Source organism: Mucilaginibacter aquaedulcis, from assembly GCF_030409325.1.
GTDB lineage: Bacteria > Bacteroidota > Bacteroidia > Sphingobacteriales > Sphingobacteriaceae > Mucilaginibacter > Mucilaginibacter aquaedulcis.
Genome location: NZ_JAUFPR010000002.1, coordinates 1,903,162 through 1,960,832, shown reverse-complemented (window position 1 = coordinate 1,960,832; position 57,671 = coordinate 1,903,162). Strand labels below are relative to the sequence as shown.

Annotated in this window: 43 protein-coding genes (1 of these 43 running past the window's edge); 21 read left to right on the top strand and 22 right to left on the bottom strand. The window is 40.9% G+C overall.

What is annotated here, in order from left to right; all coding sequences use genetic code 11:
• From QWZ01_RS12520 to QWZ01_RS12510, 3 genes are all read right to left on the bottom strand, one after another.
• Positions 1-980, bottom strand: partial view of a cytochrome-c peroxidase gene (locus QWZ01_RS12520; protein ID WP_290323675.1) — the 5' portion only. It extends 76 nt beyond the left edge of the window; only the first 980 of its 1,056 coding nucleotides appear in the window; the start codon lies at positions 978-980; its stop codon lies beyond the left edge, outside the window.
• Positions 981-1,064: 84 nt separating this feature from the next.
• Complete coding sequence (locus tag QWZ01_RS12515; protein ID WP_290323674.1) at positions 1,065-1,652, bottom strand: TetR/AcrR family transcriptional regulator; 588 nt, start codon at positions 1,650-1,652, stop codon at positions 1,065-1,067.
• Positions 1,653-1,698: 46 nt separating this feature from the next.
• Positions 1,699-2,310 carry a TetR/AcrR family transcriptional regulator gene (locus QWZ01_RS12510; RefSeq protein WP_290323673.1) on the bottom strand — a complete coding sequence of 204 codons (612 nt, stop codon included), beginning with the start codon at positions 2,308-2,310 and terminating at the stop codon, positions 1,699-1,701.
• A gap of 128 nt (positions 2,311-2,438) precedes the next feature.
• Here QWZ01_RS12510 and QWZ01_RS12505 point away from each other — a divergent pair, with 128 nt between their 5' ends.
• Positions 2,439-3,029 (top strand): carbonic anhydrase, encoded by a 591-nt coding sequence (locus QWZ01_RS12505; RefSeq protein WP_290323672.1) that lies wholly within the window; start codon positions 2,439-2,441, stop codon positions 3,027-3,029.
• Between the two features lie 127 nt (positions 3,030-3,156).
• A complete protein-coding gene (locus QWZ01_RS12500; protein ID WP_290323671.1) occupies positions 3,157-3,690 on the top strand; it encodes an HD domain-containing protein in 534 nt (177 codons plus the stop codon).
• An 83-nt stretch (positions 3,691-3,773) separates the two neighbouring features.
• Here the strand turns inward: QWZ01_RS12500 and QWZ01_RS12495 are convergent, their stop codons facing one another.
• Positions 3,774-4,064: a DUF1330 domain-containing protein gene (locus QWZ01_RS12495; RefSeq protein ID WP_290323670.1), complete on the bottom strand. Its 291-nt coding sequence runs from the start codon at positions 4,062-4,064 to the stop codon at positions 3,774-3,776.
• A gap of 108 nt (positions 4,065-4,172) precedes the next feature.
• On the opposite strand from QWZ01_RS12495, the gene QWZ01_RS12490 reads away from it, so the two are divergent.
• Positions 4,173-5,045, top strand: a complete 873-nt coding sequence (locus tag QWZ01_RS12490; RefSeq protein ID WP_290323669.1) for an RNA polymerase sigma factor — start codon at positions 4,173-4,175, stop codon at positions 5,043-5,045.
• A gap of 120 nt (positions 5,046-5,165) precedes the next feature.
• On the opposite strand, the gene QWZ01_RS12485 is transcribed toward QWZ01_RS12490, so the two are convergent.
• The 4 genes from QWZ01_RS12485 to QWZ01_RS12470 form a co-directional block, all read right to left on the bottom strand.
• The gene (locus QWZ01_RS12485; RefSeq protein WP_290323668.1) at positions 5,166-6,056 is read right to left on the bottom strand and encodes a helix-turn-helix domain-containing protein; all 891 of its coding nucleotides are present in this window, start codon (positions 6,054-6,056) and stop codon (positions 5,166-5,168) included.
• A gap of 64 nt (positions 6,057-6,120) precedes the next feature.
• On the bottom strand, positions 6,121-6,963 hold the full coding sequence (locus tag QWZ01_RS12480; RefSeq protein ID WP_290323667.1) for an SDR family NAD(P)-dependent oxidoreductase: 843 nt from the start codon (positions 6,961-6,963) through the stop codon (positions 6,121-6,123).
• 203 nt (positions 6,964-7,166) lie between these two features.
• Complete coding sequence (locus QWZ01_RS12475; RefSeq protein ID WP_290323666.1) at positions 7,167-8,045, bottom strand: NmrA family NAD(P)-binding protein; 879 nt, start codon at positions 8,043-8,045, stop codon at positions 7,167-7,169.
• A 94-nt stretch (positions 8,046-8,139) separates the two neighbouring features.
• Positions 8,140-8,691, bottom strand: a complete 552-nt coding sequence (locus tag QWZ01_RS12470; protein ID WP_290323665.1) for a DUF420 domain-containing protein — start codon at positions 8,689-8,691, stop codon at positions 8,140-8,142.
• Between the two features lie 618 nt (positions 8,692-9,309).
• Here QWZ01_RS12470 and QWZ01_RS12465 point away from each other — a divergent pair.
• From QWZ01_RS12465 to QWZ01_RS12450, 4 genes are all read left to right on the top strand, one after another.
• Positions 9,310-9,675: a cupin domain-containing protein gene (locus QWZ01_RS12465; protein ID WP_290323664.1), complete on the top strand. Its 366-nt coding sequence runs from the start codon at positions 9,310-9,312 to the stop codon at positions 9,673-9,675.
• A 179-nt stretch (positions 9,676-9,854) separates the two neighbouring features.
• On the top strand, positions 9,855-10,766 hold the full coding sequence (locus tag QWZ01_RS12460) for a SphA family protein (RefSeq protein ID WP_290323663.1): 912 nt from the start codon (positions 9,855-9,857) through the stop codon (positions 10,764-10,766).
• 318 nt (positions 10,767-11,084) lie between these two features.
• Complete coding sequence (locus QWZ01_RS12455) at positions 11,085-11,828, top strand: SDR family oxidoreductase (RefSeq protein WP_290323662.1); 744 nt, start codon at positions 11,085-11,087, stop codon at positions 11,826-11,828.
• A gap of 212 nt (positions 11,829-12,040) precedes the next feature.
• Positions 12,041-13,408 carry an NAD-dependent succinate-semialdehyde dehydrogenase gene (locus tag QWZ01_RS12450; RefSeq protein WP_290323661.1) on the top strand — a complete coding sequence of 456 codons (1,368 nt, stop codon included), beginning with the start codon at positions 12,041-12,043 and terminating at the stop codon, positions 13,406-13,408.
• 130 nt (positions 13,409-13,538) lie between these two features.
• Here the strand turns inward: QWZ01_RS12450 and QWZ01_RS12445 are convergent, their stop codons facing one another.
• Positions 13,539-13,829: a putative quinol monooxygenase gene (locus QWZ01_RS12445; protein WP_290323660.1), complete on the bottom strand. Its 291-nt coding sequence runs from the start codon at positions 13,827-13,829 to the stop codon at positions 13,539-13,541.
• A 541-nt stretch (positions 13,830-14,370) separates the two neighbouring features.
• Here QWZ01_RS12445 and QWZ01_RS12440 point away from each other — a divergent pair.
• Both QWZ01_RS12440 and QWZ01_RS12435 read left to right on the top strand, forming a co-directional pair.
• Positions 14,371-15,048 (top strand): type 1 glutamine amidotransferase domain-containing protein, encoded by a 678-nt coding sequence (locus tag QWZ01_RS12440; protein WP_290323659.1) that lies wholly within the window; start codon positions 14,371-14,373, stop codon positions 15,046-15,048.
• A 108-nt stretch (positions 15,049-15,156) separates the two neighbouring features.
• A complete protein-coding gene (locus tag QWZ01_RS12435) occupies positions 15,157-15,459 on the top strand; it encodes a putative quinol monooxygenase (RefSeq protein WP_290323658.1) in 303 nt (100 codons plus the stop codon).
• 37 nt (positions 15,460-15,496) lie between these two features.
• Here QWZ01_RS12435 and QWZ01_RS12430 read toward each other — a convergent pair whose 3' ends face one another.
• From QWZ01_RS12430 to QWZ01_RS12410, 5 genes are all read right to left on the bottom strand, one after another.
• Positions 15,497-17,671, bottom strand: a complete 2,175-nt coding sequence (locus QWZ01_RS12430) for an STN and carboxypeptidase regulatory-like domain-containing protein (RefSeq protein ID WP_290323657.1) — start codon at positions 17,669-17,671, stop codon at positions 15,497-15,499.
• A complete protein-coding gene (locus QWZ01_RS12425) occupies positions 17,649-18,614 on the bottom strand; it encodes a FecR family protein (RefSeq protein WP_290323656.1) in 966 nt (321 codons plus the stop codon). Before QWZ01_RS12425 ends, QWZ01_RS12430 begins: the two co-directional genes overlap by 23 nt.
• Before the next feature lie 19 nt (positions 18,615-18,633).
• Positions 18,634-19,209 carry an RNA polymerase sigma-70 factor gene (locus tag QWZ01_RS12420; protein WP_290323655.1) on the bottom strand — a complete coding sequence of 192 codons (576 nt, stop codon included), beginning with the start codon at positions 19,207-19,209 and terminating at the stop codon, positions 18,634-18,636.
• Positions 19,210-19,434: 225 nt separating this feature from the next.
• Positions 19,435-20,463 (bottom strand): aldo/keto reductase, encoded by a 1,029-nt coding sequence (locus QWZ01_RS12415; protein WP_290323654.1) that lies wholly within the window; start codon positions 20,461-20,463, stop codon positions 19,435-19,437.
• The gene (locus QWZ01_RS12410; protein ID WP_290323653.1) at positions 20,460-21,407 is read right to left on the bottom strand and encodes a LysR family transcriptional regulator; all 948 of its coding nucleotides are present in this window, start codon (positions 21,405-21,407) and stop codon (positions 20,460-20,462) included. Before QWZ01_RS12410 ends, QWZ01_RS12415 begins: the two co-directional genes overlap by 4 nt.
• An 838-nt stretch (positions 21,408-22,245) precedes the next feature.
• Here QWZ01_RS12410 and QWZ01_RS12405 point away from each other — a divergent pair.
• Positions 22,246-23,205 (top strand): hypothetical protein, encoded by a 960-nt coding sequence (locus QWZ01_RS12405; RefSeq protein ID WP_290323652.1) that lies wholly within the window; start codon positions 22,246-22,248, stop codon positions 23,203-23,205.
• An 85-nt stretch (positions 23,206-23,290) separates the two neighbouring features.
• On the opposite strand, the gene QWZ01_RS12400 is transcribed toward QWZ01_RS12405, so the two are convergent.
• Positions 23,291-25,633: an FdhF/YdeP family oxidoreductase gene (locus QWZ01_RS12400; protein ID WP_290323651.1), complete on the bottom strand. Its 2,343-nt coding sequence runs from the start codon at positions 25,631-25,633 to the stop codon at positions 23,291-23,293.
• An 11-nt stretch (positions 25,634-25,644) separates the two neighbouring features.
• Positions 25,645-25,998, bottom strand: a complete 354-nt coding sequence (locus QWZ01_RS12395) for a DUF7009 family protein (RefSeq protein ID WP_290323650.1) — start codon at positions 25,996-25,998, stop codon at positions 25,645-25,647.
• 688 nt (positions 25,999-26,686) lie between these two features.
• Between QWZ01_RS12395 and QWZ01_RS12390 the strand changes: the two genes are divergently transcribed.
• The 8 genes from QWZ01_RS12390 (at position 26,687) to QWZ01_RS12355 (ending at position 40,904) form a co-directional block, all read left to right on the top strand.
• A complete protein-coding gene (locus QWZ01_RS12390) occupies positions 26,687-27,670 on the top strand; it encodes a SphA family protein (protein ID WP_290323649.1) in 984 nt (327 codons plus the stop codon).
• A 361-nt stretch (positions 27,671-28,031) separates the two neighbouring features.
• The gene (locus tag QWZ01_RS12385) at positions 28,032-28,442 is read left to right on the top strand and encodes a DoxX family protein (RefSeq protein WP_290323648.1); all 411 of its coding nucleotides are present in this window, start codon (positions 28,032-28,034) and stop codon (positions 28,440-28,442) included.
• Between the two features lie 422 nt (positions 28,443-28,864).
• Positions 28,865-31,642 (top strand): substrate-binding domain-containing protein, encoded by a 2,778-nt coding sequence (locus QWZ01_RS12380; RefSeq protein WP_290323647.1) that lies wholly within the window; start codon positions 28,865-28,867, stop codon positions 31,640-31,642.
• A gap of 399 nt (positions 31,643-32,041) precedes the next feature.
• Positions 32,042-33,367, top strand: coding sequence for a sugar porter family MFS transporter (locus QWZ01_RS12375; RefSeq protein ID WP_290323646.1), 1,326 nt, complete (start codon positions 32,042-32,044; stop codon positions 33,365-33,367).
• Positions 33,367-34,284, top strand: coding sequence for a carbohydrate kinase family protein (locus tag QWZ01_RS12370; protein WP_290323645.1), 918 nt, complete (start codon positions 33,367-33,369; stop codon positions 34,282-34,284). The genes QWZ01_RS12375 and QWZ01_RS12370 overlap by 1 nt, the downstream gene beginning before the upstream one ends.
• A gap of 8 nt (positions 34,285-34,292) precedes the next feature.
• A complete protein-coding gene (locus tag QWZ01_RS12365; RefSeq protein ID WP_290323644.1) occupies positions 34,293-37,421 on the top strand; it encodes a SusC/RagA family TonB-linked outer membrane protein in 3,129 nt (1,042 codons plus the stop codon).
• A 13-nt stretch (positions 37,422-37,434) separates the two neighbouring features.
• Positions 37,435-39,162, top strand: coding sequence for a RagB/SusD family nutrient uptake outer membrane protein (locus QWZ01_RS12360; protein WP_290323643.1), 1,728 nt, complete (start codon positions 37,435-37,437; stop codon positions 39,160-39,162).
• 92 nt (positions 39,163-39,254) lie between these two features.
• Positions 39,255-40,904 (top strand): glycoside hydrolase family 32 protein, encoded by a 1,650-nt coding sequence (locus tag QWZ01_RS12355; RefSeq protein ID WP_290323642.1) that lies wholly within the window; start codon positions 39,255-39,257, stop codon positions 40,902-40,904.
• A 132-nt stretch (positions 40,905-41,036) separates the two neighbouring features.
• Here the strand turns inward: QWZ01_RS12355 and QWZ01_RS12350 are convergent, their stop codons facing one another.
• The 3 genes from QWZ01_RS12350 to QWZ01_RS12340 form a co-directional block, all read right to left on the bottom strand.
• A complete protein-coding gene (locus QWZ01_RS12350) occupies positions 41,037-42,059 on the bottom strand; it encodes a PorP/SprF family type IX secretion system membrane protein (RefSeq protein WP_290323641.1) in 1,023 nt (340 codons plus the stop codon).
• 5 nt (positions 42,060-42,064) lie between these two features.
• Positions 42,065-47,251, bottom strand: a complete 5,187-nt coding sequence (locus tag QWZ01_RS12345) for an Ig-like domain-containing protein (RefSeq protein WP_290323640.1) — start codon at positions 47,249-47,251, stop codon at positions 42,065-42,067.
• 860 nt (positions 47,252-48,111) lie between these two features.
• Positions 48,112-48,990, bottom strand: a complete 879-nt coding sequence (locus QWZ01_RS12340; RefSeq protein WP_290323639.1) for an alpha/beta fold hydrolase — start codon at positions 48,988-48,990, stop codon at positions 48,112-48,114.
• 369 nt (positions 48,991-49,359) lie between these two features.
• Here QWZ01_RS12340 and QWZ01_RS12335 point away from each other — a divergent pair, with 369 nt between their 5' ends.
• From QWZ01_RS12335 to QWZ01_RS12325, 3 genes are all read left to right on the top strand, one after another.
• Entirely contained in the window at positions 49,360-51,828 is a 2,469-nt protein-coding gene (locus tag QWZ01_RS12335; RefSeq protein WP_290323638.1) for a tetratricopeptide repeat-containing sensor histidine kinase, read from the top strand.
• Positions 51,829-51,864: 36 nt separating this feature from the next.
• Positions 51,865-53,814: a sigma 54-interacting response regulator gene (locus tag QWZ01_RS12330; protein WP_290323637.1), complete on the top strand. Its 1,950-nt coding sequence runs from the start codon at positions 51,865-51,867 to the stop codon at positions 53,812-53,814.
• 197 nt (positions 53,815-54,011) lie between these two features.
• Entirely contained in the window at positions 54,012-54,851 is an 840-nt protein-coding gene (locus tag QWZ01_RS12325; RefSeq protein ID WP_290323636.1) for an alpha/beta hydrolase, read from the top strand.
• A gap of 58 nt (positions 54,852-54,909) precedes the next feature.
• Here QWZ01_RS12325 and QWZ01_RS12320 read toward each other — a convergent pair whose 3' ends face one another.
• From QWZ01_RS12320 to QWZ01_RS12310, 3 genes are all read right to left on the bottom strand, one after another.
• Positions 54,910-55,212 carry a putative quinol monooxygenase gene (locus QWZ01_RS12320; RefSeq protein WP_290323635.1) on the bottom strand — a complete coding sequence of 101 codons (303 nt, stop codon included), beginning with the start codon at positions 55,210-55,212 and terminating at the stop codon, positions 54,910-54,912.
• A gap of 116 nt (positions 55,213-55,328) precedes the next feature.
• A complete protein-coding gene (locus tag QWZ01_RS12315) occupies positions 55,329-56,003 on the bottom strand; it encodes a type 1 glutamine amidotransferase domain-containing protein (protein ID WP_290323634.1) in 675 nt (224 codons plus the stop codon).
• 279 nt (positions 56,004-56,282) lie between these two features.
• Positions 56,283-57,350: an NADH:flavin oxidoreductase/NADH oxidase gene (locus QWZ01_RS12310; protein ID WP_290323633.1), complete on the bottom strand. Its 1,068-nt coding sequence runs from the start codon at positions 57,348-57,350 to the stop codon at positions 56,283-56,285.
• Between the last annotated feature and the right edge of the window lie 321 nt (positions 57,351-57,671).

Below are 57,671 nucleotides of genomic sequence, written 5' to 3'. Positions count from 1 at the left end.
TGATCATCGACGGATAATGGAATACCACGAACACCGTTTTGCTGTAAGTGTATATCCAGATGCGCGTTTGCCATTACGCCTGTATTATAATGGTTCATAACATCAGCCAGGGTAGCAAAGCGGCCATCGTGCATGTAAGGCGCAGTTAGTTCAATATTTCTTAATGACGGTACACGAAATTTATCAATATCGTTCGTGTCATGCGTGGAGTTGTAGCGACCGTGATCATGTGAATGCACATCAAGTCCATTATTCCGGTAACTTTGGTCGGTAAATAGGGGTTCTGTGTGACAACCACTACATTTCTGTCTGAACAAAAGATAACCTTGTTTTTCCTCAATAGTAAAATTTCCGCCCGGTTCCTTACGGATGTACTTATCATATTTCGAATTCGCTGACACAATCATTGCCATAAATTGCGTCAGTGCGTTCAGGACATTTGCAGGTGTTACTTCAGGTTTGCCAAAGGCCGCTCTGAAAAGCATAGGATAAGGTGGAATGGCTTGAAGCCGGGAAGCGATGTTGTTAAGCTCATTAGCCATCTCACATGGGTTCGTAATAGCATTTATAGGAGATATTTTCAAATCCTTAATTCTGCCGTCCCACATCATCGAGTTATTCCAGGCAAGGTTAAACAGACCTGGCGCATTGCGGGTGCCCGCACAATGCTTTATACCGGCACTTACCGGATGGCCAAAGTCGGCGAAAGCAGCAATAGGTTGATGGCAATTAGCACAAGATATGGACTCATCGAGTGAAAGAACCGGATCGTAAAATAAGATGCGCCCCAGTTTAAATCCCGCTGGTGTTATCGGATTATTCCGAAAGCTGTAAAAAGGCTTTGGGAAATTTGCAGGAACCGTAAAGTATATATTTTCGGCAGTAATATAATAATTGATCTTTGACGGCCGGAGTTCATATGCTGTAATGCCAATGACAAGGTTTAACACAAGAGCAATAACTAATATTTTAAATTTCATATGTATTTGTTGACGGCACACCGTCATGGGGTATAGCAAAAGTATTTTAAAACATACTATATGGTATGTTTTAAGGTAAAAAAATTAGTTAAGGTTGTCGAGGTATTTCTTAAATTCCTGTAGGAATGCGCTGTACGAAGATCTGCCAAATATTTTACCCATATACCGTGCTCCGCCGTAGCCGGAGATTACATAGCTTGCGATGTTTTCGGCATTGTGTTCCTGCGTAAGTTGCTGCTGATCCTGGGCGCCACGTATTGCGTTTTCAAGCTCTGTTTGCCAGGCCATAATCACACGGGTAAGCGCCTGGTGAAAACGGGCGTTCAGCGATGCCATTTCTTCAATCAGGTTGACCACCGGACATCCGAATTCCACTTTGAAAAATTGGTGATTGGATAACAATGCTTTCATCATCTCATATATGCGTGGACGGATATCCCCCGGTTTGCTCAGCGAATCTCCTAATAACGGGAGCATGTTTGGATACATGATCTCATTAATGACTGCCAGTCCCATTTCTTCCTTATTCTTAAAATGATAAAAAAAAGCGCCCTTGGTAACTTGTGTCGTGGCGATAATCTCGTCGATACTGGTAGCCTGATAACCTCTTTCGTAGATCAGATCGAATGCCTTTTGAATTATCATTGAGCGTGTTGCCGCTGCTTTTGCCATAAATACTAATTAGTACGTTGCAAACTTAAAAAATTATGCCACTGTATTAATAATCGGTTAAAATACTTTCAGCTATTCGCTTGTTTAATTGTGCAACCTTTGCATCACCAAGTCCCTGGGCCACAATGACCGATCCGGTTATTAAACTTAACAATTGAGGAAAAAGCACCTTTATTTCTTCCGGTTTTACAAGAGCTTTGAGCCTCGATTTTATAAATTCTCCCCAATGCTCAAAATAAAGATCTACTTTCTTTCTAAGCTCTTTTACATCTTCCTGGGTAAAATCATTTAAACCACGGGCAAAAGCACAGCCATTAAAATCATCCTCAGAAAACCATTGTTCAAGAAAATCAAATATTGCCAATATCTCCGCTTTAGCGCCACCTTTAACCCGCGAAACGTGCTTGTTAAGCTCTGCGAAACGAAGCCAGTCTTTTGACTCCAGATAGGCCGCAATTACTTCGTTCTTTGAAGTGAAATAGTTATAAAAGGTTCTTTTTGATACACTGCTTTCTGCGATGATCCGGTCAATTCCAATTGTATTAACACCGTATTCATTAAAAAGTGCATTAGCCGTTTTTAAAATGCGATCACGGGGTTTAAGTGATTCAATAGTATCGGTGCGCAGGTCTTTAAGATTCGATGTTTCAGCTGTCATAGATCATCTATTTGTCAATTTAAGAAAAGTACACAAATCTGTCTACTTTTTCTTGATAAAGTAAACAGATCCGTCTACTTTTGTCAAAGATAATACTAAAAAATATTTTCAAAAAAGGAGGAAAAAAAATGACAAATTTCAGTGAACACGAATTCAGGAAACAACCCTGGTTCGATCAAAACAACTTTCCCGGCTTCGATCAAGCCATTCCAATGAAATCTATCGTAATTTATTGCTTCGATCCGCGTGCGGCTGGTATTCCGAAAGCTGTAGCCGAATATTTCGGAGATGAGGTTTATCCCGGCGAAAACATTCTTGACGAAGCTGGTAACAATGTAGGTTCTACACAATCCTTGTTTACGTTATCAAATGCCGGTGGCAGGGCTATAGGAGCATTGCAGTCGGTAGCTACGATGAATTACCTGTTCAACAACTTAGAAAGATTGGTGGTAGTTCACCATTCATTTTGCGGTGCTACAGCATTTGAGCCGGATCAGCTAATCGGGAAGTTTCATGACCATTTTCATGCTGATATCTCGACCATGTGGGATCACGATGACCTGGCCATCCTAAATTACGAGCAATCAATCAGGCATGATGTGGAACTGCTACGGTCAAGCCCGGCTACTCCCAAAAAAATGAAGATCTATGGTTTTTTCTACGACATTAATTCCGGCAAATTAACCGAAGTGCTTCGCGATATTCCAACAGAGAACTAAACGAAAATCAATATTGTAAACACCAACCGATATGAATATAGATTTCAAACTTCCAGATACCCAAATCGTGAGGCAGGCCCACGATCTGGTGCGCTCAGCTTCCAACGATATGCTTTACAATCATCTGATGCGCTGTTATTTTTTTGCTGAGTTAATCGCAGAGCAGGAAAACTCCTCTGCCGATCGTGAACTAATATTCTTATCCACAACTATGCACGACCTCGGTTTCACAGACCTGGGCCGCGGCCCAAACCGCTTCGAGATTGAAGGAGCCCATGCTGCCCGTCGTCACCTCAAAGAATGGGGTGTTGAAGACGACCGTACATGGAAGGTTTGGACTAATATCGCAGCGCACACCTGGGATATTAACTTGTTCAAAGAAGATGAGGCCCGAATCTCGCAACTGGGGATACTTTACGATGTGATTGCGCTGCCGCCAGATATCAAACTTGATCCTGATACAGTAGCCGAAATTGTTCGGCGCTATCCACGCCTGAACTTTAAGAATGGTTTTTATGAAATGCACCGGGAGGAGCTGGAAAGCAAACAACCTTATCCGCACAGATTTCATATGTGTACCTGTATCGCGCATGAACAGGGAATGCCACTGGAAATACCCGATCCCAAAGCATGGCTGGATGGCGCTCCTTTCAGTGAATAAACCAGGGAATAAGATTAAAAGGAAAAGCTCCCGCCTTCATGATGGGAGCTTTTCCTTTTTGTCAAATAATGCCGGAGGGCAGGTTATTCGTTACCTTCAAACAATACCGCCATATGTTCGCCACCTTTGGTGCGATGTGCGCGTAAAGCTGTATAGGCATCACTGTGATACCAGGCTTTTGCGGCTTCTGTAGAAGGGAATTTAACTAACCTTGCTGTTTCTGTGGCTGGGCCTTCCAAATTTTCATGTTTAGTGCCATAAGCCAGGATTTCGATTGGGTGATCACCAATTGCAGAGCCGATATTTTGTTCGTAAAAATCTAACTCCTCTGCTTCTTTTGTATTCAATCTTTGAAATAAAATGTATGCTGACATAACTTTAATAGTCCGGTTTTTTTAGCCGGACAATAGTTTGATACCAAAATCAAAAAGTGTAACAGTTTGCCGCGCATTTCTATTATTTTTGAATAAATACTAAGCAGTATGTTAACTTCAAAAGTTGAAGTGGCCGACGAGGAACGCCTCGTGATCAGTCAGGCGCAGTCAGGCTCGCAAGCCGCAGCAGGCAAACTCGTCAATATGCACCAGCGGTTCATTTACAATGTTGCGTTGAAATTGGTACATGATAAGGACGACGCAAAAGATTTGACCCAGGAAGTGCTGATCAAAATGTTAACCAAGCTTAGCCAGTTCAGCTTTAAAAGCAATTTCAGGACCTGGCTGTATCGCATCACGATGAACCATTTCCTGAAAAGTAAAATGCGGAAGAGCGAAATAGCTATTCATTCTTTTGACGAGCTGGCACCGGTACTGGACGAACTATATGACCACGAAAGCATGACTGAAGATGAGCACCGAAGGTATAACAAAGAGATTATTGCATTCCGTAATAAATGTACATCATCCATGCTGCTATGCCTTGACCGGCCGCAGCGGATCATATTTGTACTTGGCGCTATTTTTAATTTGAAAAGCCCCGTAGCCGCCAAGATCCTGAACATTTCACCAACTAACTTCAGAATGCAACTGTCGCGGGCTAAGGCTGACCTGTTCCAATTCATGAACAATAAGTGTGGTTTGATTAACCCTGATAACCCCTGCCGATGTCACAAGAAAGTGAAGGGCTTTATCCGTGACGGCATCATTGACCCTCAAACAAACCAGTTTTTACCCGAGGCCATCGAAACTATTGGCGTAATTGCACCTGAAAAAAATAAAGAATTGGATGTGCTGATGGCCGGTAAATACCTGCCGTTTTTTACCGGACAGCCATATGAGCACATGGATAACGGGGATAAGCTCGTTAGTTCATTGCTTGCTGACCCTGATGTTCGTTCACTATTCCTGCTCAGTTAAATTGATATGTATTCTTCTGAATAATATAAAAATACATATCACTGTACACCTCAAATCCTATTTTGAGTAGCTTACTATTATTAAGTGCCGGATTTTTCAATTTGTGTTTAAATTTTTTGCCTAATTAAAAAGTTCTTTCTTAAAGTCTTTCGGAGTTTTACCAACCTCTTTTTTGAATAACTTGGAGAAGTACGACATATTTTCAAAGCCAAGTGAAAAAGCAATCTCTGAAACATTGTCTTCTGATTCCCTTAATTTGTTCTTTGCGACAGTAATCAGCGCGATGTGGATGAGTTCCTGAGCCGTTTTTCCCGTTTCGATCTTTAACGCGTTACTGAGATAACGGGGCGACATATTGAGTGCTGAGGCCATATAGCCAACTGAAGGGAGACCTTCTTTTAAAAACTTATCGTCATGGATATAATCACTTAGTAACTTATTGAAAGTAGTAACTGTTTTCCCGATCAGCGCCTGGCGATTAATAAATTGCCTTTTGTAAAAGCGTTCGGCATATTTGAGTATCGACCATACATTAACCAGGATAATATCCTTGCTGAACTCATCCTGGTTATTACCATATTCTGTATCTATTGACTCAAATAAGCGAGCAATCGTTTTTTCTTCCTTAGGAGAAAGATGCAGTGCTTCATCTGTTTCATAGTCAAAAAAGGCATATTTTTGAATCTCTTTCTGCAAAACGTTACCAAGCAGGAAATCTTCATGAAACAATAGAATATAACCCCCCTCTTCCAGCTCCAGGTTTTCAATTTCAATCACCTGACGGGGTTTCCAAAAAACCATCGATCCTTTTTCATGATCAAATTTGGTGCGCCCGTAAAGCCAGTGTCCTGCCTTGATATTTTTGAGTCCGATCAAATAACAATCGCAGGTAAACTCTGCAAAGTTTAAAACCAGGCCAGGGGTAATACGCAGGAGGCTAAGCATTGGGTGCTCGGGAGCCGGCAAGCCGTTCTCCCGGTGCATCTCGCTTAATGATTTGAAATGTCTCATCGTTTTGGTTCATTAAAAATAGTCATTTTCCTTTTTTAAGATCGTACGATTGATACCGGCAGTTTTAGGCGCCGACTTCAGTTGGAGTAAACTTGCCAGCCCAGGCCTCAATTTCCGCACTGGTTTTTGCACTGTTAGTCCTGTAAGCTTGCAGTGAATCCAGGCCCACAGGCAAATGGAGCGGAGGGTTTTCTACAGCAGCCAGTTCAACAATTACTTTTGCCAGTTTAGCAGGGTCGCCAGGTTGGTTACCATGCAAAGCATCAGGCACATTTTTCATCTGTCCAACAGTCGTATTATCATAATCCGAAATTGCGTTGGCAGCGGAAGAATAAGATTGCGCATTTAAAAACTGGGTACGGAACAAACCCGGAGCAAGCGAAGTAACGTTGATATTGAAGGGCGCAAGTTCAGCGGCAAGGCCCTCAGATATGCCTTCTACGGCGTATTTAGTAGAGCCGTACAAAGCCCAGGCAGGTAATGCGCCGTAACCAAAAAGAGAAGAAATGTTGATGATGTGCCCGGTCTTTCTTTCGCGCAAATGTGGCAATACATTGCGTACTACATTTAGCAAACCAAATACGTTGGTATCATACTGCCTTCTTACTTCTTCATCCGATGCTTCTTCTATAGCGGCAACAATGCCAAAACCGGCATTATTGACCACCACATCCAATTGCCCAAAGTGGTCAAGTCCATCTTTAACGGCTTGCTTTACTTCTGCCTCTTTTACCACATCCATGGTTACTACTAATAAATTTTCATCGTTGCCCAGCTCTTTTTCCAAACCGGCTGCATTATTACGAACAGTAGCTACTACCTTGTCGCCGGAGGCAAGGACTGTTTTTACAATTTCAAGGCCAAATCCTTTACTGGCACCTGTTACGAACCAAACTTTAGTTTTCATGATCAAATTTTTTAGTGATTATTTAATACTCAAAGGTAGGTCTGGCTTGAAGGGAGGTGCTAACGCTTATTTCCGAATTATTAGCACTTATTTACCTGATCTAACCTGTATTATCTATTTAAGCGAATTGCGGAAGTTAAATAATGCCCAAGCCTGTTTACACAGATGTGCAAACGGGCTTAGGCTTTTGTTATATTGCTTGATTAGGAGAATAAGGCCTTGTTCTGGTTGAAGAAACCTGAAAGCGTTGTCGGTTTTCTTTGAGTGATCATTTCTATCAGCCCATTAGTACCTGCAAATATGCCATTAATGCAGTCGTCAGCAACGTGGGTAACGTGCTGTACAAAGTGTTCACTTGCGGCTCTCTTAGAATTGATCTCGAAGAAATGTTCAATAGTCACCGGCTCATATTTTACGGTCCTTCCCAATACCCTGGAAATAACGTCGCTCATTTCAAAAACACTAAATTCTTCCGGACCGTAAAGCTTAAGTACCTGACCTGCATACTCCTCTATTGAGGTTGCAATTTTTGCAACTACGCGACCCAGGTCTGCTGAATCAACAGGTGCCCAGCGCCCTTCGCCAAAAGGCAACACAATGGCATTGTCGTGCTGAATGCCCTCCCGGATATACAAGAACCAGTCATCAAAAAATGTCGGCCTCAAATGCACTACCGGGATGCCTGTCCTGTTTAAAATTTGTTCTCCAACCCAGTGATCCTGCGCCGCGTTACTTTTAGCTTCACGTTTTGCCGAGATTTGGGACATATTGACGATACCTTTTAGTCTGTTTTCTACCGCTGCCTGGGCAAAATAAGCTGTAGCCTGCAACACGCCGGGCACTAACACAGGGTAACAAAAGTACGCGGTATCGATACTCTGCATAGCTGTGGAAATTTCGTCCAGATTGAGCAAGTCGCCTACGAATACTTCCACCCCTCGGGCGGTGAGTTTTTCTGAACGTTCGTCGTTGCTATGAACGAGCGCCCTAACCTGGTAACCCATTTGCAAAAGTTCGTCTATTGCGGCTCCGCCGCTTTTACCAGTCGCGCCGGTAATCAATATTTTCAATTGCTTTTCCATGTCTGAATTATTTATTATACCAAAGGTAGGAGGGGCCGCGATGCTCGTGTTAACGTAAATTTCAGAATTACTGGCACTTATTTACCGTAAAACACTATCTGTAATAGGGAGATATTAATAAATAAACAATTACACCGGTTAAGCTCACGTATAGCCAGATTGGCATCGTCCATCGGGTGATCTTTTTATGCAAAGCGACTTCCATATTTAAACCGCGACCGATAGAAATCAGCGCCAACGGCACCGTGACTATTGCCAGCATTATATGAGTGATCAATATGAAAAAATAGATATACCGTAAAGCACCCTGTCCACCGAATTTTGTTGAGGGGGTAGTAAAATGGTACAACAGGTAGGATAACAAAAACACCGAAGTACATACAAAAGCTGCGAAAATGAGATTACGGTGCCGCTTGATGTTCTTTTGCCTGATGGCATACAAAGCCAGCAAAAGGAAAATAAAAGTAGAACCGTTCATAACCGCGTTAAGTAAAGGCAGGTACGAGAAACTGTAGTTTTTAAAAATCTCCTTATTCGGCAGGAAGAATGCGAAGATGATCAGGCCGTTAATAGTTAAGGTTAGCGCCCATGTAAGTGGCTTGTAGTTCTTAGGCTTCACAGTGTTTTTGTTTAAAGTATATTCCATGTGTTGTAGTTTAAATTATTATTTGACCGGTGCGAAGTAATCAAAGAATGTATTGCTAAACGCGTTGGGTAAATGGTGTAATTATTCATGATCTTCCTGGCTAACAAAGGTAAATAAAAACATACTAATTAGTATGTTTTGTGATATGGTTTTATAATAAAGTATTTAGCGTTATTGGCTAAACCGGGCACACAGACGCGCAATTATCGCACAAACTTGGGGAAAGCATTTGGTGGCTCATCATTCTTGCAGACCGAATGGGTGTAGATATCAATACGGCTTTGGAGGGTTTTCTGAGCAAAACAGAGAAGCTATTAATCAAATAACATGATAGAACAAAAAGAAACGACCCCTGGAAAATTGCTGATATACGGTGTAACAGGTCATATAGATGCCTTAGTTACATGGAGCCTCAATGCAGTACCATCATTATATTGATAGCTGATATAATTTAAGCTATTTACAACTATGCAGAAAACAACAGACCTTCGTTAGGCAGTCCTTTAAAATGATCAGCATGAATTTTAATTGCCCGCAGTGAGGGAGAGAGAAAAATTGATCATCAGAGGGTGAAGAAACAGGATGAGTATGACTAAAGAGGAACTTAATTTTTAAACCATGATAAGAGCATATCTTTTATACACCGGGACAGACGGCAATTCTCATTTTAAAAGAGGCGTTATCGCAGAAGATGCATTGGTGCCGGCAGAGCGGACTTTGTTTAAGGAATCGCCTTCAAATTGCTCAACCGACTGGCATAATGACCCGGTTCCGCAATATGTGATCACACTATCGGGATACCTTGAATTTGAAACAAAAACAGGTGCAAAATTTACCATTCATCCTGGCGATGTTTTGTTGGCTACGGATGAAACAGGGACAGGGCATAGATGGCGAATGCTTAATCAGGAACCCTGGAAACGGATATATATCATTTTTCAGAAAGGAGCAGATACACGCTTTATAGCAGATGCCGACATGTAAATAAACTGTGCTCAATGAATCAGAGCCCTTTACCCGTATTTAATGCTCATCAATTTGTTTTCCGCAGTTAACGCTTCTCGACATTTGTAAGTTCTTTCAGTAATGTGACCCTCAATGAGAACGACATCGTGACTTTGAAAACGACCCATCAATTAATATAGAAATTTAATTCTATTGAAATGAAAAAAAGAGATGTTTTACTACTCCTTATTTTTTTATTGTTTGGGGAATTGGCAAGAGCTCAGGATCCAAAAATACCCGGAGGGAATTTTGGATTTAACAACATGGGTGCGGGCAGGTGGAATGCGCCGGGTTGGTATTATGTTCAATACCTGCAGGTATACTCAAACACTTCCACCCGTGATGGCAAGGGCGATCCTATTCCAGGGCCCAAGCTAACTTCTATTGTTACCCTTCAGCAGCTTATTTTTGTCTCAAAATTGACACTGCTTAATGGGAATGTAGCCTTCAATACACTTATACCTTTGGTTACAACCTCAGCCTCTCAGGTCAGTATTAATCCTAATCCCCTGGGCGATCTTTTAATCGGGCCCTATATTGAGTGGAATGATCAAAAGGTATTAGGAATTGATATGTTTTACCGTTTAGGAGTTAACGTTAGCTTTCCTACGGGAGCATTCAACGAACGCTTTGATTTCAATTCGAGCTTACACAGGTACAGGATCTTTCCTCATTTGGAGTTAACAGTTGTTCCGGTTGCTAAATTGGCAATAAGCGTTAAAAACAACATGTATTTTTTTACCCGCGAGGTTGGTTCACCCAAAAAGACAGGTACTGCCTACAATCTGAATTATGCTATAGAATATACGGTGGCCAACAGGTTGATTATTGGTGCAGTTGGTTACTACCTCACGCAACTTACCCAGGATTCTTATAATGGCGATCAAAATTACTACAGGAATAATTATGGAATAGATGAAACTAAAGAACGGGTTTTTGCCATAGGGCCCGGCGTTGGTTACACAACGCATAATAAGCTGTCATTAGAGTTAAAAGCGATGTGGGAAACCGGTGCGGTAAACCGCAGGCAAGGGTTCAGAAGTACGTTGGTAATAGCTTTTCCTCTTTAATAAGCTCCGCAATGCAATTAGTACACATTTTCCTATTTATCAAGCCTTTAAATTTATTTGATGATGGCTTGCCCGATTTTATTATTAAGATGATAATCCGGACAATTTGATGGTTTGATTTTGTTTAAATAATTGTTTATCAGATTTTTATATTTTATTACTATGATAATAACTGTTATCATGTGGGTTATGGTGAAAAATGCCTTTGGCTCATATTAATAAGATAATTTCGCAATATAAAAGCATCTCGATTTTCGAGGAGTTGCAGCGAGAAAAATAAATAAATATTGTTTTTAGTATACATTTTAATATTGAAAAATGGCAAACAACATTGAAAACAAAGTCGTCGTAATTACGGGGGCAAGTAGCGGGCTGGGTGAAGCAACTGCGAAGTACCTGGCTGAACGAGGCGCAATCCTGGTACTGGGTGCAAGGCGCGCTGATCTTTTAGAACAAATTGTTCAAAGCATCACAGCAGCGGGCGGTAAGGCTATCTACCAAAAAACAGATGTAAGGGTTAAGGAGCAGGTAGGTTCGTTAGTAAACAAAGCCTTAGAAAATTATGGGCGTGTTGATGTTATCGTCAATAATGCCGGTATAATGCCAATTGCGCCAATGGCAGAGGTACGAACAGATGAATGGGACAGGATGATTGATATCAACATCAAAGGCGTACTTTATGGCATTGCAGCAGCTTTACCTATTTTTCAAAAACAAGGTTCGGGGCATTTTATTAATATCGGATCTGTGGCAGGCATAAAAGTTTTCAGTCCGGGGGGCACCGTTTACAGCGGAACCAAATATGCAGTTCGCGCCATAAGTGACGGCCTTAGACAGGAAGTTGGGGGTAGTATACGTACAACTACTATTGAACCCGGCGCTGTTGATTCGGAGCTCAAGTTTAGTACCTCACATGAGCAAAGTGCCGAAAATGTAAAAGAGTTTTACAAGAAGGCTATACCTGCTGTTACGATTGCTAAAGCTATTGCTTATGCCATTGAACAGCCATCTGATGTAGATATTAACGAGATCGTGATCAGGCCTACTGTTCAGGACTTTTGACCTTGTAGCAGCGCCACCAGATCAGGAAATAAAACCTGAAGCTGAGCCCTTATTTACGAAAAAATATTAATTACAGTATCGGAAGTTACAGTAAAAGGAAAGCTATTGCCTTGTTTGTAAAAACAAACTTGGTTGATACGTGGCTGAAAATCATCATCATTTCAAAAAAGATTTCCGAAAATTTCAAATGTTAATAATTAAATAATTGCGTCATGAGTATAGTTTCAATTAATCCCGCAAACGGGAAAACGATTAAAACCTACACTGAAATAAGCACAGAGGAGGTAAATAAAAAGATTGAGGATGTGCATCAGGCATGGATCAGCTGGAAAAGGTCGGCACACGAAACCCGCAGCGAATTATTGATCAGGATGGCCGGCGTTTTACGGCAACGTAAACAGGAGTTAGCCACGCTAATGGCAAATGAAATGGGCAAACCGATCACTCAGGGAATTTCTGAAGTGGAAAAATGTGCAATTTGCTGTGAATATTACGCAGAGAATGGTCCTAAGCATTTAGCCGACCGCCTTATCCAAACGGAAGCAACCAAGAGCTTTGTTACTTTTCAACCGATAGGCGTAGTTCTGGCTGTTATGCCCTGGAATTTTCCACTATGGCAAGTATTCCGTTTTCTGGCACCTGCGCTTGCAGCAGGAAACTGCGGTGTGCTCAAACACGCTTCAAATGTACCCGGCTGCGCGGTCGCTATCGAAGAGATCGTGAAACAAGCTGGCTTTCCGGATAATGTTTTTCTTACCCTGCTAATCGGTAGCAGCAAGGTTTCGGGTATTATTGAACACCCGCACATCAAAGCGGTTACCATTACCGGGAGTACCAATGCCGGTATCCAGGTTGCTACAAAAGCAGGTTCTGTGCTTAAAAAAGTAGTGCTGGAGCTTGGCGGCAGCGATGCCTACGTGGTACTGGCAGATGCTGATCTGGAAGAAGCGGCAGAAACCTGTGTGGGCAGCAGACTTATTAACAGCGGGCAAAGTTGTATTGCTGCCAAAAGATTTATTGTAGAAAAATCAGTGATTGAAACATTTACAGCATTGTTTCTGAAAAAGATGAAGGCCATGAAAACCGGAGACCCATTAGACCCCAGCACTGATGTGGGGCCGCAGGCCAGAGTAGATCTGAGGGATGAACTTCATAATCAAGTAACCAGATCTGTGGAAAAAGGTGCTGTATGTATTTTAGGCGGAGAAGTTCCTCCGGGTGATAATGCTTTTTATCCGCCAACTATTTTGACCAAGGTGAAGCCCGGCATGGCAGCATACAGCGAGGAATTTTTTGGGCCCGTTGCATCTATCATTGAAGCTGAAGATGAATCTGATGCTATCAGGATCGCAAATGATAGTGTTTTCGGTTTGGGTTCTGCAGTGTTCACAAAAGATGTGGCTAAGGGTGAAAGAATAGCAAAAACGGAGCTTGAGGCTGGTTCCAGTTATGTTAATCACCGCGTGTTATCAGACCCAAGATTACCGTTTGGAGGCACAAAAACATCCGGACACGGAAGAGAACTTAGCGATTTTGGGATCCATGAATTTGTAAACATCAAATCGATTTACGTAAAATAGGGTGAGATCATTTTTGAAACAATCTCGTCCGGACATCAGCAATCTATAACCATTTTTAACGATAATGTTTATAGATTGCTGATGCTCAAATGTATAGTGGATTCAGCTTTGTGATCCACGGTATATGAGATCAGTTTAATCGCTCTGTTAGCCAAAAAATTGCCTTTTCTGTCAATAATGGCCGTGAGTGGGTCAGGAAATTTTTCATGTAAGCTTGCTTACGATGTCTTTGCAGCCAGTATTCATCTTCCCATTCCTCTACCAAAACAAACAGTTCCTCATCTTCAATTGATTGATGAAGGTCAAACCTTGTGCAGCCAAGCTCAACACGTGACTGGGTGATCAGGTCGATCAGAAAGGATCTGAGATCCAGCGAATGACCTTTTTTTGTTTTCAGCAAACCGTAACTATAGATAGTCATACGCTAATCGGATCAGAAATCATTTACAAGCTTTAATAGTTTTTGCTTTGTATTTTGTAATATTATAAGTGATGTAAAGTGTTTTATATTCAATTACTTAGGCGTATACAAATATTAATCAAAATTGCTCCGGTTATTTATTATTAAGATAATAAATGTCATAATTTAATTGATAGCTATAACCTCAAAAAGCTTATCTACACACTTTTAATCGCTGTTAGTAAAGCATACCAACTCTAAATGAATGTGTATTTTATTAATCGATAAAGTCATATTCTCAGGCTCTTCCATCAAAAAAATCTTTGGGTGCAGAACCTATCAGCCATTTGATAACACATATAATTCCACTGATATACAACACGTGGTTCCTGATGCGAAATTTGACTTATACAAAGTCGCATTTAAAAACAGTAAGGAAAGATCCAATACTGCGAATATGGCAGATTAAACAGAGGAAGCTAATCACCGAGAAGATTGACAAGAAAAAGACGACCTAACAGTAATAAAACAGCGCAATATTTACCATTTAGTCAAAACAATCATGAAAAAGAAAGTTTTAATCATTGCATCTAATACCAATACTATTGGTCCATACAAAAGACGAACCGGAAACTTTTTACCGGAAGTGGCACATCCTTATGCCGAATTTACAAGAGCAAATTACCAGGTTGATTTTGCCACTTTAACAGGAGAAAGCCCATATCTTGATAATCTTGAATCTGCAGCAGACCCTGACAATCTTGCTTTTTTAACCGGTGAAGGCTGGGTGGCGATGCGAAAAGCCGTTAAACTTTCTACCGTTGATGTTAGTAAATATGATGGAATCTTCATTCCGGGAGGGCTTGCACCCTTAGTTGATATGGCAGACGACGCGCTGATCAAAAAAGTGGTTAAAGAAACCTACGAGCGCGGTGCAGTTGTTGGAGCCGTTTGCCATGGCCCGGTTTCATTCTTAAATGTTAAACTCAGCGATGGCAGTTACCTGGTGAACGGTAAAAATATTTCCTCTTTCACAACAGAAGAAGAAGATGGTTATGCCCGGGCCGATGTACCCTTTGATCTGCAAACCGAGTTAACCGCCCAAGGCGCTATTTATCATACAGTGGCACCGTGGCAACCTTTCAGCATTACCGATGGCAATCTGGTAACCGGCCAAAACCCTGCTTCTGGTAAAGGCGCCGGTGAAAAGATTGTTGCCATTCTCGGAAAATCTAATTAATAACTATCCTAATGGCTGTACTGCTTTTTGTAAAAGCTGCAGCCATTTTTTCATACCTCCCGGTTTGTAAAGGCTTATCTCAATAGGGGGCATCAAATACTAAACAAAATGGAAAAATCACGAATTCATGTTATCGCTAAATGGACGGTTAAAGCCGGCGAATTAGAAACTGTACTGGCATTGTTATCGCAGGTTGCTAAAGCGAGTATTGAAGAAGAAGGTAATTTATTCTATAAGGTACAACAGGATAACACAGACCCCAATATCTTACTATTATTTGAAGGATATAAGGATGAGGCAGCCGCTGCTCAGCATCGTAATTCTTCACATTTCCAGACGTTGGTAATCGGTAAAATAGTTCCCTTACTTGATGCGCGTGAAATTAATGTTACTACCCCGCTTACGTTGTAAACTGAAGTTTTACATAAAAAGTACAGGCTCCTGGATATCATAATTTGAACCTGTAACCTAACCTCAAAGCATACTGTTGATCGGCACCGCTTATTCTGTATACATCTTTTTTTATTCCGGTTTCCAATCCGTTTCGGAATGTAAAGCCTGCAGACAAACCGTACATTAATGAGCTTGCAGCTGGAATATTCCTGTTAATATTGTCTGATGACGAGGGCTTTGAAAACGAATAATGACTATCACCGCGAAATGCCACCCCTAAAGCGCCATCAATATAGAATATGCGCGATAACATATAACGCACCCCGCCTTTAAGTGGCACATAACTGTACTGAGTGCGGTAATAATTCTCTTCTTCGGAATCAAACTTATGACTAGCGGCAGATGGAAATTTATTATAACCAGTGGAAATATAGCCGCTGAGACCGGATCCCAGATCACGATATACAGCCAACTCTAAGCCAGGTACAAATTGTCCATAGGAAGAAAGATCTGTTAAACCTGCTGTTGCTGCAATACCAATTGACCACGCGTCAGAGCGGTCGCCAGATTTAGGTGCCTTTTGAAATACTGAATTATAGGCAATTCCTGCTTCCCATCCGATCGATGTTTTTAGCAAGCCGTGTGTTTGTGTGTAATAATCGTTCGCATTGTTATTTTGCCTGTAAGCCGAAGGATTTGACCAGATGTAGGAATATCGATTTAAAGATGGCCCTGCCATAATGCTAAAATGTTTGCTGATCCGGGCGTTGAGCATCAGTTTAGCCTGCATCCACCGCTCGTCCCACGTTTGTGAAATTGGTATGCGGAAATTACCTTCTGCGGATATGTAAAGGCTACGTCTCAGTTTAAAATCATGGCCTGCTCCCAAACCCGCGGCAAAAAGCTTTTGGCTGGCAAAAGTGTTGGCGCTAACCAGCAGTGTTGTATAAAAATCATGCGTTCCGCTTTTAAAAGTGATGTTTGTGCTGGCCATGTTATTAGCAGAATAGGCTATCTGATAAAATCCGTTATGTACAATATTGATCAATCCTATGCTAATTCCCTGAGAGGTATCAGTAACGTTTACCAGGCCAAGCTGCACACCTTTCAGGTGTTTGGTTGAATTATGCAGCAAACCTAATTGTAATCCATTAGCCTCCGCCTCAGCGCGGTTGATAAATAATGAAAGCTGCGCACCTCTTAATGTATCCAATGTAACATTATCCACTCCTGCAATTTGTAATCCCGTCATATTGCCGCCAACCAGGTTAAAGATGCCTGCCATCTGCAGATATTCTGAATTTTCTTTGTTAATATTGAAAAGCCCGCCAATTTCAAATCCTTTAACACCGGCAGTGTAACCGCCTGCCAGATTGAGGGAAAAGTTATTCACCACCTGGGGACTAAACATGCCATGCGTGCTTAGGCCGGGCGTAAGCGATACCTGGAAAGGGCGTTTGGCAAAAAAATCAGGAATGTTCAAACTTTGTATCTTTTGCCGGGCCGAGATCAGCCAACTGCCCAGTGCCGTCCGTTCTACCCGGTTATTTTTAGTGCGGGAATTTTCATAAGTCTGGCTGTCGTTACGGTACGTGACCGATACAGCCTGCAGAAATGTTACCATGGTATCTCGGTATCTCAATTTGCTTACCGTTATCCTAACCGGATTATCATTGTTTTTCTTGAGCTTTAAGCGAAAATAGCCATGATCATCTGTCAAAGTAGATGCCAGCTGTTGCTTCTCATAAACACTGGCGTTCATGAGGCGCTCGCCCGTCCGTTCGTCTGTTACTAATCCACTGATCGAATAGTTATCACTTTCGTCAGTAAAATCTGTATTGGATAACGTAAGGCTGCGGAGTTTGGGTGTTATAATTAAATAATTTTTACGCTCTTCGTAAGCAAATCGATTTGAAAAAATCTGGGTGAGAACCTGCGCAATTTTCTTTTCGGTAACTTGAATAGTGACTGTACTGTCTTTGGGTATCAATTGGCTGTCATAAGAAAAGAAGAATTGGCCTTGCCTGCCTATCTCATCCAGAAGATCGGCCAGGCGCATGTTTTCTTCATGCAGGGTAATTTGCTTCTCAAGTATTGTTTGTCCAAATAATTGAGAAGTTGAGCAATAAATAAACACCCAGATTAAAAGCAAATATTTGGGTACGGCATGTTTGTATAAACAGTAAATATTTATCTGTACCGGAAGTTTATTTAAGTAGAATGGCCTCATTTGTTTTAATTACTTTGATTTTAAAGGTTCGGCCGATGACATCCAGAATATCTTCCAGTGATTCGTTCCTGAACGTAGTATTTAGCTTAAGACTATCTAATTTTGTGTTTTCAATAACTATGTGACAATCATATGCCTCATTGAGCGCATTCACTAATTGGGGCAGGGGAGTACCATCTGCTACAAACTCACGTGTACGATAATAATTATAAAACTTATTGGTACTTTGAGACAAAACGAACTTCTTGTTTTCTGGTAAAATACTGAGCTTTTCGTTAGGGCGAAGGAATAGCTTTTGATGCCCGTCTGTAACCGCTACCAATCCGGTTTCCACAATGACTTCCACACTTCCTGATTTGTTCTTGACATTGAACGAGGTGCCTAAAACCTGAATGCGGATTTTTCCCGCGTTAACAATAAATGGCTGGCTTGTACGGTGGATGACGCTGAAGAAAGCTTCTCCCCGGTCGAGCCATACTTCCCGCTTATCCTCATTAAAGCCTCTTGGATATTTGAAAGCGGTATTTTGATTTAATGTAACTACAGAGCCATCAGATAAAGTATCTGTCTTGACTTCCAGTTTGGCAGTTGAAAGTGACAACTGCCCATGATTTTTGTATTGCAGAAAGAACCACGAAACGCCGATGGTAATCAATAACATTGCCGCAATTTTTAACCACACACCCGGTAGCCGAATGGGGATGATTTTAGGCTGTTCTGTTTCTCTATCGAGAGTTTTTTGCTTAAACCGTTTCAATGATTCGCTGGCATCCATGGGTGTTTGCAAATTCAGATTTTCACTGGCCTGCCAAATGATCTGGAATTGTTTTAAGCGATGTGCATTTTCATCACTCATTTTTTGCCAGTCTTCCATTTCTGCAACTTGCCGGGCGGTTGCCTCCCCAAGCAAATAACTGATTAATATATCATCATTGATGTTCATAGTAATAATTTGATTGGAGTTATAGGATATTGATTACAAACCAGGTAATGAGTGGCAGGTAGTCGGCCAGTTTAGTCCGTAGTTTTTTAAGTGCCCTGCTCATTTGCGTTTCAACCGTTTTAATGGATAATCCTAATTGGGTTGCGATTTCAGCATATTTCAAATTCTCGAAACGGCTTAGCTGAAATATCGTACGGCACTGTTCGGGTAATCCGTTGATGGCGTGGTTTAAATTTTCTACCAATTCACGGTATTGCAATTGATGAGCAACGTTTTCTTCCTGGGTATCATCTCCCTGGTAACTTGATTCGTAAGCTTGTTTCACTTTTTGATGTTTTAGGTAATTAAGGCATTCGTGATGAACAGATCTGTATAAATAGGCTTTTAATGACGTATGTACCTGTAAGCCTGTTGGTTTTTCTAAAACCTTCCAAAACATATGATGCACCATTTCTTCTGCAATAATTTCATCACGTACCAATGTATAAGCGTAGCGGTATAAAGCGTCGAAATAGGTCAGATATATTTCGTCGAAATCATGCCCCCCATTTTTCAGTTTTGAAAATTCCAGTCTGTTTTTTGGATTTGTTGACAATGTTCTATTTTTATTGAATTTCTGATACTAAGACAACTCTGCCGGCTTAGACCCTGACAAAGCCAATTTTTTTAATAATGTAAACCCAGGATAAAGGAAAAGGAATTTATATGGTAGCGAAAAGCAAAATCAGCTTTCAGCCTCATCGTATAATAGTTATGCGGATTATTATCAGCAGACTATTTAAAAGACTTTCTTACTATTGTTATCCCGGTGTATGTGTAATCAACCTAACATGGATACAGGTGCGGGAGCATTTTCAGCAATCAATCCTTCCATTTTCAATTCCTCCCAAAAGGAATCCGGAATAGTATAATTGTTTATCGAGTTAACAATTTCACTGACCTGTTCAGGCAAGTGGGCACCGGGTATAACTGCAGATACCACTTCGGGAGCGGCACAAAACTGCAAAGCTGCAGATAATAAGCTTACTTCATGCCTTTCGGCAATATTTTGGATACCTGATAGTTTTTTAAACACACCTTCAGGATAAACGGTACCATAATCAAAACGCTCCTTTCCTGCCAGAAACCCGGCGTTAAGCGGAGCTCCAACAACAACAGATATTCCTCTTTCTTCGCACCTTGGAAAAACCAAATTCAATTCTTCGTCATGGTGGATCAAAGAATATTGAGTTGCTGAAAGCAAAATGTCGGGATCAGCTACTTCCAATGTTTTTAAAATTGGTTTTATGCTGTTAACTCCTATGCCCCATGCTTTGATAATGCCCTCTTCGCGCATCTTACTTAGTTCAGGCATGGCCCCGTGTTGAGCAGTATTAAAATATTCCGTCCAGTTTTCTTTCATGTCTGCATTTTCCGGGGAAATATCATGGATAAATACAATATCGACTGACGAGATTCCCATTCGCTGCAGGCTGTCTTCAATGCTGCGTCTTGTTCCGGATGCTGTGTAATCATAGCGATAACCAAAATTATGATTGCCTTTCCAGATGCTTTTTCTGCTATTAAAATTTTCTTGAGGATGTAAAATACGTCCGACTTTGGAAGATAAAGTATATTCTTGCTTGGGTTTGTTGCTAAGAAATAGCCCCATGCGGTGCTCGCTAATTCCCATGCCATATGATGGGGAGGTATCAAAATAACGGATTCCAGCATTCCAGGCAGCTTCCATTGTTTGATATGAAGCAAGATCATCGTTTACCTGAAAACCATTACCTATTGCAACACCGCCAAGCCCCAAACGGGTAAGCGGGCGATACCTTGCCTGATCTCTTTGAAAGCATGGTTTCATGTTTTATGATTTAGATGAGAATCAAAATCTGTTTCCATAGTTTCCAAAGCCGGCCAGCTTTTGGATAAAATAGCTTCTAACTGTTTAATTTCTTTCGGGTGAGCGCTAACTTTTCGTTTGCCAAAATGAAGGATGTTTTCTACAGGAGGGCTGCCTTCCCAAGCCAGTTTTATCACATTGTCAGCAATTTCCTGTCTGCATAAGTATTCAGGAATTACGGCAAAACCCGTATTGTTTGACAAACAACGCAGTATGGAACCATAAAAGGGTACCACATAGTTTGGACATAGCCGGGGTTCGGCATCAAAACTCGCGAACCAAAACCTTTTCAGATGTTCCATATCAGTAGCCGTTGAGTACCAGATTTGTGCTGTTAGCCATTCTTTGATAGCAGGCCGGTCATTTTTCTGTATCAAAGTCTCCAATTGGGAAGTATCCGTTTTACTGCCACAGATCAGAATGATCCGTTCTTTGGTAAAAGGAGTATATTCCAGGTTATGCTGTGTGCCTTTTTGTGGTGTCAGTATAAGATCTAATGTGCCGTTATTCAATTCCTGTAACATTTGCGGATAGTCACCAAACCGTGTTATCAGGTTAAACGGTAATTCTGAAACGTGCGCTTCAAGCATGAATTGAAATATCTCTATAGACATTCCAACGCTAACCGTGGGCTTTTCAAACTTTGATTTGTGATGAAAAATGTTTTCAGCCTCCTCAAGTTTATTCATGTGCTCGATTATAAAATTATAAAGCACCGTTCCTTTATCAGTTGCTATCATTCTCCGGGTATCGCGGTCAAAAAGCCGGCAACCGGTATAGGATTCCAGGGAGTTTATATGCAGGCTGGCACCCGGCTGAGAAATACAAAGGGTTTGCGCCGCTGCAGACAATGAGCGTGCTTCATAAGTGGCTTTAAAAGTCCTGAACCATTCTAAATTTATCATTGCTGTTGATTTAGGGTATCACTATTTATTTCTCTCGTAGTTCCGGCCAAACCGGGATTTTTATATATTGTTATATTGAAGGCAAAAGCCTGATTACTGCTTACCTTGAGACTACCCGCTGCCGGGTAGATCAAAACCATATACCTCTTAATTACTTTTGTTAGCTGAATACAAATAGATGATAATGTGTGATCATGAACTCAATCAGTTAACCAAAACAACTACATCTTTTGGGTATTCTTCCCGTAAAATCATTGAAAATTGAAGTCCCTGGTTTGTCTGTAAGTCTCCACAACTATACTTATAGAAAATTGCATGCCATTTGGATAAAGAAATTAAAAGGAAGAGTATTTATTCGGGAAATAACTTAATTACAGTTAATTAAAAGAGGTGTTCGCAGAAGTTTGCCGTTTTTTATGAGGACTACTCCGAAATCATCGGAGCAAACAAACTGTTAACTCCGAATATATCGGAGTTAACAGTTTGTTTGCATGCACCATAGATGTAATGAATAGATATTATTTTAGTTGTCTCTTTGGTTGTGAAAATCGTATCACTTTAGCGCAAGCCTTACTAGCTTAAATTCAAGGAGTGTAGGTTTAATATTCAATAATTCAGCAGAGCCGTGGGTATTACGGACACGGCCTCCCCCTTTTTTTGAATAAAAATGTTTTCTAATAAATAACATTTAAAGTGTTGATGTTCATTTGGTTTATAATTTCGTAACTGACTTATTTACTGTGTGTGGTTCGGATAAAGTGTTAATTTATAATTTAAGCTTGTAAGGGGGAACGTAGTCATGGTTGTCTAATTGAAACATAAAAAGATAACAAAAAACATGATGAAGTATTTCGTATTATTGGTAACTACATTTTTTTTAATCAACTTTAATTCACACGCTCAAATTCAGCCCGGATATAAACTTGAGTTTGGCGTTAATACAGGGAAGACCACCATAAACTCAGGTGGTGAAGTGGCGGGGTTTGATATACGTTTGGAAAAAGGCTTTAGCAATCGTCTTTCAGCTACCCTTACTGCGGGTTATATACGTAATTTTAATAACAGACCTATAGTCCAACAGGATCACTGGGTTTACACAGGCACCCGTGACGTTATTCCTGTGAAAGCCGGATTAAAATTTTTCGTTCAGGATGATATTTACGTTGGCGGAGAGGCCGGTGTAGGCCTTGGATTGGCACATGGTACCAATTCATTTTTATACTCCCCATCAGTTGGATATGCCTTTAAAAACGGGCTTGACGTGAGTTTGAAATATGAAGGCTTTAGTAGAAACACAATTGCCAATGATCTGAGTCTTCGACTGGCTTATGGTATTAATCTGGATAAGCGCTATGCCCGTAAGGAAACAGCCCAAACAGATAGCTGGCAACTGGGCATTGGTTTGATTTCGGGTACTACCAATAGCCATGATGCCGTATTGGGTACTGAAGTTGATTTGTACAGGCCGTTAACAGGTAACCTGGAAGCCACAGCTTCTCTTGGAGTTTTTCATATTTTTGATGCTTACCGCTCTGTTATCACAAACAAACAGACAGCCGGACAAACTTTGATACCGGCCATGGCAGGGTTACGCTTATTTGCAGGGAATAAATTTTACCTGGCCGGAGAAGCGGGCGCTGCATTTGATACTCATGGAAAAGCTCAATTTGCATGGGCGCCATCTGCCGGTTTAGCATTCGGCAGCGGGCTTGATTTGTCACTTAAATATGCTGGCTTCAATGGTAATCAGATCCAGGATTTTATGGCACTTAAAATAGGCTACCATTTTAAGCTTTAATATAGCCATAAAAAGCCTGTAATTTTATGATTACAGGCTTTTATATAAAGTGAGAGTTGATGCTGAGCCGCTGTTAGATTAACTTTTACAATTGATGATCTAATTGGTTTTGGAGAATTAAGGGATCGTGTTTCCTGATTTTGATTTTGACGTATTTTGATGCGGGCATATTACTTTCGCCAACTACGTTATTAATGGAAACCAGTACATTTGTTTCCGGAAAATAGGTAACCGTGTTTCGCTCGGGTATAGGATAGGGAACAATAACAAAAAGCGGCGCTATCCGTTCAATGTTATCGTCATAATTGAACAAATCTACCTTATCTCCCGATGCAAAACCCGCATCGTCAATATCTTTTTGATTCATGAATACCACTCTCCGCTCATTTTTGATACCGCGGTACCTATCCTCCAATCCATAAATGGTTGTATTAAACTGGTCATGCGTGCGCGTGGTAGCCATCAGATATTCATCTTCCGCAAGTTTGTTGTCAGGCACTTTTGTGAGCGTGAATGGGGCACGGTCTATGTATTTCTCGGTGATGAAATTTCCGTCGCGTGCGGCATTGGGTAAATAAAAGCCTCCTTTTTCACGAACACGCCTGTTGTAATCCTCAAAGCCGGGGATACACTTCTCGATCACATCTCTTACTGCATCATAACTGTCCGAGTACAGCTGCCAGTCTATGACTGGTCGTGTACCTAAGGTAGCCATGGCCATCCTACATACGATCTGCGTTTCATTGACCAATTTGTCGGATATTGGCTTTAAGATACCTTGCGATGATTGTACAATGCCCATGGAGTTTTCCGTGCTGATAAACTGGGGTTTGCCGTTAACAATGTCCAAATCGCTCCTGGAGTAGGTTGGCAGTATTAGCGCTTCCTGCCCATGCACCAGATGGCTGCGGTTCAGCTTGGTAGAAACACAAATGCTTAAACGGAGTTTTCGGAGCGCCTCGGCAGTATAGGTTGTATCAGGCGTGGCCGATAAAAAATTACCTCCCATGCTAAACAGCACCTTAACTTTTTCGGCATGCATGGCTTTAATGGCACGCACAACATCGTAGCCATGATTGCGAGGCGGTTCAAACCCGAAAACCTCTTTTAAACGATCCAGCTGTTCCTGCGTAGGCTTTTCGTTAATCAGCATCGTACGGTTACCCTGAACATTGCTGTGTCCGCGTACAGGGCAAACTCCCGCACCGGGTTTCCCAATACTTCCTTTTAGTAGCAACAAATTAACAATCTCTTTAAGCATATCTACGCCATTGGGTTGCTGCGTAAGCCCCATTCCCCAGCAAAAGATAATGCGCTTTTTAAAAGCCATCATTTGCGCTGCCTGGTAAATAGAAGCGGCCTGCACTCCGCTCGCTTCTTCCAAATCTTCAAGCCGGTAACTTTCCAATTGTTTGATGAAGTCATCATAGCAGGCTGTCTTTTTCGTAATAAAATCAAGGTCAAAAACCTCACCGGGGCTTTTCCTTTCAAAATCAAGCAGCAAAAGTTCCATAGCTTTTAAGAGCGCCATGTCGCCGTTTATTTTAACCGGGAGATAAAGGTCGGCCAGTGTAGTTCCATGGCCAAGCACACCATTCAAGTGCTGCGGATTGTGAAATCCCATAAGTCCGGCTTCAGGCACAGGATTAATAGCGATGATCTTTGCGCCATTACGTTTTCCTTTTTCAAGCGCGCTCATCATCCGCGGTGCGTTTGTTCCGGGATTATGACCAATAATAACTATTACATCTGTGTCATAAAAATCATCCAGCTTAACCGTGCCTTTTCCAACACCCAGTGTAGGCATTAGCGCAAAACCAGATGTTTCATGGCACATGTTTGAACAGTCTGGCATATTGTTGGTGCCAAATTCTTTTGCAAAAAGCTGGTAAAGGAAAGAGGTTTCATTACTGGTTCTTCCCGAAGTATAAAAAGCGGCTTCATTAGCTGAATCGAGCGCGTTCAAATGTTCTGCTATCTTTTTAAAGGCATCATCCCAGGTAATTGGCTGATAATGCGTACCTCCTTTAGGCATATACATCGGTTCGGCTAATCTTCCAAAACGGCCAATTTCAAAATCTGTAAGTTTGGCGAGGTCATATACCGCATTTTTTTTAAAAAAAGCTGCGGTAACTTTCTTGGTTGTAGCTTCCTCTGCCAATGCTTTAGCGCCATTTTCACAATATTCTCCCACCGGCGACCGCTCATCATCAGGGTCGGGCCATGCACAGCTCGAGCAATCAAACCCGCCTTTTTGATTCATAGAGAAAAGGGCCTTGGTACCTCTTACAGGAACGCCTTCTTCAAAAAGATCACTGAATGCGGCCAGCACCGCAGGAATACCTGCCGCCCATTTCTTTACCCCGGTAGATTTTAAGTTTAATAACTTATAGGGATTTTCGGCCGATGGTGTCTTGTTCTTTTTCATACCCCTCAATTTTATTTGCGTAATAACAGTGGGTTAGGGAAGTTATCGCTTTGATCTTCTTCAACATTGTCCAAACAGGTAAAATCTTTTTCTACCAGCAGGCTCACAGGGCCGCCTTGGTCAGCGAAACCTACCTTTTCCGTTTCGATCAGTTCTTCAATCATCTTTCTTGGCAGGTTTAGCTGGATCTTGTTTCCAGTGAAATCTGATGATAAGTGGTCATTATCGGTGATCATGATCGCGTAAATAAGGGGGGTACCAATAAACTCCGTCCGCTCCTCCAGGTAATTGTTATTTCCCAATTGAGCAATGTCAGATATGGTTAGCCTGTATCTAAGTGAATTACCTTTTATTCTAATTTTCATTATAAGTTAATAGGGTTATATGATGAATTTATACAGTTGTTCGTTTTATAAATCAGCAAATGCTTTATGGTAACAACTGTAATGTCATTCATTTTCATTTGATTTAATTACTTATCGTCCTCTATCAGTTATGTGGTATTTAGCGTAATAAATTCCTTATTGATATTTTAATTTACGCAAGGATCGGTATACGATAAACCATAGTATTTTCGGCCTTTTTGTATTTAAAGTTAACGCTGCATTTGCACGTTTCAAATCATTATTAAAATAACTGTTATAATTATTCTGATAGATGATACTCTGCTATGAAAGGTTTTCAACAACCTGAATTTTAAGCCAATCTTTATCAATCTTATTATGAAACCATGAATAAAAGGGTTAACAAGCTGAGGCTTCAGACATAATGCGTTACCAACCAATATTATTTAGCTGATTATTATTTATTCGTTAAATAATAACTGTTATTCTGATACTGATAGAAGTTTAACCTGTTCTGAAGTGTAAATGCTATACATTTACTTGTCTGTTTTTGGGCATCAGATAGGCGGTTATTTGCAAATTTGAAATAGACATCGTTTTTCGCACCGCGAATTTATCAGGCATAGTTTATTTTAAATCTAACCAAGCTAAAAGCGGTACAATCAGTTAGTTTTTTTGGAATGCAATTCAGATATCAAAATTAGCAGTGATGAAAATAGCAGTTAAATATAAAATGCTGTTCAACTCAAATAAAAGGCTTATTTTTATTCTCTTTATTTTTTGGGGAGGAATAAAATCAACATTTGCGCAAGACCCGGTTCTTCCGGCTACAAACCTTGGCCTAACCAATACGATTGACGCAGTTTCCCCACCACCGGGATTTTACTATATTAATTATACTCAGATATACACCACAAAATCCAATCGCAACGCATCAGGATTACCTATTGATGGCAGTGCGAAAATTGATTACTTGTTATCGCTACACCAACTCGTATATCTCTCGAAGATTCGTGTGCTTGACGGAAATGTTCATTTTACAACATTGCTACCTGTGGTTAAACTTTCCGCGGTAGCTAAAGGATCGGAGTCACCATCTGTAAATCCTCACGTTTTAGGGGATCTGACATTAGGGACCGGTATCCAATGGTTTGATAAAAAATTGTTTAACCATACGTTTTGGCACAGGGTGGAATTTGACCTTAACCTTCCCTCTGGAAGCTATGATCCTGATTTTGTGATCAACCCATCAGCTCACCTTTATGCGCTCAGTATTTATTACTCCTTTACTTACCTTGTGTCGCAACGGTTTAGTTTCGGATCCCGAAACCAGTTCAATTACAACTTTAGCCAACTGAATTCAGGAACCAAACCAGGTACCTATTACAATGGAAATTACTCTATTGAATACAATCCGGTAGGATCCCTTCGTTTCGGTATAGTCGGTTATTACCTCAAGCAGTTTAGTGAAGATTCACAGTATGGAAACCATAACTACTTTCAAGATAAATATGGCATTACCAATACCCGAGAGCGGGTATTAGGCTTTGGACCAAGCCTCAGCGCTATTACTGGTGGTGGCATTTTCATAGAAGCGAAAATGTTTTTTGAAACTGCGGCACAGAATAGGCCAATAGGAACCCGACAAACGCTGCGGGTTGCTATCCCCTTAAAATTTAGTAAGAAACCTTGAATTGTTTGATATCCGGAATAATTTTATTGGAGACTGGTGGCAAGGTATAATCAGTTGTAGAAAGTTGATTATAAAAGATCAGCTTTTAATATTTTATGGTTCATAAATAGTTTAGCTATTATCAGAATAATAAGTATTATTAGATAGCTTATGGTTAAAAAATAGCAAAAGTGAGGCAATCATTTTATCTTAGATAAACAAGTTAATGGCTATCAAACCAAGAAACCTTTACCTGTTCCGGGTTCTTCATATTATGTGAATGGTTCGTAATATAGTACTCACATATTTGCGTTTAGTAATGTGAAATAAGTTTTTAAGCAGGATAATCATTGAAAAATTAACGATTATAAAAAATAATCTTATGGCAATATTAGATAACTTACAAAAGCATAGCAACACTGGTTTGCTTATACTTAGAATTGGGGTAGGCATAATGTTTATTATACATGGTTTTCCCAAACTTATTGAGGGGCCGCAAGCCTGGGAGGGTCTCGGAGGAAGTATGAAAGTTATCGGAATAAATTTTCTACTGACTTTTTGGGGGTTCATGGCCGTAGTATCGGAAGTGGTGGGAGGGATTCTTCTCATCATTGGCCTGTTTTTTAGGCCTGCCTTATTATTGTTGATATCAACTATGGTTGTAGCCACCCTTACGCATTTTTCTAATCATGAGGGACTTCAGGCGGCAAGCCATGCAATTGAGTTAGGAATAGTTTTCATTAGCCTTGTATTCATCGGGCCGGGAGAATACAGTTTGGATGAGCGTATGTAGATTAAAAGTAAAAACCTGAAGTCATGACACTGACTTAAGGTTTTTACTTGTTTAAACAAATTCACTGTAATTAACTTCGATCTGGGGAATAGTACTGGCGCCGGATCTTTTGATTCTTAGTAATATATTAACTAATCGCATATTTCCCTGAATATTTACTGGTGCACTTAAAGCGATCAAGAGAAAGAAAACTTTCACCTGATCGCTTTTTTGTTCAATTATTTTGCGGGTTGTATTTGTTATGGCTGATACGGGTCAAATAGAGCTGCGATGTCGACTAAGCAGCTGTTTTAGTTGAGGTTTTTGGCAGCAATTAATCATGATTTTACGTAAACGTGTTATTTTTACCTATTATTACACTTAGAAGTAAATACTTCAACCAATAAAACTATAGCCAGGGCTTCGCCATCACTTCTTCAATTATGCATAAAAGGTCGGTTTATATTGACGTCATCAAAAACATGTTTGTGCTTTTGCTTTTTGCCTGCGTTTTAATATCCTGTCAAAAAGCTAAAGTAAAATCTGCCTATACTATCGGTTTTTCACAATGTGTGGGTTCAGATCTTTGGCGCCGCACTATGCTGGACGAAATGAAAATGGAGCTTTCGCTTCATCCGGGAGTAAAATTTGTTTATGCGGATGCCCAAAACAGAAGTGTTAAACAAATTGCGCAGGTGCATGGTATGCTCAACGCAGGTATTGACCTATTAGTGATCTCACCAAATGAGGCACAACCCCTTACCCCAGTAGTAGAAGAGGCATACAACAAAGGCATCCCGGTGATCATTATTGACAGGAAAACGGCTTCGTCATTATACACAGCCTATGTGGGCGGTGATAACTATGCATTAGGCAGGATGGCAGGGGAGTATATCGGTTCGAGTTTAAAAGGCAAAATATCGGTATTGGAGGTTATGGGATTGCCTGGTTCGTCGCCGGCGATAGAGAGAGATCGCGGGTTTAATGATGGCATAGGTAAATTCCCCAATGTTCACGTAACCGCGAAAGTTTATGGCGACTGGCTAAAGCCAAACGCAGAACAGCAATTATTCCGTATTAAAGACCAATTACTAAAGGTAGATGCTGTTTTTGCCCACAATGATGTGATGGCATCTGGCGTACGCGATATCTTTAATCAACTTAATATCAGCAAGCAGGTAAAACTCGTGGGTGTTGACGCCCTGCCAGGCGATGGCGGGGGCTTAGAGATGATAGCTGGCAAAGTCATTGATGCCAGTGTACTTTATCCCACAGGAGGCAAGGAAGCTATTGTAACTGCGTTCAGAATATTGAATAAGGAACAGTTTTCCAGAGAAAATATCCTGCAATCACTTGTTATCGATTCATCCAACGTTCAGCTGATGAAAATGCAGTGGAGCCGCATTAAAAACCAGCAAAAGGATATTGAAAAACAGCAGGGCCTCATCAGTGAGCAACAGCTCATTTATGAAAACCAGCAAATTGTTCTTAATATTATAGTGATCACCCTGGTGCTGGCTATCATTTTCGGAGGTCTGGCTTTTTATTGGTTAATGGAAAACCGGAAGATCAATAAAAGCCTGGCAGCAAAAAACGATGAAATATTATCTCAACGGAACCAGTTGATTGAAATGTCGGTAAAGGCTGAAGCAGCTACCGAAGCTAAGCTAAATTTTTTCACTAATGTATCCCATGAATTCCGTACTCCCTTAACGCTTATTATTTCACCCCTGCAGGATTTGATGCGTAATGAAAAGATCATGGCAGTTGGAGGCAAAAACATGCAGGTTATTTATCAAAACAGCTATCGTTTGTTGCGGATGGTTAATCAATTGATAGATTACCGAAAAATAGAGTATGATAAACAATTGATCAAAGCTTCGGAAAATAATCTTGTTCCATTTGTGCGGGAAATAGCTGAAAACTTCCGGCTGCATGCGCAAAAACTGCATATACATTTAAGCGTTTCTACTAATACAAATGATATCAAATGTTGGTTTGATGCCAATATGCTGGATAAGGTTTTATTTAATTTGATTGGCAATGCTATAAAATTTAATAACGACAAGGGAAAGGTTAAGATAAATATCATTAAGAGAACTGATGATGTAATTATAGAAGTAGAAGATACAGGAGTTGGAATGAATCCCGAAGAAATGAATCAGGTTTTTGACCAGTTTTACCAAGCCACGCATATGCCTTTGAATGGTTCGGGTATCGGCCTTGCACTTTCAAAAGAGATCATCAAGGCACACCACGGCAGCATTGAAGTTCAAAGCGAAAAATGGAAGGGAAGCAAATTTACGGTAGTTCTACCTCTTGGTGATGATCATCTTTCGCCCCTGGAAAAAACAAACCGGACTGATGATCTGGCAGACCTTGGCAAACGATCTGAAATATACAGTGCCGATCTTAAACTTGAACCGGCTTTAACAGAAATCGATCCGCTACGGCCGCCTATGGAATTTTCGATACTTATAGTTGAGGATAACCAAGAGCTGCTGCAGTACCTGTCTGATAAATTTAACGAACATTTTGATGTTTATGTGGCAACCAACGGTAACGATGCAATAATTCAGGCTTATGAATGTGTTCCTGATATTATTTTATCTGATGTGGTATTGCCGGGGTTATCTGGTAAAACGATTTCTGAAAGGCTCAAAACAGATATTCGCACATCGCATATACCCATTATCCTGCTTACGGCTCAGGGAAGTATAGAACAACAGATCTCAGGTATTGACGCTATGGCCGATCTGTACATTACCAAACCGTTTAACTTTGATTATTTGTTGGCTAATGTTAAAAACCTGATCAGAAGCCGCAGGATATTGAAGGATCACTTTACCAGCGATATCAGTACCGCGGGCCGGCCATCAACAGCAAAAAGCATCGATAAAAAATTCATTAATGATTTTTCCGGAATAGTGGAGCAAAACCTGGCTAATGACAAATTTAGCGTTGATGATATATGTAAACTTATAGGTGTGTCACGTGTTCAGCTGTATAGAAAGGTAAAGGCTTTGTTGGGCTGCAGTATAACAGATTATATCCTTAACAGAAGATTAAAAAAGGCAAAATACCTGCTGCAAAATGAAGACCTTTCTATTGCAGAGATTACCTATCTGGTAGGTTTTTCAAATCCCAACTATTTTGCTACTGTATTTAAAGCTAAATATGGGTGCACTCCTACGGAGTTCAAGCGTAATTCCTTTTCGTAAAGTAAAACCCTACTTTACTTTCTGAACTGCTCTCTATGATAAGAATACTAAGCTTTATACCTGTTTTCCCAAAGATGAAAAAGGCTATTTGCAGCATATAATACATGCTTGTATAATTCATGTCGTAGTTGCCTGCTCGTCCTAAAAACGCCGTTAATACCTTTCTTTTATCTATACCAGTGTTAAAATAACACCATTAATTAATGTAACTAATCCAAAGATTAAAGGTAACATAACCATACATTTTTCAAATTTCAGTAAAATTAATAATTGTAATTGTCTGTAATACAGTTATATGTGATTTGATTGATTTTTGGTGCTTTTTGGTATAAATTCAATGACTGCCCGATCCGTCGCTTGGTACTTTGCGACAATAAACCAATTATACTTTACTATCTTATGAAGAAACATTCCGTCCTGGCTTGGTCCATGGTCGTAGCCCTTGGCGGCTTTTTGTTCGGGTTTGACACCGCCGTTATCTCGGGTGCCGAAAAATCTATTCAGCAGTTTTGGCATCTATCTGTTATGCAGCACGGGCTCACTATTTCCATCGCCCTGATCGGGACAGTTATTGGCTCCCTATTGGGCGCACGCCCATCAGATATTTTTGGCAGGAAGAATACTTTATACTTCGTAGCAGCTGCCTACTTATTATCCTCAATAGGCACCGCGCTTGCCGGTAATTGGTACCTGTTTTTAATGTTCCGGTTGTTAGGAGGTTTAGGAGTAGGCATATCATCAATAACCGCGCCAATTTACATTTCTGAAGTTTCTCCTGCCGATAGGCGCGGAAGGCTGGTTGGGCTATTCCAGTTCAACGTTGTGCTTGGTATTCTGATATCATATCTTTCCAATTACCTGATCAGCCAGGGAGGTGAAGAATCCTGGCGATGGATGCTGGGCGTTCAGGCTATCCCTTCTCTTTTATTTATCATACTCATCTATTTTATACCTGAAAGTCCCCGCTGGCTTATTTTGAAAAAAGGTGAATTTACTAAAGCACTTGAAATCTTGCGGATCATTAATCCGCTTGATTGTGATAAAGAACTGGCAGCTATCCAAAATTCAAAGTTGAATGAAAGTGCTTCAACAACAAATCTTTTTTCTGGTCAGTATAAAACACCTATTGTACTCGCTGTGCTTTTTGCCTTTTTTAACCAGGTATCGGGTATCAATGCTATCATATATTATGCACCGCGAATTTTTGAGATGGCTGGCCTTGGTGCTCACTCATCGCTGTTATCTACCGTAGGTATTGGGCTTATCAATTTCATCTTCACCCTGCTCGGTATCAATGTCATTGATAAGGTAGGCCGGCGGGTTTTGATGCTGGTTGGCTCGGTGGGTTTAATCGCTTCACTTTTCCTGGTGGCATTTACATTTTATTCGGGTCATTTTAACGGGTTTGCTATACCTGTGTATATGATGATCTTCATCGCTTTCTTCGCATTCTCACAGGGAGCAGTTATATGGGTGTTCATTTCTGAAATTTTCCCAAATCAGGTAAGAGCCAAAGGACAAACATTAGGTAGTTCTACCCATTGGGTTATGGCAGCCATCATTGCTTTTTGCTTTCCGTATCTGGCCGAAACCCTTGGTGGTGCCGTTACATTTTCCTTCTTCTGTGTAATGATGGTGTGCCAGTTCATCTTCGTTTGGAAGTTTATGCCCGAAACCAAAGGGCGTTCACTTGAGCAAATTGAAACAAGTTTTATAATGCACTAATGATGAAGGCAACAACTGATATACAAGCCCTGTGCTATGGTGAGATCCTTTGGGATGTTTTGCCTTGCGGGGCACAGCCGGGCGGCGCGCCGCTAAACGTAGCGTATCATTTAAATAAACTGGGTTTACCTACTGGCCTGATCAGTAAGGTTGGTGATGACGAAGCCGGACGCAAACTTTGTGGTTTGCTTGACGAATGGGGAATAGGGAGCAACCTGGTTCAAACTGATCAGAGATATAATACAAGTGAGGTATTGGTAACACTGAACAGCGAAAAGGAAGCAACTTATGATATTCTTTACCCTGTGGCCTGGGATTTTATAGCAGGCAATGACCATATATATGCGCAAATAAAAACTACCGGATATCTGGTTTACGGCAGTTTATCATCAAGAAATAAAACCTCAAGGGAAACGCTGGCAACTTTATTGGATCATCAAATAACTAAAGTTTTGGATATCAATCTGCGTGAGCCTTATGTAAATAAGCATGACCTGGAAGGATTACTTAGCAAGGCCGACATTGTAAAATTTAATGAGGAAGAGCTTAAACGTATAAGTTCCATGTTTGGCGGGCGGTATCACATTGAGATGGACATGGTTGATTTTATCAGGGATACCTTCCAAATAAGCGAATTACTTGTAACCAAGGGAAGTGCCGGTGCAACTGCCTACAGTGAAGGCGGCACATTCAACGCAAGAGGTTCAAAAATTACGGTAGCCGATACAGTAGGCAGTGGAGATGCCTTTTTAGCTGCTTTCATTTTAGGCAAACACAACAAATATGACGAACAAACTGCCATTAATAATGCGGTAGCGATGGGCGCATTTACCGCAACATTAAAAGGAGGCTGCCCGGATTACAGCCCGGCAGATTTCGAAAATTTCAAATCACGAATAATCAATTATCACCAATAAAAATCAATATGAGAAAATTATTACTTTTTTGCTCCTTACTTGTCATACTGGCAAGCGGGGCGTATGCGCAAACGAGGGAACTGAAGGGCGTGGTTAAGGATGACCAATCGCAGGTACTTCCCGGTGTTACTGTTTTAGTGGCCGAAACACAAAAATCAACAGTAACTGATGTTAGCGGCAAGTTCAAGATCCAGGCCGCCACTGGGCAAACACTGCGTTTTTCTTTTGTGGGCTATAAAACCATTGAACTGAAGGTAACCGATGCCAGTAACAATCTGGAAGTAAAATTCCAGCCTGGTTCCAATGATTTGAACGAGGTTGTTGTTACAGGTTATACTGCCGAAAGAAAGAAGGATTTGACAGGTGCTGTTTCGGTGGTAAATGTTAAGGAGATCAAGGATATACCGCAGGGTAATGCCATGAAAGCTTTGCAGGGCCGCGTGGCTGGCTTAACCATTTTTGCCGATGGATCACCTAATGGCGGTGTTACCGTAAGGGTACGCGGAACTACTACGCTAAATAACAATGACCCTTTATACATTATTGACGGAATCCCTACGCAGCGAGGCTTGCAGGAAATAAACCAGAACGATATTGAGTCTATCCAGGTATTGAAAGACGCGTCAGCTACCAGTATTTATGGTTCAAGAGCGGCCGCTGGTGTTATCATTGTTACCACCAAGCAAGGAAAAGCTGGCGTACAACGCATTGATTTTGACGCGTCCACTTCGCTGCAATACTATACCAACAGGCCTAAACAGCTTGATGCTACGCAACATGGTCAGGCTTACTGGCAAGCACAGGTAAACGATAATCAGTTCGGGCCTAATTTTGTAAACAATCAGCCGGTTGATCCAAAGGAGTTTGGTGGGGTTTATACGTTTGACTGGAACCATGACAACAGTAATCCAATCCTTAATAAAGTGATCATCAGCGAGTACCTTGATGCTGCCAAAACCATGAAGTCGGCAAATACAGATTGGTTTGATGCCATATCACAAACCTCGCTGTTACAATCTTATAACCTGAGTTTATCAAACGGTACCGAAAAAGGTAACTCCCTGTTTTCTGTTGGTTATTATGATAGCAAAGGTATCATCAGGGAAACAGGCAGTAAAAAATATACTGCGAGGTACAACAGCCAGTATAATCTTTTTAAAGGACGTTTAAAAATTGGCGAAACCTTATCGGCTACCTATTTTAGAGATAAGATATTACCAACAGGATCAATAACCAATCTTTCCTACATCGAAAATTCAATCATTCCTGTGCATACGGTTGATGGAATTGGCTGGGGCGGGCCAATAGCAGGTATGGATGATCGCGATAACCCTTACAGGATCATTGAAGCGAATAAACAAAACGCCAACACTTTTGGCAGGGTATTCGGTAATGCGTTTGCAGATTTCGAGATCATGAACGGGCTTCATTTCAAAACCACCTACGCTGTTGATCTTTCGGGCAATTATTACCGGTCTTTACAAATACCTTACACCGCCGGTTTTTTGTCTGATCCGCGTACCATAGCGGGACAATCAAGCGATTATGCGCTTTCTCAAACTTTTCAAAATCAGTTAACCTATGATCTTACGCTTAAAAAACACCGCATCAATTTTCTGTTAGGCGAAGAGAATATCAAGAATAGCTATCAAAACCTGAACGGCAGCACCGAAGGATTAACCCTCGCCGATATCAATTACGCCTATTTAAGTGTGGGCACCAAAAATATACAGGCTCATGGTGGTGGCAGCGGTGATGCCTTGCTTTCATATTTTGCCAAAGCCAACTACTCGTTTGATGATAAGTACCTGCTTTCGGGCACCATCAGGCGGGACGGCTCATCTAAATTTGGGCAAAATAACCGTTATGCTTATTTCCCTGCCGGTTCAGTAGGCTGGAGAATAAGCCAGGAAAACTTCCTGAAAAACAATGTACCTTCCATATCCGATCTGAAACTGAGGTTTGGATGGGGGCAAACCGGTAACCAGAATATAGCTAATAACGCGGTTTATTCTCTTTACCAGGCTATTTACAGCAGCCAAAGCCCGGGCGGTTCTGATAGCGGAAGTGCCTATGATATAACTGGTGCCAATTCCGGAACACTTCCTTCAGGTTTCACATCTACGCAAACAGGTAACCCTAACCTGAAATGGGAAACTACTACACAAACCAACTTAGGTTTAGATTTTGGCCTGTTTAACAACAAAATTTCAGGCTCTGTTGATGTGTACAATAAAACCACTACAGACATCCTGATTAACCCGCCTTACCTGGCTATCTTGGGCGAGGGTGGAAATGAGTATTTTAACGGAGCCTCAGAAAATGTAAAGGGTTTGGATGCGATTGTTTCTTATAGCGGTCAACTGTCATCTGATCTTTCTTTCAGCGTTACTGGTAATATATCGTTCTATCGTGCTAAAATCACTAAGCTACCTGCCGCAGCTATTAATGGTTTCCCGGGTAATGGTACTACTGAAACTATCCTTGGCCGGTCGCCCGGATCTCAATTTGGTTATATTACTGATGGCCTGTTTACCACTACAGATCAGGTTACCAATTCGGCCGCTCAGCCGGGAAAAGGTTTAGGCCGTATCCGTTACCAAGATGTTAACGGTGACGGAGTGATCAACCCTGCTGATGAACGCTATATTGGCGATACTGCTCCTGACTTTACCTATGGCTTAAACACCACTGTAAATTACAAAGATCTGTCATTATCATTTTTCTTCCAGGGGGTAAAAGGAGGGGTAGTTAATAACTCATTCAAATATTTAACCGATTTCACCTCTATTGCATCCGGATCAAACTGGGGCTTAAGAACGCTTGATGCCTGGACACCTAAAAATACCTCATCAACCATTCCGGCATTAACGCTGGTTAATAATAATGATGAGGCGCGTCCATCAAGCTATTTCCTGGAAAGTGCCTCTTATTTAAAGTTAAGGAACATACAATTAGCCTACAATTTGAAGAACGCCTTTAAAGGCAGCAAGCTGCAGCGCGCAACCGTGTTTATCCAGGCCAGCAACCTTTTAACCTTTAAAACATCTTCATTTACAGGTCCTGATCCGGAAACAGCCGGAAATCCTTACCCTATTCCAACAATAACTACACTCGGCATTAATTTTTCATACTAATTAAAGTACGGACATGAAATTCATTAAATATATTACGGTTTTTATACTATGTATAACGGCTGTTTCCTGTAAAAAATACCTGGACGAAACCCCACAGGCTGTGGTTTCCCAGTCAGACTTAACCACACCCGCAAACACCGATGCCATGGTGATAGCGGCTTATTCGGCACTTGGTAACGATCGTTTTTTTATCCCTTTCAGCAGCATGTGGGCCTATGGAAGTATCCGCGGAGGCGATGCCTATAAAGGCGGTGGCGGTACCGGTGATGTGGGTGAGTTTCATCAGTTTGAAACATTTATCAATAACACCGTTACAAACGGTTCTGGCGATGCTGTGTTTTACCAATTATACGTTGGTATAGCCAGGTGTAATACCGCTTTGCAATTGGTGGAGGGGCAAACAGCGGCAGCTTATCCTTTAAAAACTCAAAGAGCAGCCGAGCTTAAATTTTTAAGGGGCCACTTTTATTTTCTGTTAAAGATCCTGTTCAACCACATCCCTTATGTTGATGAAAGTATTCAAAAATCTGCTGATACTTATGGTTCCATTTCAAACGTTGCGTTAACCAGCGATCAGTTGTGGAACAAAATTGCCGACGATTTCCGTTTTGCATCGGCCAACCTGCCGGCAACTCAAAGTGATGTAGGTCGTGCTACCAAAGGGGCCGCCCAATCATACCTGGCTAAAACATTATTATACCAGGCCTACGCCCAGGATGATAAAAATAACGTTACCACCATTGATAAAACCAAACTGGCTGAGGTTAATACCCTTTGCGATAGCGTGATCAGCTCAGGAAAATATAGCCTCACGCCCGATTTTGCAACCAACTTTTTGCCTCAGTTTGATAACTCAAGCGAAAGCGTATTTGCCATTCAGTACTCCAAAAATGATAACTCGCAAATAGGCCGGACTGATGCGGGTCATGTGCTTGATTACCCTATGAATGCCGAATATGGCTGCTGCGGATTTCATTCGCCAAGTACCAATATGGTTAATGCCTTTAAAACGGATGCAAATGGATTACCGGAGTTTAATACTTTCAATGATAATGATGTAGTAGCCACAGGTGATTATAAAACAAACTCATTTGATCCAAGGCTTGACCATACGGTAGCTATCCCTGGTCACCCGTATAAATATCAGCCTAACTTGGTTTACGATGCAGCATGGGCACGCGACCTGCAAAGTTATGGGCCGTTGTTAAGCATGAAAGAAACTGTTGCCTATACAGATCCTTCTTTTACCCGTTTTCCTCCTTTTATGTCGAGCTCTAAAAACTGGGAAATTATCAGATATGCAGATGTATTATTGATAAAGGCTGAGGCCCTGATACAAATGGGCAGAGAAATTGAAGCAGTTCCTTTGATTAATATGATTCGTACAAGGGCCATGAACAGTACAGCATTACTAAAACAAAAAGATGGTACTCCAACCTCAAACTACCGTATGGATATTTACAAACCAGGCGTGAATTGCGCGTGGACAAATGCTTTCGCTATGCAGGCGCTGATGTTTGAGCGCAGGCTGGAATTTGCCATGGAAGGTTACCACTTTTTTGACCTCGTAAGATGGGGAATTGCTGCTGACTACATCAATAACTATTTTGCAACGGAAACCAAACGCACGCCGCATTTGGTTGGCGCAAGGTTTACTAAAAACAGGGATGAATACCTGCCAATATCGCAGGCGCAAATTAACTTTAGCCACGGATTATACAAACAAAACCCGGGCTGGTAACCAGTAAATAGTCTGGTTAAATGCCAGGCATGGTGAAATATCCTTTAACTCACTGCAGGATGAGGCTACTCATCCTGCTTTAGCGAAAAAACATGAAAATTCAATTAAAAGCAACCATCGCAATTTGTTTAATGTTATGCGTATCAACCGCCTTATTGGCAGAAGATATTAATATTAAAATAACCAAGCGATACCTTAATCTCCCGGTTTCACAGGCCCAGGGCAGGGGCACAATGCAATTTAAGATAGCTGGCAAAGAAGAACGATCATTCAAGATCAGGCTTGCTAAAGATGAGGTTCAGTATTGGGTATTTTGCGATATGACAACCCTCAAAGGAAAAACCATCAGTATTAGCTATGATGGTGATGGTTCTGGTTTAAGCAAAATTTACCAGGACGATAAAATAGCCGGGCAGGATTCAATGTACAAAGAGAAAAACCGTCCTCAATTTCATTTCACAACGCGCCGCGGGTGGATAAATGATCCTAACGGATTAATTTTCTATGAAGGTGAATATCATCTTTTTTATCAGCATAACCCATATGAAAAGGAATGGGAAAATATGTCATGGGGGCATGCGGTAAGTAAGGATATGATTCATTGGGAGGAGCTGCCTACAGCGTTAAGCCCGGATAATATTGGTACTATGTTTTCAGGTTCGGCAGTAATAGATTATAACAATACCGCGGGCTTTAATCGTGGAAATACGCCGGCCATGATCGCCACTTATACGGCTAATTCCGATGCCAAACAGGTACAATGTATGGCCTATAGTTTAGATAAGGGCCGTACATGGACAAAGTACAGCAAAAACCCGCTGATTGATTCAAAAGCTAAATGGAACAGTCAGGATACCAGGGACCCGCGCGTGTTTTGGTACAAACCAGGTAATCATTGGGTGCTGGTTTTAAATGAGCGTGACGGGCACTCTATTTACAACTCAACCAATTTGAAAGACTGGACCTTTAAAAGTCATGTTACCGGCTTTTGGGAATGTCCTGATCTGTTTGAATTACCGATAGATGGAGATAAGACTAAAACAAAATGGGTTATGTACGGCGCGTCAAATACCTATATGATAGGCTCGTTTGATGGAGAAACCTTTAAACCAGAATCGGGAAAGCATTATTTTGCTACCGGAACAATTTATGCTGCCCAAACAATCACAAATATGCCCGAGGCCGATGGCAGAAGAATACAAATTGGCTGGGGCAGGGTTAGTCATCCGGGAATGCCTTTTAACGGAATGATGTTATTACCTACTGAGTTAACGTTGAGAACTACCAAAGATGGGCTAAGATTGTTTAGCGTACCCGTTAAGGAAACTGAGCAACTATTTGATAAGCTAAACCAATGGGGCAATCTAAAAGAAAATGATGCTAACGATAAACTAAAGGAATATAACCAAAGCGACCGTTTGCGCATTAAAACAACCATCAAACTTTCGCACGCCACAAGCGCCGGGTTAAACCTGTTTGGCCAGCATATTATTGATTATGATATGAATTTTAATTTGATTAACGGAACTTTCTATTCGCCCGAGGATATGACCAGTATGGAGTTAACAGCAGATATTTATATCGATCGTACCACAATAGAGGTATTTATTGACGGGGGAGCTTATTCCTTTTCCATGGAAAGAAAACCAAATTTGAAAAATACCGAAGGATTTCATTTCTGGGGTAATAACATCGATATCAAAAACCTGGAAGTTTATTCCGTAAAATCTATTTGGAAGTAGAAAATGTTTCACTTCTAAATGATTCCAGTACCAATCATCTATAAACTGCAAGGCTACCCTGATCTTTGATATATTCATCGAAGATCAGGGTTTATCCGGATTAGCAAAGGATAGTTGATTAGCACCATACTTTTAAAAAGTATGCTGAGGACAGGTAACCTTGTACCGGTTGTTGAGCAGTATGCCAATAACAATTTCGTGGGTTCCGCTGCTCACAGTTCTTAATTCAGATGTGGTAAAGTCATAGGAGTAGCCCACATTGACAAATGAACTGATATTGATACCGGCGAGTGCTGCAAATGAATCGTTACGCCTGTAAGATCCTCCCAGCCATAGCCTATCCTGAAAAGATAATTTCATATTAATATCAAACGTGGTGGGAACCGGTTTGATCATTTTTAACAATACCGATGGCAATAAGGTTATGTCATCATTTAAAAAAACTTTAAAGCCCCCTGTTAAAAAATAATGAGGAACCGTTTTGTTTTGGTAGGCATTATCAGTACTGGTAACATACAAATTTTGAGGAAGTAATTGCTGAACAGAGAAGCCTGCAAAATAGTCTGATGCATAAGCCCATACCCCAACACCGAGGTCAGGCTTCCACTGGTTATTGTTGATGTTATTAAATACAGGATCGAGTGGATTCACCAAAGTAACTTGCGAAAGATTGAGCACGTTGTGGCTAAATCCGGCCGCCACGCCAACTGCCAGATTGAGCTTTGCCGTTAACCCCAGGTGATACGCATAAGTAGCATCGATGGAGGTTTGTGATATAGGGCCTGTTTTATCAGAAATAATGGTTAAGCCAACGCCATGATGGGGTTCTGCAGCTTGATATTGCTGAGTATACAACCGGCTTGATGGGTTAAGACCTCCACCAGCCGGAAAAGCAGTGGCGTCGCCTTGCAAAAAGTTTTTTCCAACCGGGGCATTAATGGTCAGATAGCCTGTTACCGGGGCGCCTTCTAATCCAGTCCACTGGCTGCGATATCCCGCTTTTACATCAGTATAGTTTTCCATGCCCGATAGCGCCGGATTCAATAAATAATTATTAAAAACGTACTGGGTGTATTGTGGCCTTTGTTGTGCACAAACCAATTGTGCCCACAGAGTAAGTACAATGGTGCATGATATTTTACTTATACTAAACATGGCTGCTATCTTAAAATAGTGATCGGTCCTGAAAGGATTTGGTTGTTAACTTTAGTATTGATAATATAGTAGTAAGTACCGGGCGATAATGCCTGACCATTATAAGTTCCGTCCCATGGCTGACTATACCCCAAGCTATGGTACAATTTGGTTCCGTAACGGTTAAATATGTCAATAACCGCCTGCTGGTAAGCTACCAGGCCCTTTATTTCCCAATAGTCATTAATGCCATCGCCATTAGGTGTAAACGTATTGGGTATAGTTAAATTTGGTGATACTTTAACAAGAAGTATGTCCTGGCTTGTGCAGCCGTGATTGTTGGTTACTTTAAGGGTATAAATCCTGTCAGCTTCGCCGGTAATTATTGGATTTTTTATTTTATTATCACTTATACCAATATTTGGTGTCCATAAATACTGCACATCGGGGTCGCTGACAAAAGGTTTTAAAGTTAAATTTTCATCTTTCAGTACATATACTATCCCTCCGGCGTTGACTGTGGCTGGTTGTATAAACTTAACCATAAGGTCATCCGTTGTTATATAACACTGATCATTGGTTATGGCCATAAGTGTTAATTTCACGGTACCCGATTTAATGTCCTCAGCGCTTGGTACGTATGATGCATCGACGTTAGTGGCGGCGGGCAAAAAGGTGCCGCTTCCTGAGGTTATCCATTTACAGGGGCTTGCTATCAGGACTTTACCGGCCAGCGGAACAGTGGTGCTTTGGGAGCAAACTTCTATATCCGACCCGGCATCAACACCGGGTGACTTCCCAAGCTTTACAATCATGTTAGAGGTAGAGATAAGGCAATCGTCATTACTTGTAGATGTAAGTGTTAGGGTCACAGATCCCGAGGATCTGTCCTGTTCAGACGGAATGTATTGTGCATTTAACTTGTTATTCGATGGGAAAAATGTGCCGTTTCCACTGCTATTCCATACCCCCGTTACGGTACCTCCGGATACCGTTCCGGATAGGTTAACAGCCGGAATATTAACACAAACAGATTGGTTGGGTCCTGCACCAGCCAGGGGAGGTTGATTAACTGCCACTTGGATGGTATTGGGTTCGCTTGTGCAACCGTTTATTGTAATAAATAGCTTGTAATCCCCGGCATTAGCTATGGTTATATTTGGTATATCCGGATTTTGCAGGGTTGATCTATACTCGTTCGGGCCAATCCATAAATAACTGGCTCCCGAAACTAAAGGCGACCTTAATTGAATAGTACTGCCTAAGCAAACAGGTGAATTGCTGTTGGCCTCAGGGATGCGGGTACGAGGGTAAACAACCACGCTATAAATAAAAGGAGAATAGACTTTACCATGAGCAATAGGCCTAATAACGTAATAAACATTAGCCGGACTATAACCAGTATTTATTAAAGTTTCAGTTATAGTAGATGCAGTTTGATTTGTTACCGCAGCATTTGCGATGTTGGGTGCAGCTTCGCGTTCCCAGCTAAAGGTGGCGTCTGCTAAATTGGAGGTGATCATGTAATTTTGGGGTGAGTTACTGCATGCAAAGCCATTATTGGCACTGGTTATAACAGCCGATGGGTAAACTGTAACTGTTAAAGTAATTGGAGTACCGGTGCAGTTTGGGGAATATTGCAATACATAAGTTACATCAATTGGAGCGTTGGTGGTATTGAATAAAGTTTCAGATATTATGGAGCTGGTTTGGCCTGAAATACCCGCATTACTGATACCATTAATGGCTGGCCGGCTCCAATTAAAAGTAATTTCGGAAATATTAAATTTGATTTGGAAATTGCTGCTGGTTCCATTGGGTATACTTGTCGTGGTTTTTCCAATAAAGGCTGGTTTAGGATAAACAGTAACCACATACCTGAATGGAGAATCCGCGGAGCCACCAGAGGTGATAAGATAAGTTACATTAACCGGGGCGTTGGTGAGGTTAATTAGTGTTTCCCTTATAATTGAGGTTTTTTGATCATTTACGGCCGGGTTACTAATTCCGGCTACAGCAGCCCTGCTCCAGGAAAAGGCAGCGGTTGCCACGTTAGCTGTAATATTATAGGTTAATTCAGAACCGCTGCAAATATTTTCTGCAGATGAGCTAACGATCTGGGGTAAGGGCAATACGGATACGTCCACTTTAGTTCTGCGACTGCTGCAACCATCAACCGTAGTCTGTACATAATAGGATGTGTTATTTGTTAAAGGAGTGGTTATGTAAGAATTTTTCAAAGAAAGCAGATCGCCCCCGGTTGGGGCGTTATACCATTCATAAGTGCCTGATGATCCGCTGGCTGTGAGGGTTGCTGTACTCCCTGTTTGCACTGTTAATCCTGAAGCGCTTGGTGCGGGTGGAGCGTTAACAATAACTTTAACGGCAATGCGCTCGCTGGCTACTTCACCAATTGTTGCCTGCGCATAGTAAGTTGTAGTCTCGGTAAGTGGATCAGTTAAAAAATTAGGACCTACCGAAAGCAAGTTTCCTCCGGTAGCAGCATCATACCACTGGATGTCGCCCTTTGGTGCTATCGCAAAAATAGTGGATCGACTGCCCAAACAACCCATAACATCCGAAGCCGTTGGTGGAATAATAGTTGGTTGAATAGTGATAACCATTTGATCAGATTTAGGTTCGCAAACATCAGAATCGTTTGTGGTTAAGCGAAGTACAACACGCCGTTCATTAGCGGCCGGGGTATATATGGCATCGGTTAAGGTAGCATCAGAAAATGAGCCGGCTCCGCCAGACCATTTTCCGCCCGAAGCTCCGTGAATGATACCTGCCAGGTGAATTGGCTGACCAATGGTTGCATTTTGATCGTCTCCTGCCTGAACAGATACTTTTTCATTAATAGTAATTGAGCAGGTTTGTACGGTAGCATTATAATTAATTATACGGGTTACCGTATAGGTACCTGGAGTACTCGCGCTTAAATTCACCTCTCCTGTGTTCGGATCTACAAAAACCAGCCCGGGAGAAGAACTATATGAACTGGGAACGTAATCTATATTCGGCCTTGGATTTACACCATCCTTGCAGTAAGGGCCTTGATAAAAAAAAGTCAATTTACCTCCCGGCTCATAAATGGTAATGGAACTACTATAAGGAACTGAACAAGGGTTATTGCTTGTGCGCGTAACCGTATATTTACCGGGTTTGCTGGCGCGACCATTAATTTCACCTGTATTTGTATTTGTAAAAACCAAACCTTCAGGCTGAACACTAAATTTTCCTTCAGAGCCATTTTTAACAGCAGGAGTAATAAGCTTTGAATAATTTGTGGCATAACCACCGGGAGGATAAAGAAATTTAATATCGGGAATAGTATCAACAATCACTGTTACCGGTGTTCTGGCACTATTACAGCCTTCGGTTGAATATTGTGCAAAGTAAGTTATGGTTTCGAATAAATCAGGCGTGGTGAAGGTATTTCCAGAAGCTAATAAAGTTCCGTCGGTAGCTGCATCATACCATGCAATATTAGTCCCGGGTGGAGCGTTGGCAGTCAGCGTAGCAGGTGATCCTTCGCAAACTCTTGTTCCGTTAGCTGATGGCGCAACAGAAAGCGGATTAACAGTGACAGTTACCGGTGTTGCCGGGCTCTCACAACCATCTTCACTGGTTGTTACATAGTATATTACAGTGGCATTCAATTGAGGTGTTACCAACGTTTGTGAGGATGACAACAATTTTCCGTTGCTGGCGCTATCGTACCACTTATAATTACCGCTTTTACTAAATGCCTTAAGTATAGCCGAGTTTCCGGAGCAAATGGTTACTGAGGCAGCCGTGGGAGCAACCACTGCCGGCAGAACTGTTACTTTTACGGAAGTTCTTGTGTTAACACATCCTGGTTGGGCTACTTGTACAAAATAAGTTGCATCTGCAGTTAAAGGGGGTGTTGTAAATATGGCGTTTTTAGATAAGAGCTTGCCTGCGGTTGCCTGATCATACCACTCTACAGCTCCGCCATCAGCACTGATAGCAGTAAGTGAGGCAGAGGATCCTGAACAAATAATTTGCCCGGCAGCAGAAGGTGGTATGGTTGGGGTAATAATAATTTGATAGGGAATACGATTACCAGGACAGCCTGAAGCACTATTTGCTAAATAATAAGTTGTAGAATGGGTTAATACAGGGGTATGAAAGGTTAAACCGGTTGCAAGTAAGTTACCACCAACTGCCAAATCATACCACTGATTGATACCAGACGAAGAAGAGGCGGCCGTAAGCGTTACCTCAGTTTCTGAACAAGTAAAAATTGGGGCAGGGGCTTCCGGAACAGGATTAACGTTTACATGAACAGGAACCCTTTCACTCTGACAATCGTTTACCGTTGTTTGAACGTAATACGTTGCTGAAGCTGTTAGTGGTGCTGTAGTGAACTCAGAATTTGATATTAATGATGTTCCTCCGGCAGGAACATCAAACCAATTTAATATTCCTATAGGTACATCAGCATGCAATGTGGCCGACGATCCGTGACAAACGGTAATATCAGAAACCTTCGGAGCCGGAGGAGAAGGGGAAACCGTGGCTGTCACCGGAACTCTGCTGATACAGCCATATATGGATGACTCAACGTAGTAAGTGGTTGTTTTAAACAGAACAGGGGTGGTAAAGGTTGATCCTTCACCTACCTTGTTTCCATGTTCAGCAGCATCGTACCAGGTATAATTATCTGCACCATTGGCGGATAAGGTAGCATTATAGCCTGGACATATTATTGTGCCTGTTCCGAAAGGCTTTCCGGCAACATAAACATTGACGGGGGTTCTTGCACTGGTACAACCGGCTAAAGTAGTTTCTACATAATAAACTGTTTGAGTTATAAGCTGAGGTGTTGTATAGGAAGCGCCGGTTGCCAAAAACTTTCCTCCTACCGGTGCATCATACCATTGATAAACACTGCCGTCTGCTCCGGTCGCTATAAGTGTGGCTGTACCGTTCCGGCAAACAACCTGATCGTTTGAAACAGGTGGGGCAGGAACCATTGAGGTATTAATAGTTATACTTTTTGATAAAGGTTGAAAATCACCATTATTATCCCACACCGAAATGGTATAAGTATCGGCTTTATTTATCCTTATGGAAGGAGTAGTTTCTCCGGTGCTCCAGGAATAATTGAATGAATGGTTACTATCTGATACAGTTGCCGTAAGCGTTACATAACTACCCGAACAAATGGAAGGTTGTGAAGACACAATACTTAAATTATATGAAGGTGGCTGACTAAATGAATGGAGACTTACCAGGAGAAAAAAAAGAAAACAGACACGCACCTTCATATAAATTACTTTTTACATCGTAATGGAGTTAATTAATAAATTGTAGGTAGAGTGGTTCTTTTCGGAAGTAGGGAGATAGGATATCTTTTGCTCCGGAATAAATTCAAAACGTTTTATGTTCTGAGTTTTGCTTTATAGTTTTATTGTGTTTGGCTGTCAATCTTGGATAATTATGCTTCAAAAGATCAGGATCATATCTGTCACATTAGTTCAAAACAAGATTATTCAGATTGGTATTGGTTTAGCGTTTTTTTAAATATTTATTATAAATAAAGTGTTATGTTACAACTCTTTATAAATGTGAAATTCGTTTTGTTTATCAAATTTATTTTTTAAATATTTAATAATGAAGGGACTTTGAAACTTGAAAAAAAATTGTGAACCACCCACTGATGTTTTACAGTTATAGCATATTGTTTCACAATAAAGTGTAAAAAAAGGTCAATTATTCACAGATTGCCTTTTCTTTTTGATGTCATATTAGTTATGTTTTGGGGGCTATGTTCATATCACAAACCCTTAAGCCAAGCTTACTGACAGTAGAATACTTATTAGTGGATTGTTGAAGAAATCTACCTTACCTAATATATATCACCGGAATTTGTTGAGGAAAAGCCGAAGCACTAAGCATGTGCTTTAATTTGGTTCCAGATTGGTTCTGTACCAGGTAACAGACATCTAAATATGCTGTTTTTTTATTTTGGGCAATATTAATCAGCGAAGCATAAATCTTGATCATCCAATACCATGACCTATATAAAAGAGTGAACCTGGTATTAATTCACCCTTGCCACCTTTCTGTCAAGAAAATCCTTAATAGTAGCCGCAATCTCAATACCGTGACTTTCCAGTGCAAAATGGCCGGCGTCAAAAAGATGGTATTCCAAATTTTTGACATCTTTTTTGTAAGCCTCTGCACCACTTACCGGGAAAATGTAATCATTTTTTCCATATACAATCAGCATTTCAGGATCATAGTCGCGGAGGTACTGTTGCCATTTGGGGTATTGAGGTGGATTAGTTCGATAATCATAAAACATGTCTAATTGTATCTGGCCATTTTCCTCCCTTTCCAAATGCCGGAGATCAATTTCCCAATTATCAGGACTGATCACAGAAGTATCGGAAAGACCATGTGTGTATTGCCATTTCAAACCGTCGGGATTATGAAAAGTTCTTAATGTATTTTCAGCTTTCTTGTTATTCCTATCCTTCCAATATGCTTTAATTGGGTCCCAAAACGTTTCCAATCCCTCCTCGTAAGCACATCCGTTTTGAACAATCAGCGTTTGTATTCTTTCAGGATATTTTGAAGCCAGTCGCCAGCCAATGGGGGCTCCATAATCCATTAAATAAAGGCTGTATTTTTTAATATTCAATTTATTGAGCAGTTCTTCAATAATAATGGCATAATTATCAAATGTGTAAGCAAAATCTGCTATTGGAGGTTGTTCGCTTCTGCCATAGCCAGGGTAATCGGCCGCTATAAGGTGATATTTATCTGATAATTCTGCAATCAAATTCCTGAACATATGCGATGATGCGGGATAACCATGCAAAAGCACCAGTGTTGGTGCATTCTTGGGGCCGGCTTCACGGTAAAAAATATTTGTCCCATTAATATCAATGAAATGATAGGTGGTTTGATTTTTCATGTGGTCAAGAATTATTAATTAATACTTATTGAGTTTGAATTACCCAGATAAAACAGTACTAAACTTTTACAGCTCGATACTTAATTTAATTTGCGCTTTTATAAAAAAGAGACTTCGATTGGTGAAAAATTTGCGATGATTTGCAATTCTAAGTTAAGGGCAAGTTAATTCTGAATAAAATTATCATGATGATATCAGTTATTATAATTTTTATAAAAAGAGCCAGGCTGATAAAGCAGGAATACCTAAATTAGCTGTTTACATATCGTAGCTTAAATTGTTATATTAGGGTAGTAAAACACTCGTTCAAAGATTGTTAGGATCCAATTGGCTAAAAGTGGTCAGTTGTAGTACACCAATTAATAAACCATGCTTATAAAGTTGACCCCCCTGCATGTTTTTAAGCATTATATATTAGGATTTATATGCCTATTCCTGGTTGTCGTTTCTTTTTCTGAGGTAAAAGCACAGCCTAACTCAAGTGGCTATCATGATCAGGTAAGGCAGCGGTTACTTATTCGTATTACCGGTAATTATTTGTATACCGTTTGTCAGGGTCAGATAGATCTGGATAGTTCCATACATATGTCGGCTAATATTTACGGTTTAAGTCCATTACTCGCTTATAATGAAAAATACAGTGATGGCAAAGAAACCGCCTGGAGTGCCTTGCTTGATGCAGGCAAAATTAAACAGGCTGCAGCATTGCTTCCCGGATTGCAAGGTGAGGCCCGATTGAGGCAACTATTTGACCTTAGCATTTTTTGGCTTTTTAAGTCGGGTACCCAAAAGGCCGATCTTGATCAGGCATCAAAGTATATAAATGAAGCTATTAACCTCAGCAAAAACAAATCAGCTAACTGGAAGGTAGCAAGTATGACCCTGCAAGCCAATTTGCTTAATCAAATGGGGCAAAAAGAGGAGAGCCAAAAATTGTTTACTGAAATAGCTATGCAATGTCAAGCAGCTGGCAATGCGGCTGGGGCCGCCCAGGCGCAGCTATCGGCAGGAGAACTGCTTCCATTCGGTGATCCGGCAAGAATGGCTAAATTTGAACAGGCACTTCCGGTTTTCACATCCCTGAATTTGAAAGATAAAGAGATTGAAGCCCTGTCAGATATAGATATAGAATACTTTATCGCGAAACGGTATGATCTGGCAGAAAAATATTTGTTAAAGGTAATTCAACTTCAAAAACAGATAAATTTCCGTCATCAGCAGTATCCTTACGATGGACTTGCCTATATGGCAATCAGAAAGGGAGATCTTACCCACGCGTTGTCATATTCTAACAAGTCTTTAGAAAGTATGACAACTAAAGCCGATTCAGTTTTTGAACCTTTCTTTTTTGCACGGCGCGCACTGATATATGAGCGGATGCTCCGGTATAGTGATGCATTAACATTGTTAAGTAAAACCCTGGAGAAAAGAACTCCCGGGAACAGATTATTTTGGTACAAATCATTTTTGGGTAAGGCAGAAACACTTGTGTTCTTAAACCAAGGAAAAGAAGCTTTAGAATTACTTAAAACAATAGGCGATAAGTTTCCGCCTATTACTTTTTTTGAAAAGATGCACTTTGCCTATTTGGCTGGTGAAACTCACCAGGCATTAAAAAACTATAAGCTTGCAGAAGAAAATTATAAGATTTTCTTATCCATGGCTGAGAAATTTCCACCGGCGTATATTCATGACGAATATCCGTCGGGTATTGTTAATATCGCCAGTTTTTATCGTATCATCGGGCAAAATGTTAAGGCCCGGGAATTACTGGAACTGGGAAAAAACGCAACTCCCAAATTTGATATGGAGCATGCTGTTATTTATTACAGCAACCTATATAAGATTGATTCGGCCGAAAAAAATTATTTAAAGGCGTTTAAAGAACTTCAACTAAGTCAGTATTATGCCGATTCGGCATTTAGTTTTGACCAACGGAAAAAGGTTGCTGAATTACTTGTTAAATACGAGGCCGAAAAAAAGGATAAGAATATAAAGTTGCTAAATAATCAGAACCAGCTGGCACAGATAAAGGCTCAGCAAGCCAATCGTACCAAGAATATTACTTTAATTGGTGTAGTGCTGTTGATAGTTATTATCGGCTTGTTGTTTAACCGTTATTTAACCAATAAAAACAACAATAAAAAGCTTGAGGCCAACCAAATGGAACTTGACCAGAAAAATGTTTTTTTGGAAACGTTAAATATTGAGCAGGATAAGCTACTTAAGGAAAAAGAATGGCTGCTTAAGGAGGTACATCATCGCGTTAAGAACAATCTTCAAATGGTAACCAGCTTACTTTATTCACAATCCGTTTATTTGGAAGATAAGGCAGCCAAATTAGCCGTTAATGATAGTTTACGCCGAATGCAGGCCATGTCATTGATACACCAAAAATTATATCAGGATGAAAACACAACAACCATCGCCATGCCTGAATATATTAACGATCTGGTGCAGTACCTCAATGAAAGCTTTGACGCGGGCAATCGTATAGCTTTTGAGCAAAGCATTGAAATGGTGAATCTTGATGTCTCGCAGGCAATACCTTTGGGATTGATTATTACAGAAAGTATTGTGAACGCTATCAAATATGCATTTTTAAACGGGGAAAAAGGTATAGTAAGTATTATATTGCAACATGATGGGCCAGACTCACTGATACTTAAAGTATTGGATAATGGAATGGGGTTACCTGCAGGTTTTGATATGATGGAACACAACTCTTTAGGGCTCGAGCTGATGCGGGGCCTTACCCGGCAATTAAATGGATATTTTGGAATTGAGACCGATAACGGCGTGCATATAACAGTGCGCTTTATTGCTTTACGTAAGTGATTTATTAGAGATACGGCTAAACTATTAGAGATTTGTATGAGCAATAAGATTTTAATTGTTGAAGATGAATTTGTGGTAGCAAACGGGCTGCGTCTTATTTTGAAGCAAGCCGGGTATAACGTATGCGGTATTGCGGCATCGGCAGATGAAGCGGAACATGAGATTCAAAAGCACCATCCCGATGTTGTATTGATAGATATTCGCCTGGATGGCAAACGATCTGGAATTGAGCTGGCTAAAAAAATAAAGGCAGACAATATTGCTTTTATATACCTTTCTGCAAATTCAAGTCAAAAGGTTCTTGAAGAAGCAAAGGAAACAGAACCATATGGTTTCCTGGTGAAGCCTTTCAGGGAAAAAGATGTGCTTGTGGCACTTGATATAGCGTTTTACAGGCATAAGCACATTATGGAGGCCAAATTGCGGCAGGAGCAATTTCTGAAAAACCAACTGGTTGATATTCGCAACGAAATAGGAGATGCGGTACAGGGTATTTTAAAGATCACAAAGTTATTGCAGTCGCACATTCCGAATGATCTGTTGATCTCAGGTCGTAGGCCTCACAAAGGCGAAACATGTACCGGATTTGGCTATTTACGCACCGGAGCTGATGAATACCAGGTAATAGGCAATGATGAATTGATTGAAATTGTGGGCCTAACATCAAATTTCTTTTTTGAAAATGAAAACCTTTCACCTGATGGTAATGCTTATATCTACAATAGTAATACAACTAACAGCCATGAGGAGCCGGATGCGCTGCATAAAAAGCTGTTTGATCATTTTAAGATAGAATCGAACCTTATATTTCCGGTAGCGCTGAATAACGGCAATCTGGTCAATTATTTTTTTTACAGCCGTCAACGAGGTGTTTATATGCAGGATCATATTGCATTGCTAAACCGGTTGAAGACACACCTTAAGGAAATAACGGAGAAATTTTTCGGTGGTAAAACAATGTTACGTCAAAACGATGAACATCATGCTGAAAGTGTTTCGCAAGTAGAGGGGCCGGAATTTGAAAATATTATCGGAAAGCATCCGCTTTTACTTGCAGCTTTAGATCTGGTTAAACAGGTGGCGCCATACAATACATCTGTTTTAATACTTGGTGAAAGCGGAACCGGTAAGGAACGGATTGCAGAATATATTCATCTGTTATCGAACCGTAAAGCGGGGCCTTTTGTGAAAGTTAACTGCGGAACAATACCCTCATCGTTGGTTGAATCTGAGTTGTTTGGCCACGAGAAAGGAGCTTTTACCGGCGCTACTGAAAAGAGAAAAGGGAAATTTGAACAGGCTAACGGAGGAACTATTTTTCTGGACGAGGTAGGAGAGCTGACCTTAGAAATGCAGGTGAAGCTATTACGCGTTCTTCAGGAAAAAGAAATTGACAGTGTTGGCGGCAGCGCTACCCGTAAAATAGATGTTCGTGTTGTTGCCGCTACAAACAGAAACCTTGAAAAAGAAATTTCGACAGGAAATTTCCGCCTCGACTTGTATTATCGTCTCAATATATTCCCGATCACCTTACCTCCTTTACGGCAAAGGAAAAGCGATATAGATGCCTTGGCATTATATTTTGTGCATAAATTTTGCAAGGAGTTTAATAAAGAGTTTATGGGTATTGCCCAAACCATGTTGTCAGAAATGCATGCATATGATTGGCCGGGGAATATTCGTGAGCTGGAGAATGTTATAGAGCGTTCTGTTATTCTGCACAGTGATAAATCTGAATTAAGTTTGAAGCAAAACCTTACCGATAAAACGAATCAATTATCACAAAACTTTAAGCTTACTACCTATGAGGATGTAAAACATATACAGCAGGAAACAGAGAGAAAGTATATTATTTCCATTCTCAAAAAAACCGATGGGCGTATAAGAGGAGCTAATGGTGCCGCCGAATTATTAGATATTAAGCCCACAACACTCGAATCAAAAATAGCGAAGCTGGGAATTAAACGAGAGGATTTAACAAATTAAGTAATTATTCAAAAGCCTCCGAAACTTATGGAGTTTGACTGCGGTATCTCCATAAATTTCGGAGGGTAAATCAAATTTTTTAAGCTTTCTGTATGCTTTTTGTGTTGTAATTTATTGATATTTAGTATTTTAATTTGATATTTTGATTCTTTTGCTATTCGGTGTTTAAATGGCATACTATTGTTATTGCCTTTTTTATGGAATTAATAGAAAAGCCAAGAACCTCAACATTCAGTAACCTGAAAGGACAACGATTGTTTTTTAGAAACTGGATAACAGACAATAAACCGAGAGGCATTATCTTAATCATTCACGGGCTCAATTCTCATAGCGCATATTATCAGAATTTTGCACTGGAGCTTAACAAAAATAATTATGAAGTATATGCTTTGGATCTTCCAGGGAGAGGGAGGTCTGAGGGGGAACGATATTATATTAATGACTATAAGGAAATCATAGCAGATATTGATCAATTACTAAAAATTATACAAACTGCGCACCCATTGATTCCGGTAGTTTTATTTGGCCATAGCGCAGGTGGTGTATTTGCTGCTGTGTATGCACTTTTATACCAGGCCAAACTAAAGGCATTTATCTGCGAAAGTTTCGCGTTTAAGGTGCCTGCGCCAGGCTTTGCTTTGGCAATTATGAGATTATTAGGGCATATTACTCCGCATTCCAGGCTAATTAAGTTGAAGAATGAGGATTTTTCCCGTGATAAGTCATTTGTGTACAGGATGAATCAAGATTCTTTAATTAAAGATGAAAAGCAACCTGCCAGGAGCATGCAACAGCTTCTGCTTGCCGGGGATTGTTTAAAAAAGCGGATGGCTGAAATTATGCTGCCGCTGCTCATTCTTCATGGTACTGCCGACAGAGTTACCAAACCTGATGGAAGCAAATATTTTGTAGAGCAAGCTTCCTCGCCTGACAAGCAATTGAAGTTTTATGAAGGTCATTATCATGACCTTCTGAACGATAAATATAATGGAATTGTGATGAGAGATATTATCAAATGGCTTAACGGAGTATGTTGATCTGTTTATGCAGGCGTTAACCTTAAAATCAGTTAAAACCAACGGGTTCTTTGAATTTTCAGAATAACAATGGTGTAGTAAGGTTTACCTCACGAGCCTCAAGCAGCGGAACTACTTTGCCAACAACTATAGTTTGAAAATGATCTGAATTACGATGATAGTTCAACGCTGCTTCGTCCTTGTATCCTTCAAATAATACCAGTGTATTGGGATCGGTAATGTCTTGATGGATTTTGTAAAACAAGTTGCCTTCCTCGGCAATACTTGCTTTTACAGCACCGGGTAAAAGGCTCAGAACGGTATCTAACTGGCCTGGTTTAACTTTCCATTTAGCGATGACGTGAATTGGTGAATTTTTCATTTTTAAGTTTAGTTAATACAGCTTATGCAAATAAAACTATTGTAAAGCAGCAGATTTGAGAAAAAATGCACGGCTACTGTTTTGGCAATACAACCAGCAGCCATGCAATAAATTATTTATTTGGCTTCTAATAATGCTTTCACTTTTTCGCCTACACCTGTTCCGGAAGCAGGATTTTGCCCGGTTACCAGGTTGCCATCTGTAATGCTGAAGGCTTGCCATGGATCAACCGTATGGTAGATAGCGCCTTGTGCTGTTAGTGCAGTTTGCAAATCAAACGATACATCAGCCCTGGCATAGTTATCTTCCTCAACTGTTGTAAATGAGGATATGTTTTTACCGTTTACCAAATAAGAGCCATCGCTAAGCTTAACATTTAAGAGTGACACCGGGCCGTGGCATACAGCGCTTACTACTGCACCGCGTTCATAGGTTTCGGCAATAATTTTCTTCAGTAATGGAGCTTCAGCCAAATCAACCATAGGGGCAAGGCCGCCGGGAAAAAATATGGCATCATAAGTGCTTACATCCACGGTTTCTAATTTAGCGGCTTTCTGCATATCTTCCCAGCCTTTGCCGGTCAGGAACCTAAGGTTACCCGGATCTCCCGCCAGGTTAAGCGCGTCAAGGTATGGGGTATCGCCTGTGAGGCTTGCGAAATCTATCTGATAGCCGGCTTTATCCCATACATCGTAAGGGTGTGCAACTTCGGGTAAAAAGCTACCTGTTCTTCTGTTATGCGGACCGATGGCATTAGCATTAGAAACGATGATCAAAACTTTCTTTTTCATGGCCTTTTAAATTAATGGTATTTTATTGATTTGTTTAGTTATTATTTACACTACAAATTTGCATTGTTGAACGCCCTCAGGACAAGGAGGCAAGTCACAGATTAAGTGTGACTAAAGTCACACTGTAATTACCATTGCCGATAGGAAGTCATGTACTAAATAAGTTCTGGTATGCATATCCCCGCTTTTAACCCGGGATTTTGAGAGTATATGAATTTATTTTCCATCTATAATTCAGGAGATATTATGATTTATAGTAATGTATTTTAGGCTGATGTATCATACTGGTTTAGCTCTTCGATATTGATGGGGCCAAGTGACCTCCGTGTGTAATTGATATGCGGCCTTCAGCGGAAAATAGGGGTCGCGTAGTAATTCACGCGCAATCATCACCATATCGGCATCGCCATTAGTAAGCAATGTTTCTGCTTGCACCGCGTCGGTTATTAAGCCAACGGTACCGGTCAGTATGCCTGTACGTTTTCTGATATTTGAAGCAAATGTTAGCTGGTAACCTGGTCCCACCGGTATTTTTTGGGTCGATACCAATCCTCCGGTTGTCACATCAACAACATCAATCCCTTTATTTTTTAAGGTTTCGGCAATTTGTATGGCATCTTTTAAATCAAGGCCACCGTCGGCCCAGTCGGTGCCTGAAATCCTTACAAAAAGTGGGCGTTCTGCTGGCCATACCGTTCTTATACCTTCAATTACTTCAAGCAGCAAACGAATACGGCCATCAAAGCTGCCCCCATATTCATCTGTGCGTTGGTTTGTTAAGGGTGAAAGAAATTGATGCAGTAAATATCCGTGCGCTGCATGTATCTCTATCACTCCGAAACCTGCACGCAAAGCGCGGCCAGCTGCCAACGTAAAATCATAGATCACATCCCAGATACCCCTGCGATCCAGTTCGAGGGGATGTGGGTATACATCAGAATAAGGGAGCGGTGAAGGGGCATAGGTCTGCCAGCCACCTGACTCAACCGGAATTCCGCCATGACCACGCTGTGGCGCAAGCGTACTTGCCTTCCTGCCGGCATGTGATAGCTGTATGCCTGCGATACACTGTTGCCTGGTAATAAATGATACGATATGTTGCAACCTCGGAATATGTTCATCTTTCCAGATACCAAGATCATCTGGTGATATCCTGCCTTCTGGTGATACCGCTGTAGCTTCAGTAATAATTAAAGCCGCGCCGCCTACTGCCCTGCTACCCAGGTGAACAAAGTGCCAATCATTCGCGAAACCATCTATCGCCGAATACTGAGACATAGGTGAAACGATGACGCGGTTTTTCAACGTTACATTTTTAATAGTTAACGGATCAAAAAGCTTTGCCATAATTATAATTTATTTGTTTGTGCTGCAGTGGATATTAATAGTTTAATGTTTACAAAATTGCGCATGCTGTGCCTGCTAAATTCATTTTGGAAAGTTGGCTTCTATACTGAACCATCGGCGAAAGCATGACGCATAAGCATTATAGTTAGCTTTTCATCATCAGCTTGCAATCCATGTGCAGTTTAAGTATAGAATACCTGCATAGGTTAGCCATCATATTGAGGTGGCCTTATCAAATTTCGCATTAAGCATCGTGCATTGTATATCAGCCGAATGATATGAGTTATCAAATAATTTATAACTTGATTTTTGAGAAGGAGA

Coding starts and splice junctions, on each gene's coding strand:
- QWZ01_RS12515 (WP_290323674.1), bottom strand. CDS start 1,652: ATGGCAAAAGCAGCGGCAACACGCTCAATGATAATTCAAAAGGCATTC.
- QWZ01_RS12510 (WP_290323673.1), bottom strand. CDS start 2,310: ATGACAGCTGAAACATCGAATCTTAAAGACCTGCGCACCGATACTATT.
- QWZ01_RS12505 (WP_290323672.1), top strand. CDS start 2,439: ATGACAAATTTCAGTGAACACGAATTCAGGAAACAACCCTGGTTCGAT.
- QWZ01_RS12500 (WP_290323671.1), top strand. CDS start 3,157: ATGCGCTGTTATTTTTTTGCTGAGTTAATCGCAGAGCAGGAAAACTCC.
- QWZ01_RS12495 (WP_290323670.1), bottom strand. CDS start 4,064: ATGTCAGCATACATTTTATTTCAAAGATTGAATACAAAAGAAGCAGAG.
- QWZ01_RS12490 (WP_290323669.1), top strand. CDS start 4,173: ATGTTAACTTCAAAAGTTGAAGTGGCCGACGAGGAACGCCTCGTGATC.
- QWZ01_RS12485 (WP_290323668.1), bottom strand. CDS start 6,056: ATGAGACATTTCAAATCATTAAGCGAGATGCACCGGGAGAACGGCTTG.
- QWZ01_RS12480 (WP_290323667.1), bottom strand. CDS start 6,963: ATGAAAACTAAAGTTTGGTTCGTAACAGGTGCCAGTAAAGGATTTGGC.
- QWZ01_RS12475 (WP_290323666.1), bottom strand. CDS start 8,045: ATGGAAAAGCAATTGAAAATATTGATTACCGGCGCGACTGGTAAAAGC.
- QWZ01_RS12470 (WP_290323665.1), bottom strand. CDS start 8,691: ATGGAATATACTTTAAACAAAAACACTGTGAAGCCTAAGAACTACAAG.
- QWZ01_RS12465 (WP_290323664.1), top strand. CDS start 9,310: ATGATAAGAGCATATCTTTTATACACCGGGACAGACGGCAATTCTCAT.
- QWZ01_RS12460 (WP_290323663.1), top strand. CDS start 9,855: ATGAAAAAAAGAGATGTTTTACTACTCCTTATTTTTTTATTGTTTGGG.
- QWZ01_RS12455 (WP_290323662.1), top strand. CDS start 11,085: ATGGCAAACAACATTGAAAACAAAGTCGTCGTAATTACGGGGGCAAGT.
- QWZ01_RS12450 (WP_290323661.1), top strand. CDS start 12,041: ATGAGTATAGTTTCAATTAATCCCGCAAACGGGAAAACGATTAAAACC.
- QWZ01_RS12445 (WP_290323660.1), bottom strand. CDS start 13,829: ATGACTATCTATAGTTACGGTTTGCTGAAAACAAAAAAAGGTCATTCG.
- QWZ01_RS12440 (WP_290323659.1), top strand. CDS start 14,371: ATGAAAAAGAAAGTTTTAATCATTGCATCTAATACCAATACTATTGGT.
- QWZ01_RS12435 (WP_290323658.1), top strand. CDS start 15,157: ATGGAAAAATCACGAATTCATGTTATCGCTAAATGGACGGTTAAAGCC.
- QWZ01_RS12430 (WP_290323657.1), bottom strand. CDS start 17,671: ATGAGGCCATTCTACTTAAATAAACTTCCGGTACAGATAAATATTTAC.
- QWZ01_RS12425 (WP_290323656.1), bottom strand. CDS start 18,614: ATGAACATCAATGATGATATATTAATCAGTTATTTGCTTGGGGAGGCA.
- QWZ01_RS12415 (WP_290323654.1), bottom strand. CDS start 20,463: ATGAAACCATGCTTTCAAAGAGATCAGGCAAGGTATCGCCCGCTTACC.
- QWZ01_RS12410 (WP_290323653.1), bottom strand. CDS start 21,407: ATGATAAATTTAGAATGGTTCAGGACTTTTAAAGCCACTTATGAAGCA.
- QWZ01_RS12405 (WP_290323652.1), top strand. CDS start 22,246: ATGATGAAGTATTTCGTATTATTGGTAACTACATTTTTTTTAATCAAC.
- QWZ01_RS12400 (WP_290323651.1), bottom strand. CDS start 25,633: ATGAAAAAGAACAAGACACCATCGGCCGAAAATCCCTATAAGTTATTA.
- QWZ01_RS12395 (WP_290323650.1), bottom strand. CDS start 25,998: ATGAAAATTAGAATAAAAGGTAATTCACTTAGATACAGGCTAACCATA.
- QWZ01_RS12390 (WP_290323649.1), top strand. CDS start 26,687: ATGAAAATAGCAGTTAAATATAAAATGCTGTTCAACTCAAATAAAAGG.
- QWZ01_RS12385 (WP_290323648.1), top strand. CDS start 28,032: ATGGCAATATTAGATAACTTACAAAAGCATAGCAACACTGGTTTGCTT.
- QWZ01_RS12380 (WP_290323647.1), top strand. CDS start 28,865: ATGCATAAAAGGTCGGTTTATATTGACGTCATCAAAAACATGTTTGTG.
- QWZ01_RS12375 (WP_290323646.1), top strand. CDS start 32,042: ATGAAGAAACATTCCGTCCTGGCTTGGTCCATGGTCGTAGCCCTTGGC.
- QWZ01_RS12370 (WP_290323645.1), top strand. CDS start 33,367: ATGATGAAGGCAACAACTGATATACAAGCCCTGTGCTATGGTGAGATC.
- QWZ01_RS12365 (WP_290323644.1), top strand. CDS start 34,293: ATGAGAAAATTATTACTTTTTTGCTCCTTACTTGTCATACTGGCAAGC.
- QWZ01_RS12360 (WP_290323643.1), top strand. CDS start 37,435: ATGAAATTCATTAAATATATTACGGTTTTTATACTATGTATAACGGCT.
- QWZ01_RS12355 (WP_290323642.1), top strand. CDS start 39,255: ATGAAAATTCAATTAAAAGCAACCATCGCAATTTGTTTAATGTTATGC.
- QWZ01_RS12350 (WP_290323641.1), bottom strand. CDS start 42,059: ATGTTTAGTATAAGTAAAATATCATGCACCATTGTACTTACTCTGTGG.
- QWZ01_RS12340 (WP_290323639.1), bottom strand. CDS start 48,990: ATGAAAAATCAAACCACCTATCATTTCATTGATATTAATGGGACAAAT.
- QWZ01_RS12335 (WP_290323638.1), top strand. CDS start 49,360: ATGCTTATAAAGTTGACCCCCCTGCATGTTTTTAAGCATTATATATTA.
- QWZ01_RS12330 (WP_290323637.1), top strand. CDS start 51,865: ATGAGCAATAAGATTTTAATTGTTGAAGATGAATTTGTGGTAGCAAAC.
- QWZ01_RS12325 (WP_290323636.1), top strand. CDS start 54,012: ATGGAATTAATAGAAAAGCCAAGAACCTCAACATTCAGTAACCTGAAA.
- QWZ01_RS12320 (WP_290323635.1), bottom strand. CDS start 55,212: ATGAAAAATTCACCAATTCACGTCATCGCTAAATGGAAAGTTAAACCA.
- QWZ01_RS12315 (WP_290323634.1), bottom strand. CDS start 56,003: ATGAAAAAGAAAGTTTTGATCATCGTTTCTAATGCTAATGCCATCGGT.
- QWZ01_RS12310 (WP_290323633.1), bottom strand. CDS start 57,350: ATGGCAAAGCTTTTTGATCCGTTAACTATTAAAAATGTAACGTTGAAA.